54 protein-coding genes (2 of these 54 cut by a window edge) are annotated in these 56,969 nt (G+C 71.7%); 37 read left to right on the plus strand and 17 right to left on the minus strand.

The annotated features are described in order from the left end of the window. From IEZ07_RS18760 to IEZ07_RS18775, 4 genes are all read right to left on the minus strand, one after another. Positions 1-935 carry the 5' portion of an ABC transporter substrate-binding protein gene (locus IEZ07_RS18760; protein WP_191895921.1) on the minus strand. Its footprint begins 37 nt before the window's first position, so 935 of the gene's 972 nt are visible here — the first part of the coding sequence; it begins with the start codon at positions 933-935; the stop codon falls past the left edge of the window. A gap of 73 nt (positions 936-1,008) precedes the next feature. After that, complete coding sequence (locus IEZ07_RS18765) at positions 1,009-2,001, minus strand: ABC transporter substrate-binding protein (RefSeq protein WP_191895922.1); 993 nt, start codon at positions 1,999-2,001, stop codon at positions 1,009-1,011. A 28-nt stretch (positions 2,002-2,029) separates the two neighbouring features. Continuing rightward, entirely contained in the window at positions 2,030-3,931 is a 1,902-nt protein-coding gene (locus tag IEZ07_RS18770) for an ABC transporter permease (protein WP_191895923.1), read from the minus strand. Positions 3,932-4,098: 167 nt separating this feature from the next. Further along, on the minus strand, positions 4,099-5,142 hold the full coding sequence (locus IEZ07_RS18775; protein ID WP_191895924.1) for a quaternary amine ABC transporter ATP-binding protein: 1,044 nt from the start codon (positions 5,140-5,142) through the stop codon (positions 4,099-4,101). Between the two features lie 377 nt (positions 5,143-5,519). Between IEZ07_RS18775 and IEZ07_RS18780 the strand changes: the two genes are divergently transcribed. Beyond that, positions 5,520-8,210, plus strand: coding sequence for a sensor histidine kinase (locus tag IEZ07_RS18780; RefSeq protein ID WP_239320115.1), 2,691 nt, complete (start codon positions 5,520-5,522; stop codon positions 8,208-8,210). Between the two features lie 3 nt (positions 8,211-8,213). Beyond that, entirely contained in the window at positions 8,214-8,720 is a 507-nt protein-coding gene (locus tag IEZ07_RS36205; RefSeq protein WP_191895925.1) for a DUF742 domain-containing protein, read from the plus strand. Between the two features lie 93 nt (positions 8,721-8,813). On the opposite strand, the gene IEZ07_RS18790 is transcribed toward IEZ07_RS36205, so the two are convergent. Continuing rightward, positions 8,814-9,770 carry an SIS domain-containing protein gene (locus IEZ07_RS18790; RefSeq protein ID WP_191895926.1) on the minus strand — a complete coding sequence of 319 codons (957 nt, stop codon included), beginning with the start codon at positions 9,768-9,770 and terminating at the stop codon, positions 8,814-8,816. 145 nt (positions 9,771-9,915) lie between these two features. Beyond that, positions 9,916-11,088 (minus strand): hypothetical protein, encoded by a 1,173-nt coding sequence (locus tag IEZ07_RS18795; RefSeq protein ID WP_191895927.1) that lies wholly within the window; start codon positions 11,086-11,088, stop codon positions 9,916-9,918. A 130-nt stretch (positions 11,089-11,218) separates the two neighbouring features. On the opposite strand from IEZ07_RS18795, the gene IEZ07_RS18800 reads away from it, so the two are divergent. From IEZ07_RS18800 to IEZ07_RS18815, 4 genes are read left to right on the plus strand one after another with little or no spacing between them, the layout of a single operon-like run. After that, the gene (locus IEZ07_RS18800) at positions 11,219-12,346 is read left to right on the plus strand and encodes a polyamine ABC transporter substrate-binding protein (protein WP_191895928.1); all 1,128 of its coding nucleotides are present in this window, start codon (positions 11,219-11,221) and stop codon (positions 12,344-12,346) included. Then, entirely contained in the window at positions 12,343-13,221 is an 879-nt protein-coding gene (locus tag IEZ07_RS18805) for an ABC transporter permease (protein WP_191895929.1), read from the plus strand. Before IEZ07_RS18800 ends, IEZ07_RS18805 begins: the two co-directional genes overlap by 4 nt. Continuing rightward, positions 13,214-13,987, plus strand: a complete 774-nt coding sequence (locus IEZ07_RS18810; protein ID WP_068895318.1) for an ABC transporter permease — start codon at positions 13,214-13,216, stop codon at positions 13,985-13,987. Before IEZ07_RS18805 ends, IEZ07_RS18810 begins: the two co-directional genes overlap by 8 nt. After that, a complete protein-coding gene (locus IEZ07_RS18815; RefSeq protein ID WP_068895041.1) occupies positions 13,987-15,027 on the plus strand; it encodes an ABC transporter ATP-binding protein in 1,041 nt (346 codons plus the stop codon). The genes IEZ07_RS18810 and IEZ07_RS18815 overlap by 1 nt, the downstream gene beginning before the upstream one ends. Here the strand turns inward: IEZ07_RS18815 and IEZ07_RS18820 are convergent. After that, positions 15,021-15,599, minus strand: coding sequence for a TetR/AcrR family transcriptional regulator (locus tag IEZ07_RS18820; RefSeq protein ID WP_231647198.1), 579 nt, complete (start codon positions 15,597-15,599; stop codon positions 15,021-15,023). The genes IEZ07_RS18815 and IEZ07_RS18820 overlap by 7 nt on opposite strands. Positions 15,600-15,754: 155 nt before the next feature. Here IEZ07_RS18820 and IEZ07_RS18825 point away from each other — a divergent pair, with 155 nt between their 5' ends. From IEZ07_RS18825 to IEZ07_RS18850, 6 genes are all read left to right on the plus strand, one after another. After that, positions 15,755-17,032 (plus strand): glycosyltransferase, encoded by a 1,278-nt coding sequence (locus IEZ07_RS18825; RefSeq protein ID WP_191895930.1) that lies wholly within the window; start codon positions 15,755-15,757, stop codon positions 17,030-17,032. A 29-nt stretch (positions 17,033-17,061) separates the two neighbouring features. After that, on the plus strand, positions 17,062-18,468 hold the full coding sequence (locus IEZ07_RS18830) for an aminobutyraldehyde dehydrogenase (RefSeq protein WP_191895931.1): 1,407 nt from the start codon (positions 17,062-17,064) through the stop codon (positions 18,466-18,468). Positions 18,469-18,603: 135 nt separating this feature from the next. Then, on the plus strand, positions 18,604-21,795 hold the full coding sequence (locus IEZ07_RS18835) for a sensor histidine kinase (protein WP_191895932.1): 3,192 nt from the start codon (positions 18,604-18,606) through the stop codon (positions 21,793-21,795). Beyond that, positions 21,792-22,214 (plus strand): roadblock/LC7 domain-containing protein, encoded by a 423-nt coding sequence (locus IEZ07_RS18840; RefSeq protein WP_068895050.1) that lies wholly within the window; start codon positions 21,792-21,794, stop codon positions 22,212-22,214. The genes IEZ07_RS18835 and IEZ07_RS18840 overlap by 4 nt, the downstream gene beginning before the upstream one ends. A gap of 56 nt (positions 22,215-22,270) precedes the next feature. Then, positions 22,271-22,639: a DUF742 domain-containing protein gene (locus IEZ07_RS18845; RefSeq protein ID WP_068895052.1), complete on the plus strand. Its 369-nt coding sequence runs from the start codon at positions 22,271-22,273 to the stop codon at positions 22,637-22,639. Between the two features lie 7 nt (positions 22,640-22,646). Then, complete coding sequence (locus IEZ07_RS18850; RefSeq protein ID WP_068895054.1) at positions 22,647-23,186, plus strand: GTP-binding protein; 540 nt, start codon at positions 22,647-22,649, stop codon at positions 23,184-23,186. A gap of 66 nt (positions 23,187-23,252) precedes the next feature. Here IEZ07_RS18850 and IEZ07_RS18855 read toward each other — a convergent pair whose 3' ends face one another. The 3 genes from IEZ07_RS18855 to IEZ07_RS18865 are packed head-to-tail and all read right to left on the minus strand — an operon-like array spanning position 23,253 to position 25,818. Then, a complete protein-coding gene (locus IEZ07_RS18855) occupies positions 23,253-24,071 on the minus strand; it encodes an ABC transporter permease (protein WP_191895933.1) in 819 nt (272 codons plus the stop codon). Further along, positions 24,068-24,835, minus strand: coding sequence for an ABC transporter permease (locus IEZ07_RS18860; protein WP_191895934.1), 768 nt, complete (start codon positions 24,833-24,835; stop codon positions 24,068-24,070). The genes IEZ07_RS18855 and IEZ07_RS18860 overlap by 4 nt, the downstream gene beginning before the upstream one ends. After that, the gene (locus IEZ07_RS18865; protein ID WP_191895935.1) at positions 24,832-25,818 is read right to left on the minus strand and encodes an ABC transporter substrate-binding protein; all 987 of its coding nucleotides are present in this window, start codon (positions 25,816-25,818) and stop codon (positions 24,832-24,834) included. Before IEZ07_RS18865 ends, IEZ07_RS18860 begins: the two co-directional genes overlap by 4 nt. A gap of 1,056 nt (positions 25,819-26,874) precedes the next feature. Between IEZ07_RS18865 and IEZ07_RS18870 the strand changes: the two genes are divergently transcribed. From IEZ07_RS18870 to IEZ07_RS18885, 4 genes are read left to right on the plus strand one after another with little or no spacing between them, the layout of a single operon-like run. Further along, positions 26,875-27,870, plus strand: coding sequence for an ABC transporter substrate-binding protein (locus tag IEZ07_RS18870; protein ID WP_191895936.1), 996 nt, complete (start codon positions 26,875-26,877; stop codon positions 27,868-27,870). Next, a complete protein-coding gene (locus IEZ07_RS18875; RefSeq protein WP_191895937.1) occupies positions 27,867-28,646 on the plus strand; it encodes an ABC transporter permease in 780 nt (259 codons plus the stop codon). The genes IEZ07_RS18870 and IEZ07_RS18875 overlap by 4 nt, the downstream gene beginning before the upstream one ends. Next, on the plus strand, positions 28,643-29,467 hold the full coding sequence (locus IEZ07_RS18880) for an ABC transporter permease (RefSeq protein ID WP_191895938.1): 825 nt from the start codon (positions 28,643-28,645) through the stop codon (positions 29,465-29,467). Before IEZ07_RS18875 ends, IEZ07_RS18880 begins: the two co-directional genes overlap by 4 nt. A gap of 25 nt (positions 29,468-29,492) precedes the next feature. Then, the gene (locus tag IEZ07_RS18885; protein ID WP_191895939.1) at positions 29,493-30,752 is read left to right on the plus strand and encodes a flavin-dependent oxidoreductase; all 1,260 of its coding nucleotides are present in this window, start codon (positions 29,493-29,495) and stop codon (positions 30,750-30,752) included. A 640-nt stretch (positions 30,753-31,392) separates the two neighbouring features. Here the strand turns inward: IEZ07_RS18885 and IEZ07_RS18890 are convergent. From IEZ07_RS18890 to IEZ07_RS18910, 5 genes are read right to left on the minus strand one after another with little or no spacing between them, the layout of a single operon-like run. Then, the gene (locus tag IEZ07_RS18890; RefSeq protein ID WP_068895070.1) at positions 31,393-32,397 is read right to left on the minus strand and encodes a methyltransferase; all 1,005 of its coding nucleotides are present in this window, start codon (positions 32,395-32,397) and stop codon (positions 31,393-31,395) included. Between the two features lie 50 nt (positions 32,398-32,447). Then, positions 32,448-33,230, minus strand: a complete 783-nt coding sequence (locus tag IEZ07_RS18895; protein ID WP_191895940.1) for an ABC transporter ATP-binding protein — start codon at positions 33,228-33,230, stop codon at positions 32,448-32,450. A gap of 9 nt (positions 33,231-33,239) precedes the next feature. Beyond that, positions 33,240-34,028, minus strand: coding sequence for an ABC transporter permease (locus IEZ07_RS18900; protein WP_191895941.1), 789 nt, complete (start codon positions 34,026-34,028; stop codon positions 33,240-33,242). Beyond that, positions 34,028-34,819 carry an ABC transporter permease gene (locus tag IEZ07_RS18905; RefSeq protein WP_068895075.1) on the minus strand — a complete coding sequence of 264 codons (792 nt, stop codon included), beginning with the start codon at positions 34,817-34,819 and terminating at the stop codon, positions 34,028-34,030. The genes IEZ07_RS18900 and IEZ07_RS18905 overlap by 1 nt, the downstream gene beginning before the upstream one ends. Then, positions 34,819-35,811: an ABC transporter substrate-binding protein gene (locus tag IEZ07_RS18910; RefSeq protein ID WP_191895942.1), complete on the minus strand. Its 993-nt coding sequence runs from the start codon at positions 35,809-35,811 to the stop codon at positions 34,819-34,821. The genes IEZ07_RS18905 and IEZ07_RS18910 overlap by 1 nt, the downstream gene beginning before the upstream one ends. 579 nt (positions 35,812-36,390) lie before the next feature. Between IEZ07_RS18910 and IEZ07_RS18915 the strand changes: the two genes are divergently transcribed. From IEZ07_RS18915 to dprA, 16 genes are all read left to right on the plus strand, one after another. Continuing rightward, positions 36,391-39,414: a sensor histidine kinase gene (locus tag IEZ07_RS18915; RefSeq protein WP_191895943.1), complete on the plus strand. Its 3,024-nt coding sequence runs from the start codon at positions 36,391-36,393 to the stop codon at positions 39,412-39,414. Between the two features lie 34 nt (positions 39,415-39,448). After that, entirely contained in the window at positions 39,449-39,871 is a 423-nt protein-coding gene (locus IEZ07_RS18920) for a roadblock/LC7 domain-containing protein (protein WP_068895081.1), read from the plus strand. Positions 39,872-40,122: 251 nt separating this feature from the next. Beyond that, the gene (locus tag IEZ07_RS18925; protein WP_239320117.1) at positions 40,123-40,563 is read left to right on the plus strand and encodes a DUF742 domain-containing protein; all 441 of its coding nucleotides are present in this window, start codon (positions 40,123-40,125) and stop codon (positions 40,561-40,563) included. After that, complete coding sequence (locus IEZ07_RS18930) at positions 40,544-41,137, plus strand: GTP-binding protein (RefSeq protein WP_191895945.1); 594 nt, start codon at positions 40,544-40,546, stop codon at positions 41,135-41,137. The genes IEZ07_RS18925 and IEZ07_RS18930 overlap by 20 nt, the downstream gene beginning before the upstream one ends. Positions 41,138-41,265: 128 nt before the next feature. Further along, a complete protein-coding gene (ffh, locus tag IEZ07_RS18935; protein WP_068895085.1) occupies positions 41,266-42,810 on the plus strand; it encodes a signal recognition particle protein in 1,545 nt (514 codons plus the stop codon). A 370-nt stretch (positions 42,811-43,180) separates the two neighbouring features. Then, on the plus strand, positions 43,181-43,645 hold the full coding sequence (gene rpsP / locus IEZ07_RS18940) for a 30S ribosomal protein S16 (RefSeq protein ID WP_068895087.1): 465 nt from the start codon (positions 43,181-43,183) through the stop codon (positions 43,643-43,645). Between the two features lies 1 nt (position 43,646). Beyond that, positions 43,647-43,889, plus strand: a complete 243-nt coding sequence (locus IEZ07_RS18945; RefSeq protein ID WP_068895088.1) for an RNA-binding protein — start codon at positions 43,647-43,649, stop codon at positions 43,887-43,889. A gap of 95 nt (positions 43,890-43,984) precedes the next feature. Continuing rightward, complete coding sequence (rimM, locus tag IEZ07_RS18950) at positions 43,985-44,500, plus strand: ribosome maturation factor RimM (protein WP_191895946.1); 516 nt, start codon at positions 43,985-43,987, stop codon at positions 44,498-44,500. 2 nt (positions 44,501-44,502) lie between these two features. Further along, positions 44,503-45,291 (plus strand): tRNA (guanosine(37)-N1)-methyltransferase TrmD, encoded by a 789-nt coding sequence (trmD, locus tag IEZ07_RS18955; protein ID WP_068895092.1) that lies wholly within the window; start codon positions 44,503-44,505, stop codon positions 45,289-45,291. A gap of 159 nt (positions 45,292-45,450) precedes the next feature. Then, a complete protein-coding gene (gene rplS, locus IEZ07_RS18960) occupies positions 45,451-45,804 on the plus strand; it encodes a 50S ribosomal protein L19 (RefSeq protein ID WP_068895094.1) in 354 nt (117 codons plus the stop codon). A 199-nt stretch (positions 45,805-46,003) separates the two neighbouring features. Continuing rightward, the gene (gene lepB / locus IEZ07_RS18965) at positions 46,004-46,873 is read left to right on the plus strand and encodes a signal peptidase I (RefSeq protein WP_191895947.1); all 870 of its coding nucleotides are present in this window, start codon (positions 46,004-46,006) and stop codon (positions 46,871-46,873) included. A 9-nt stretch (positions 46,874-46,882) separates the two neighbouring features. Next, positions 46,883-47,554 carry a signal peptidase I gene (gene lepB / locus IEZ07_RS18970; protein WP_191895948.1) on the plus strand — a complete coding sequence of 224 codons (672 nt, stop codon included), beginning with the start codon at positions 46,883-46,885 and terminating at the stop codon, positions 47,552-47,554. A gap of 120 nt (positions 47,555-47,674) precedes the next feature. Beyond that, a complete protein-coding gene (locus IEZ07_RS18975) occupies positions 47,675-47,998 on the plus strand; it encodes a DUF2469 domain-containing protein (RefSeq protein WP_068895098.1) in 324 nt (107 codons plus the stop codon). A gap of 108 nt (positions 47,999-48,106) precedes the next feature. After that, positions 48,107-48,460 carry a YraN family protein gene (locus IEZ07_RS18980; protein ID WP_068895100.1) on the plus strand — a complete coding sequence of 118 codons (354 nt, stop codon included), beginning with the start codon at positions 48,107-48,109 and terminating at the stop codon, positions 48,458-48,460. A gap of 122 nt (positions 48,461-48,582) precedes the next feature. Then, the gene (locus tag IEZ07_RS18985; RefSeq protein WP_191895949.1) at positions 48,583-50,235 is read left to right on the plus strand and encodes a YifB family Mg chelatase-like AAA ATPase; all 1,653 of its coding nucleotides are present in this window, start codon (positions 48,583-48,585) and stop codon (positions 50,233-50,235) included. Continuing rightward, positions 50,232-51,419: a DNA-processing protein DprA gene (gene dprA / locus IEZ07_RS18990; RefSeq protein WP_239320113.1), complete on the plus strand. Its 1,188-nt coding sequence runs from the start codon at positions 50,232-50,234 to the stop codon at positions 51,417-51,419. The genes IEZ07_RS18985 and dprA overlap by 4 nt, the downstream gene beginning before the upstream one ends. Positions 51,420-51,481: 62 nt before the next feature. Here the strand turns inward: dprA and IEZ07_RS18995 are convergent, their stop codons facing one another. After that, complete coding sequence (locus IEZ07_RS18995) at positions 51,482-52,030, minus strand: murein hydrolase activator EnvC family protein (RefSeq protein WP_239320111.1); 549 nt, start codon at positions 52,028-52,030, stop codon at positions 51,482-51,484. Positions 52,031-52,550: 520 nt separating this feature from the next. On the opposite strand from IEZ07_RS18995, the gene rpsB reads away from it, so the two are divergent. The 5 genes from rpsB to IEZ07_RS19020 all read left to right on the plus strand — a co-directional run bounded on the left by rpsB (position 52,551) and on the right by IEZ07_RS19020 (position 56,933). After that, positions 52,551-53,465 (plus strand): 30S ribosomal protein S2, encoded by a 915-nt coding sequence (gene rpsB / locus IEZ07_RS19000; protein WP_191895951.1) that lies wholly within the window; start codon positions 52,551-52,553, stop codon positions 53,463-53,465. Positions 53,466-53,609: 144 nt separating this feature from the next. After that, complete coding sequence (gene tsf, locus IEZ07_RS19005; protein ID WP_191895952.1) at positions 53,610-54,443, plus strand: translation elongation factor Ts; 834 nt, start codon at positions 53,610-53,612, stop codon at positions 54,441-54,443. A 122-nt stretch (positions 54,444-54,565) separates the two neighbouring features. Continuing rightward, positions 54,566-55,264 (plus strand): UMP kinase, encoded by a 699-nt coding sequence (pyrH, locus tag IEZ07_RS19010; protein WP_068895108.1) that lies wholly within the window; start codon positions 54,566-54,568, stop codon positions 55,262-55,264. Between the two features lie 214 nt (positions 55,265-55,478). Then, positions 55,479-56,036 carry a ribosome recycling factor gene (gene frr / locus IEZ07_RS19015; RefSeq protein WP_084008056.1) on the plus strand — a complete coding sequence of 186 codons (558 nt, stop codon included), beginning with the start codon at positions 55,479-55,481 and terminating at the stop codon, positions 56,034-56,036. Between the two features lie 75 nt (positions 56,037-56,111). Beyond that, the gene (locus tag IEZ07_RS19020) at positions 56,112-56,933 is read left to right on the plus strand and encodes a phosphatidate cytidylyltransferase (RefSeq protein WP_068895110.1); all 822 of its coding nucleotides are present in this window, start codon (positions 56,112-56,114) and stop codon (positions 56,931-56,933) included. 32 nt (positions 56,934-56,965) lie between these two features. Here IEZ07_RS19020 and IEZ07_RS19025 read toward each other — a convergent pair whose 3' ends face one another. Further along, a protein-coding gene (locus tag IEZ07_RS19025; protein WP_191895954.1) for a suppressor of fused domain protein crosses the window boundary here: on the minus strand, positions 56,966-56,969 show its 3' portion. The gene runs 1,079 nt beyond the window's last position; only the last 4 of its 1,083 coding nucleotides appear in the window; its start codon lies beyond the right edge, outside the window — the gene reads right to left on this strand; the stop codon is at positions 56,966-56,968.

Consider the following 56,969-nt stretch of genomic DNA (forward strand, 5'->3'; position numbering starts at 1 on the left):
GCGTCGACCCAGGCGCGGGCCGCCTCCTCGGCGGACATGCCGCCCTCGGTCATGTCCCGGGCCACGGCGTTCTGGTGCGCGTTGGTCCAGGAGAAGTTACGGACCAGCTCGTAGGCCTTTCCGCCGGTGTCGGCGAACCGCCTGCTGACGATTTTGTCCAGCAGATAGGGCGGGTAGTCGCAGGCGACCTTTTCGGCGTCGGCGTCGCAGCCGATTGCATAGGGGGGGAGGTTGACCTTGACCAGTTTCACCTGGGTGAACAGCCACTGCGGTTCGTAGAAGTACATCAGCAGCGGTTCGCGCCGCGCGGTCGCGCGCCGGGCGGCCTTTATCAGGGCGTCCTCGCTGCCCGAGTAGACGACCTTGTAGTCGAGGTCGAGATTGCGCACCAGGGCCTCGTCGTTGGTGACGTAGGACGGGTCCCCGTCGAGGATCTGACCCTGGTTCCCCGTCTTCGCGGTCCGGAAGAGCGGCGCGTACTTGTTGAGATTTCGCCAGTCCGTGATGTCCGGATATTTCTCGGCCATCCACTGCGGGACGTACCAGCCGATGATGCCCTTGTTGCCGTTCCGGCCGGCGGAGACCGCGACCTTCTTCTCCTCTATGTAGGTCTTCTTCTCCGCCTCCCGTCCCCAGTTCTCGACGATGACGTCGACCGTGCCCTGCTCGAAGGCCTCCCACGACCGGGCCTCGGTCAGCTCCACCTCCTGCACCTCGTAGCCGAGCTCGCGCTCCAGCAGCAGCGCGAGGACCGCGGCGCTGGCCCGGTAGCCGGCCCAGTCGTTGATCGCGATCCGCACGGTGCCGCCGGTCCGCTCCGGGGCGGCCTGCTGCGCGCTGCACGAGGTGAGCAGGAGCAGCACCGCGAGCCCGGCGGGCCCCGCGGCGGGAGCCGTACGCCGCCGCCCGCCCGGCGGGACGTTCTTGCGTCTCATGAAAAGCCTCATGTCGACCTCCGCGACTCGGGCCCGGCGGGGCGGCGGGACCGCCCCGCCGGGCCGGACCCGCCTACTGCGGGATCCAGGCGGCCCAGACCGACGGGTTGGCCTCGACCCACTTCTTGGCCGCCTCCTCGGCGGACATGCCGTTGCTGGTGATGTCGTTGGCGACGGCGTTCTGGTGCTCGTTGGTCCAGGAGAAGTTCTTGACCAGCTGGTAGGCCTTGCCGCCGGTGTCGGCGAACCTCTTGCTCACGATCTTGTCGAGGTCCAGCTCGGCGTAGTCGCAGGCGACCTTCTTGGGGTCGGCGTCGCAGCCCTCGGTGTACGGGGGCAGGTTCACCCGGGCCAGCTCGACCTTGCTGAACAGCCAGTGCGGGTCCCAGAAGTAGAACAGCAGCGGCTTCTTCTGCCGCTGCGCCTGGGTGGCGGACTCGATCAGCGCCGCCTCGCTGCCGCCGACGACCACCTTGTAGTCCAGCTTCAGGTTCTTGATGATCGCCTCCTCGTTGCTCACGTAGGAGGGGTCGCCGAAGAGCAGCTGGCCCTTGCCGCCGGACTCGGAGGTCCTGAACAGGCGGGCGTACTTGTTCAGGTTCTTGTAGTCGGTGATGCCGGGGTACTCGTCGGCCATCCACTTGGGGATGTACCAGCCGATGACGCCCTTGTTGCCGGTGGAGCCCGCCTCGACGGCGACCTTCTTCTCCTCGATGAAGGTCTTCTTCAGGTCCTCGTGGCCCCAGTTCTCCACGATGACGTCGACGTCACCGGTCTCGAAGCCCTCCCAGGAGACCTGCTCGGCGAGCTCCTTCTTCTCGACCGTGTAGCCGAGCTCCTCCTCCAGCAGGTGGGCGATGACCGCGGCGCTGGCCTCGTAGCCCGCCCACGGGTTGACGGCGATCTTCACGGTGCCGCCCGCGGCGGGCGCCGACGATCCCGCCGCGCCCGCGGACGGCTGCGCCGGACCGGCGCCGGTCTCCACGGTGGCCCCGCCGCAGCCCGCCGCGGCGAGTCCGAGGGTGAGCACACCGGCGAGCAGCCGGACCCTGGTTCCGATCCTCATGCGATCCTCTTCTTCTTCCAGGTTCTTGTCAGGTGGACGTGCGGGTGAGCGGGCGCCGGCCGGCGCCCTGGGTGATCCGGTCGAGCGTGATCCCGAGCAGCACCGTGGCCACCCCGGCGGCGAAGCCCATGCCGAAGTCGGAGCGCTGGGAGAACCCGGAGACGACGTCGTAGCCGAGCCCGCCCGCGCCGACCAGCCCGCCGACCACGACCATGGCGAGCGTCATGACGATCCCCTGGTTGGCGGCGAGCAGGAGGGCGGGCCGGGCCATCGGGAGCCGTACCTTCCACAGCAGCTGCCGCTCGGTGGAACCGCAGGACAGGGCGGCCTCGACCGCGCCCGGGGCGACGTTGCGGACGCCCTCCTCGACCAGGCGGGCGACCGCGGGCACCGCGTAGACCACCGAGGCGAAGATCGCGGTGAACCGGGTCGCGCCGAACAGCGCCAGCGCGGGCAGCAGGTAGACGAAGGCGGGCAGGGTCTGCGCGGCGTCGAGCAGCGGCCGCTGCACGGCGGCGAACCGGGGCGAGCGGGCCGCCGCCACGCCGAGCACCAGGCCGGCGAGCAGGGTCAGCGCCACCGCCACCAGCACGGTGGTGAGCGTCTCCATGGTGTGCTGCCAGAGCCCCAGCAGGGCCGTGGCGAGCAGGCAGCCCGTGGCGACGGCCGCGGGCCGGGGCCCGCCGGTCCGCCACCCGATCGCGAGCGCGACCGCCGCGACCAGCCACCAGGGCGCCTCGGTGAGCACGGTCTGCAGCGGGTTGAGCAGTCCCTCGGCGACGGCGCCGCCGACCGCCTGGGTCAGGCCGTACCAGGAGGTCTTCGCCCAGTCCACGGCGTCGTTCACCGGGCCGGCGAAGTCGAGCGCCCACGCGCCGGGGAACTCCGCGGGCAGCACACGGCCCAGCAGGATCCCGGTGGCCGCCAGCGCGCCCGCGGCCGCCCGCCGCACCCGGGAGCGGCGGGCGGCCGCCCCGGGTCCCAGGGCCTCCTCGTACGGCGGGCGCGCCGCGGCCGTGACCACCCGGTCGAGCACGACCGCCATGGCGACGATGGCCAGGCCCGCCGGGAGCATCAGGCCCACGTCCGCCCGGGACAGACCCCGGATGACGTCCGAGCCGAGACCCGGGGCGGCGATCAGCGCCGCGATCACCACCATGGACAGCGCCATCATGATGGTCTGGCCGGCCGCCAGGCCGATGGTGCCGCGGGCCAGCGGGAGGCGGACCCCCCGCAGGGTCTGCGCGCGTGTCGCGCCCAGCGACTCCGAGGCCTCCACCGCGGCGGGGGAGACCTGCTCGACGGCGAGCGCGGTGATCCGGATCGCCGGGGGGATCGCGTAGACCATCGTGGCGACGGTGGCCGCGGCCGGGCCGATCTGGAAGAGCAGCACCATCGGCGCGAGGTAGGCGAACGTCGGCATGATCTGCATGACGTCGAGGAGGGGGGTGAGCAGGCGGCGCAGCCGCGGGGACAGGCCCGCCCAGACCCCCAGGGGCAGGCCGACCGCCAGGGAGAGCAGGACGGCCGCGAGCACCAGCGCGAGCGTGTCGACGCTCGCCTGCCACACCCCCAGCACCCCGAACGCGCCGAACCCGGCCATGGCGAGCAGCCCGGTGCGCGCGCCGCCCGCGAGCCAGCCGAGCGCGCCCGCGCACCCGGCCAGACCGGCCCAGCCCAGGCCGTGCAGGACCAGGTGGAGCAGGTCGTGGACACTACCGACGCCGAGCCGTACGTAGTTGACGAGGAACAGGAAGAACGGGCTCCGGTTGCGCTCGGCGTCCGCCCAGGCCCGCAGGTCGGCGACGATCCGGAACGGGGCGGCGTCGTCGTCGTGGGGGAGGGTCGCGGTGCCCTGGAAGGCGGCGTAGGCGGCGTAGGCGGCGACCGCCAGGCCCGCCGCGGCGAGCGCCGGCGCCCAGCGGGGCACCCGTACGGCGCCGCGGCGGGCGGCGGGCGGGGCCGCGGACCCGGTCCGGCCCGCGGGCGGCCCTGCCGACGGTCCTGCCGACGGTCCTGCCGACGGCTCTGTCGGCGGTCCTGCGGGCGGCCCTGCCTGCGCCCCGGCCGGCTCGGCCGCGCCGACCGTCCCGGAGCTCACGAGGCGGCTCCGGGAAGGCCGGCCAGGGCGGACAGGACGTCACGGCGGTCGACCACGCCGATCGGCCGGCCGTCCTGGACGACGCGGACCGGCAGGTCCGAGTGGAGTACGGCGGGCACCGCGTCGCGGATGACCGTCTCGGCGGGGAGCGCGGTCTCGCCGGGCCGCTCGCCGTCGGCGGAGTCGCGGCAGATCCAGCGGAGCGACAGGACGTCGCCGCGGGGGACGTCCCTGACGAAGTCGGCCACGTACTCGTCGGCGGGGGAGCCGACCAGCTCCTCGGCGGTGCCGGTCTGGACGATCTCGCCCGCGCGCATGACGGCGATGCGCTCGCCCAGCTTGAGGGCCTCGGACAGGTCGTGGGTGATGAACAGCATGGTGGTGCCGACCTCGCGGTGCAGCCGGACGACCTCGGTCTGCATGTCGCGGCGGATCAGCGGGTCGAGCGCGCTGAACGGTTCGTCGAAGAGCAGCACCTCCGGGCCGGTGGCCAGGGCGCGGGCCAGGCCGACGCGCTGCTGCATGCCGCCGGAGAGCCGGTCGGGCAGGGTCTCGGCGAAACCTTCCAGGCCGACCAGAGTGAGCATCTCCCGGGCCCGCTCGTGCCTTCTCGCGCGCGGGACGCCCTGGATCTCCAGGCCGTAGGCGACGTTGTCGAGGACCCTGCGGTGCGGCAGGAGGCCGAAGTGCTGGAAGACCATGCTGACCCGGTTCCGGCGCAGGTCCCGGAGCCGGGCGGGGGAGGCGGCGCGCACGTCCTCGCCGGCGATGGAGATCTCCCCCGCGGTCGGTTCGACCAGCCGGGTGAGGCAGCGGACCAGGGTGGACTTGCCGCTGCCCGACAGGCCCATCACGACGAACACCTCGCCGGGCCGCACCGTGAAACCGACGTCCCGCACCGCGGCGACGCAGCCGGTCCTCTCCCGCAGCGCGACGGGGTCCAGCCCGGCGTCGGGACCGCCGAGAACACGGTCCGCCCGGGGGCCGAAGATCTTCCACAGGCCACGAACCTCGATCGCGGCGCCGTCGGGTGAGGCCACTTTCTCCTCCAAAGCTCACCGCTCCGATGCGGATGAGGCTAGGGGCGCAAGGGGTCACGATATGGCGGAAATATCAGGAATCACAATGCCGTGATCTTCTGGAGGCGCTCGTGCTTCTGATGTGTTATCCCGGATGCTGTGTTTTGGAACGGTACAAACAGCCATATAGGTACGACAAATACTTAATGCAGGTATCGGAGGGTCCGAATTAGAGTGCCGGATTGGAATTGGAGCTCCAGGTTCTCGCCTCTCTTGTCTCATGAGTGAGCATTTGTATGGCTATGGTCGGTGGTCTTGACTGGTTGAGATGTGCTCGAATAGCTGGGAACCATGGCGAATTCGGCCAGCGCGTTCGTCCACCGAGAGGGCAGCGGTCGGTGAGTACACAGAAGACCCGGGACGGCGGATTCCGTCTGCGCAACTGGCGGGTGCGTTCCAGGCTGATCGCGCTCATCCTGGTGCCGACCGCCGCCGCCGTGCTGCTGGGAGGCGTGCAGGTCTTCGGCTCCGTGCGCGCCGCGGCCGAATACCAGCGCGTCAACGACCTGGCCCGGCTCTCCGACCACATCGGCGCGCTCACCCACGAACTGGCCGGCGAGCGCGACCGCACCGCCTGGTTCATCGCCCTCGGCCGCCCGGAACGCGGCGAGCAGGGCGTGCGCGACCGGATGAACGCCGTGGACCGCGCGGCCGTGCGGGTGCGCGAGAGCGGCGCCCTGCTGCGGGACGCGATCGGCGGCCGCACCGGGGACGAGATCGAGGCCGCGCTGGCCCGCCTGGAGGACCTGGCGCAGCTGCGACGGCAGGCGCTGGAGGAGACGCTGCTGCCCGACGCCGCGATCGACGCCTACAGCCTGGTCATCGCCGACCTGCTCTCCCTCCACGACGAACTGGGCAAGGGCAGCTCCGACGACCTGCTGTTCGGCCGGTCCCTCACCCTGGACGCGCTCGCCCGGGCCAAGGAGAGCCTCTCGCTCCAGCGGGGCCTGCTCTCGGTGGTCCTGGTCGCGGGCCGGTTCGAACAGGAGCAGATGGAGCGGTTCCTCGGCGCGCTGGCCTCCGAGCAGAGCGAGCGCCGGGCGTTCGCCGCCGAGGCCGGAGTCGCCGAACGGCGCTTCTTCGACGAGGCGGTCAACGGCGGCGGCACCGACCGGTCCGGGTTCCTGCGGGAGCTGGTCCTGCTCCGCGCCGCCTCCGGAGCCCCGCTCCGGGGCCTGGACCTGGCCGAGAAGGACGACGCCGGGCAGTGGTACGAGGCGGTCTCGGCGACGATCGACCGGATGCGCACCGTCGAGGAGCGGCACGCCCGGCAGATCGTGGCCCGCAGCGGCGAACTCGGCGACGCCGAGCGGAACCGCGCCCTGCTGGCCGCCGGATCGGTCGCCGGGCTGCTGCTGGCCGTACTGCTGATCACCAGCGGGGTGGCGCGCTCACTGGTCCGGCCGCTGCGGCGGCTCCGCCGGGAGGCCCTGGAGGTCGCCGGCGAACGGCTGCCGCAGTACGTCCAGCGGGTGCGGGAGTCGCGCGACGGCGAGATCGGCGGGCTCGGCGACATCGCGGCCGAGGTGCCCCCGATCGGGGTCCTGTCCCGCGACGAGATCGGCGAGGTGGCCCGCGCCTTCGACGAGGTCCACCGGGAGGCCGTACGGCTGGCGGGCGACGAGGCGAAGCTGCGCCACACGGTCAACGCGATGTTCGTCAACCTCTCCCGCCGGAGCCAGACGCTGGTGGAGCGCCAGCTCACCCTGGTGGAGCGGCTGGAGCGCGGCGAACGCGACGACCGCCGCCTGGCCGACCTGTTCAAGCTCGACCACCTGGCCACCCGCATGCGCCGCAACAGCGAGAACCTGCTCGTCCTCGCCGGGCAGGAGGTGGCGCGCCGCTGGCGCAACCCGGTCGAGGTCATGGACGTCGTCCGCGCCGCGCTCTCGGAGGTGGAGAACTACGACCGGGTGGTCACCCGCGTCCAGTCCGAGGTGGCCGTAGCCGGGCCCGCGGTGAGCGACGTGGTGCACCTGCTCGCCGAACTGGTGGAGAACGCCCTGTCGTTCTCGCCGGGCGAGACCGAGGTCGTCGTCTCCAGCAGCCGCATCGACGGCGGCGGCGTGATGATCTCGGTGACCGACCAGGGCATCGGCATGACCGCCGACGAGCTCGCCGAGGTCAACCGGCGCCTGGCCGACCCGCAGCCGGCCGATGCCTCGGTGGCCCGCCGCATGGGCCTGTTCGTGGTCGGCCGCCTGGCCCTCAAGCACGGCATCCGGGTCCGGCTCCGGCCCCAGGAGTCCGGCCTGACCGCAATGGTGCTGCTCCCGGAGGACCTCCTCGCCCCCCTGCCCGGCGCGTCCCCCGCCGCGCCCGCCCAGGCGTCCCCGTTCGACCTGGCGGCGAGCCGCTCCTTCCCGCCCTTTCCGTCCTTCCCGTCCGGTCCCGAGGCGGTCCCCGCGGCGGGACCGGACCGGGGACCGGCCCGCCCCCGGACGCCCGCCACCCTGTCGGCGCCCCTGCCGGAGGGGGTGACGGCCCTGCCGCCGCAGACCCGGCAGCCCGGGCCGCTGCCGGGGACGGGCACCTCGGCCCTGGACGCCGGGGACGAGTACCTGCCGATCTTCGCCTCGGTCGAGTCCGGCTGGTTCCGCACGGGCACCCTCGAACCCGTGCGCGGGCCCGGACCTGCGCGCGAGGAGCCCGCCTCCGCCGGAGAACCCGGTGGGCGGCCGCCCACCGCCGCACCCGGGCAGGACTGGTCGTCCCCCGCGGACAGCGGCTGGCAGGCGGCGCGGGCCGTGAGCGAGCCCGCGCACGGCGGGCTGACCACCTCGGGACTGCCCAAACGGACACCCAAGGCCAATCTGGTCCCCGGCTCCGTGCCCGCCTCCCCGGCCCAGGCCCCGGCCGGCCTGCGTCCCCAGAGTCCGCCGGGTTCCTCCGGGACCCCACCGCAGCCGCTCGCCCGGCCGCCGCAGCCGGTGGCGCCCCTGTCCGCCGAGCGGGTGCGCGACCGGATGGCGAGCTTCCAGCAGGGCGTGCGCCGGGCCCGCAACGAACTCCCGAACCGGGAGAGCTGAGCCGTGACCGATCCCTACTGGAACGACCCCCGCGGCCCCGGCTACGGGCCCCCGCCGGGTCCGAGGCACGGCGGGGGCGGAGAGTACGGGCGGCCCCCGTCCGGCCCGCCGTACGGCGGGGGCGGGGAGTACGGCCCGGACTCCGGAGCGGGGTACGGCCCGCCGCAGGAGGAAGAGGAGAGCTCGCTGGTCCGCATGTACGCCGTCACCGGCGGGCGGACCGCACCCCGGACCCAGCTCGCGATGGAGGCGCTGGTCTCCTCGGCGACCTCCGGCCGGCTGGGGCTCTCCTTCACCCGGGAGTACCGCGCGATCAGCGAGCTGTGCCGCCACGTCCGTTCGGTCGCGGAGATCTCCGCGCTGCTGGGCATTCCCCTCGGCGTCGCCCGGGTGCTCATCGCCGACATGGAGTCCGAGGGCCTGGTCCGGATCTACCATCCCCAGGTCCAGGAGAGCGGTCCCGGCCGCGACCTCCTCGAACGCGTCCTCGGCGGCCTCCGCCGCCTCTGACCTCGATGGTCCGGGCGGGTCTCGTTCCGTCGCACCAAGCCCGACCACCGCACGGAGCGGGACCCGGCCGGAGCGAGGGGCGGAACCGCGCGGTCAGGGGAGCCACCAGCAGGCGGCGACGAGTTCGCAGACGAGGGTCTCGGTCAGCAGCGCCACGTCAGGGTCGTCGTCGTGCCGGTAGCGGACGGAGGCGGCGGCGCCGGGGACGTCGCCGCCGACGGTCAGGACGGTGGAGCCGCGCTCCCGGATCCACTCCATGGCCTGCCCGTCGTAGCGGGAGCCGGGGAACAGCACGGCCCGGTAGTCGAGGGTCTTGGTGAGGTAGACGTCGACGTGCGCCCAGTCGCCGGTCTCGCAGGCGTCGGCGGCCCGGCGGGGCCCCTCGCGGAACATCAGGGCGGACTGCTCGGCGGACGACAGCCTCTCGGCCGGGGCGATCGTGTAGACGCCGGCCGGGCCGTCCAGCAGGGCCATGGCGGGTTCCAGCCACTCGCCGCGCCGGTCCAGCAGGTCGGCCGTGGCCTCCGCGCTCCGGCGCAGCAGCGCGGGCACGTCCGGGCCCGCGCCGGTCAGGCGGCCGTTCAGGGCCAGCAGCAGGGCGAGGGTGTGCTGGAAGGTACGGCAGGCGACGCCGCCCCGCTCCTCGCCCGCGAGCATCGGCACGACCAGGTCGGCGCCCTCGGTGATCGGCGAGTCCGGCCGCTCGGTCATCGCCGCCACGAAGGACCGGCCCCGGTGCCGGGCGACCGCGTCCAGGGTCTCGCGGCTGCCGCCGGTGGCGGAGACGGCCACGACCAGGGTCTTCGGGTCGGCCGGGTAGGAGAGCGAGGCCGAGGCGTACTCGGCGGCGGCGTCGACCCCGGCGGCGCGCAGGCGGAGCGCGGCCACCCCCGCGGCGTACCGGGAGCTGCCCATGCCGAGGAGGATGACCCGCCGGATCCCCTCCGGCGGCAGCGCCCCGAACGGGTCGCCGGCCTCCAGGGCGTCGGCCAGGCCGGCCAGGGCGGCGGGCTTGGCCTCCAGATCGGCGAGGTACAGCTCGGAGTTCACGTCGTCTCCTCGGTCAGGTCAGGTCAGGTCGGGTCGGAGCGGGGCGGGACGCGCACGGACGGTGCCGGGCCCGGGTGCCGGCGCGCGTCGTCATCCGGGATCGCCGGCGGGTCGGGTCCGTGCCCGGCCGTGCGGCGGCGGGTGGTCAGCCGTACCAGGAGCGCAGGACGCCCATGGGGGCGTAGCGCCAGCGGGGCAGGTGGCGGGCGGCGTAGACGAGTTCGCGGCACTCCTGTTCGAGGGCGAACGCGCTCAGCAGCCCCTCGTGGAGCAGGTGGGCGTGCCCGCGTTCGCGCAGGCGACCGGTGTAGGCGTCCCGCAGGGAGAGGGTCGCCCGCGCCGCCCACCGCGCGGTCGCGGCGGGGTCGGCGCCCCGGCGCCGGATCGCGATCTGCCCGGCGTGCTCCAGGCTGGTGGACAGCTGGGCGAGGTCGCGGGCGGCCGGCTGGTAGGGGTCGGTGTCGGAGACCGTCGGGTTGCCGTCGAAGTCGACCACGGCGTAACCGCCGGACCAGCGGAGGATCTGGCCGACGTGCAGGTCGCCGTGGATGCGGATCAGCGGGGTCGCGTCGTGGCCGTTCAGGGCGCGGAACCTCTCCGCCATGAGGCCCGCGCGGGCGGCCAGCCACTCGCCGTCCTCGCCGTCGGTCAGCGCCAGCGCCTCGCGGAGCGCCGCCTCGGCGCGGGCCGCCCACGGGCCCGGCGGGCACGCGTCCGGTCCCGGGTCGCGGGGCCGATCGGGTCCTCCGCTCCCCGGGCTGTGGGCGAACGGTCGCTCACGCCCGTCGGGCGGGAGCCGTACCGGGTCGGGGAAGGTCCCCGACGGGGCGGCCAGGGCGACGTGCAGGTCGGCGGCGAGCACGCCCAGGCCGGCGGTGAAGTCCGTGCGGCCCGCGGCGGCCTCGTCCACGCACCATTCCCAGCCGTCCCGGGCGTCCGGCAGGTAGGCCGTCACCAGGGCGAGGAGCTCGCCACCGCGGGTGAGCGCCGCGTAGGGCGCGGCCGTGGCGGTGAAGCCGACCGCCGACAGGTGGGCGAACATCTCGGGGGCGGGCTGGGGGAGCGGAGCGGGAGGTGTGAGCCATTTCACTACGACGGTCTCGCCGACGACCACCGAGTGGTTGGTCTGATCGACGTCGAAGCCGCGTTCAACCGCCCCGGCGGGCAGGACGGGCAGCGGGTGGAAGCGGGTGACGTCGTACGGTGCGGGAACGTGCCATGCCAGGGCGGACAGCAGCTCGGCGGTCCGGCCGTCGCCGGCGCGGGGGGCGCCGTCGAGGCGCTCCCATATTGAAGGTCCGTTCAGCAAACAGATCAAGCTTCCACGTGGTGATGTCGCGATCAGTGTTGCTCAAGTTGATGTTGCCTGCAACACTCCTGCTTTGGTCTGTCACGTCCGAAACGACCGAACCACCCTCATACATCTGAATTATGAAGGAGTAGCGGCTGTGTCCCGTTCCCGGTACACCCGTCGTCTTCCGGCTGCCGCAGTGGCCGCCGGTCTCGCGCTCGCACTCTCGGCGTGCGGCGGGGAGGCCGCCGACACCGCCGCGTCCCCCGCGTCCGGCGCAGCCGTCGACCAGCTCGACCCCAACGCCGACCTGTCGAAGCAGAGCCTCACGGTGACCGTCTGGGACGGTTACACGCCCAAGGAACTGCCCCAGGAGATCAAGAGCAAACTCAAGTTCGACCTGAAGGTCACGCTGCACGACACCAACGAGGTCGCGATGGCGAAGCTCACCTCGGGCGCCGACACCGGCATCGACGTGGCCTTCGTCTCCGGGCAGTACGCCCAGGCGCTCAACGAGGCCGGGCTGCTGGAGCCGCTGCACCCCGAGCTGATCCCGAACCTGGCCAACCTCTACCCCGAGGCGAAGGAGCTGGCCTACGACAAGGGCAACACCTTCTCCGTCCCCTACACCTGGGGCACCACCGGCATCTGCTACCGGGAAGACCTGGTGAAGACGAAGCCGGCCAGCTGGAACGACATCCTCGACCCGCCCGCCGAGGCCAAGAAGAAGGTCACCATGATGACCACCGAGCGCTGGCTGGCACTGCCCGCCATCAAGGCGCTCGGCTACTCGGTCAACACCCGCAGCGACGAGGAGCTGGCCAAGGTCAAGGAGAAGCTGCTCGCGGCCAAGCCGAACCTGCTCGCCTACGACGACACGACCTTCGGCGACCGCCTGAAGAGCGGCGAGGCCGTCATGGTCGAGGCGTGGGACGGCTGGTGCCCGACCTCCGAGAAGAACATCAAGTTCGTGGTCCCCAAGGAGGGCAGCGACCTCTGGGTGGACACGATGGTCATCCTGAAGTCCTCCAAGAACAAGGAGGCCGCGCACGCGTTCATCAACCACATCCTGGACCCGAAGGTGCACGGCTGGGCCGCCTCGAACATCCTGTACAAGGTGCCGAACAAGGCCGCGATGGACATCGTCGACGCCGACCTGAAGGCGCAGAACACGCCGCTGCAGATGAGCCCGGCGGACCTGCTCCAGGGTGAGTCGATCATCGACCTGGGCGAGGACTCGGCCAAGTTCACCCGCCTGGCGACCGAGGTCGCGGCGAAGCAGTGACCGGTTCCACCGTCGTCTCCGGCGCGGCCGCGGCATCGCGGTCGCGCCGGTCGCGCGCGCTGGGGCGGCTGGTCTTCCTCGGGCCCGGCCTCGCCTACCTGGTCGCGTTCCTGCTGATCCCGCTGGCGCTGGTGCTCGGCTACACGGTGTTCCGCCGCGGGCGGTTCGGCGGCGTCGTCTACGAGGTGACGGGGGAGAACTTCACCCGGCTGCTGGACCCGCTCTACCTCGAGGTCGTGCTCGGTTCGCTGAAGCTGGCCACGATCGCCACGGTGATCGCGCTGCTCGCCGGGTATCCGACGGCGTACCTGATCGCCCGGCTGCCCCGCCGGTGGAAGACGGTCGCGCTGGTCGCGATCGTGCTGCCGTTCTGGACGAACTTCCTGGTCCGCGTCTACGCCTGGATCGTGCTGCTGAGCGGTCCCGGCCTGCTCAACGGCGCGCTGGAGAAGATCGGCCTGGGCCCGTACGAACTGCTCTACGGCCAGGGCGCGATCGTCACCGGCCTGGTCTACTCCTACCTGCCGCTGATGGTGCTCCCGCTGTACGCCGCGATCGAGCGGCTCGACCCGCAGCTCCGCGAGGCCTCGGCCAACCTCGGCGCCTCGCCCGCGCGCACGTTCTTCTCGGTGACGCTGCCGCTGACCAGGTCCGGGGTGGTCACCGGGTGCCTGTTCGTCTTCGTGCCGAGCTTCGGCAACTTCATCGTCCCCGAGCTGCTCGGCGGCGGGCGTTCGATCATGGTCGGCAACCTGATCAGGGACCAGTTCCTCAAGGCGCGCGACTGGCCGTTCGGCTCCACGCTCGCGCTGGCGCTGCTGGCCGTGCTGATCGTCCTGCTGCTGCTGCAGGCCTGGAGTGCCCGCCGTGCGTAAGCCCCGACTGCTGTACGTCCCCTTCTGGGCGACCTACCTCTTCCTGTACGCGCCGATCGTGGTGCTGGTCGCCATGTCGTTCAACTCCGGCGGCTCGCCGTACTCCTTCGACGGCTTCAGCCTCAAGTGGTACGGCGAGCTGGCCGGCAACGCCGAGATCCGGCACGGCCTGGTCAACACCCTGATCGTGGCCGCGGGGGCCACGGCCCTGTCCACGGTGCTCGGCACGCTGCTGGCGGTCGGCATGGCCCGGCACAGCAGGTCGAAGGCGCTGGACGCGATCGGCGTGCTGCCTGCGGTGCTGCCGGACCTGGTGCTCGGCATCGGCCTGCTGATGTTCTACGTCTGGGTGAAGATGGAGCTGGGCCTGCACTCGGTGCTGCTGGCGCACGCGGTCTTCGGCACGGCGTTCGTGGCCGCGGTGGTCCGCACCCGGCTCGCGCACGCCGACACCTCGCTGGAGGAGGCCTCCCGCGACCTGGGCGCGACCCCGGTGACCACGTTCTTCCGGATCACCCTGCCCCAGCTCGCGCCGGGCATCGCGGCGGGCGCGCTGCTGGCGTTCACGCTCTCCGTCGACGAGTTCGTCATCGCGTTCTTCACCTCGGCGCCGACCGAGCCGACCCTGCCCATCGTCATCTACTCAATGGTCCGCTTCGGGGTCACCCCGGAGATCAACGCGCTGGCCACCGTGCTGCTCGCGGTGAGCTTCACCGTGGTGATCGCGGCCCAGCGGATGACCCGACTGACGGAGTCCCTTTCCTGATGCTGCAGATCACCGGTGTCAGCCGCCGCTTCGGAGACGTCACCGCGCTGTCGGACGTCTCCCTGGAGATCCGCCAGGGCGAGTTCTTCGCCCTGCTCGGCCCGAGCGGCTGCGGCAAGACCACGCTCCTGCGGATCCTGGCCGGGTTCGAGTCGCCGGACGCCGGCTCCGTCACCCTCGACGGCGCCGACCTGCTGGGCAGGCCCGCGCACCGCCGCCCGGTCAACCTGATGTTCCAGTCCTACGCGCTGTTCCCGCACATGACCGTGGCCAAGAACGTCGCCTACGGCCTGGAGCGGGAGCGGCTGCCGAAGGCGGAGGTCCGCACCCGGGTCGGCGAGGTGCTGGAGAAGGTGGGCCTGACCGAGGCGGCCGGGCGCAGGCCGCACCAGCTCTCCGGCGGCCAGCGGCAGCGGGTCGCGCTGGCCCGCGCGATCGTCAAGCGGCCGCGGCTGCTCCTGCTCGACGAGCCGCTGTCCGCGCTGGACAAGCAGGTGCGGGCGGAGATGCAGCTGGAGCTCAAGCGGCTCCAGCACGAGGTCGGCATCACCTTCGTCGTGGTCACCCACGACCAGGAGGAGGCCATGTCGCTGGCCGACCGGATCGCGGTCTTCAACGCGGGCCGGGTGGAGCAGGTGGACGAGCCGGTCGCGCTCTACGAGCGGCCGCGCACCCCGTTCGTCGCCGGGTTCGTCGGCGCGGGCAACCTCTTCCCGGGCCGGGCGTGCGCGGTGGGCCTGGCCGCCGACGGGCTCGGCGTGCTGCCCGGCGCCTCCGACCTGCCCGACGGGACGTCCGCGCTGCTGGCCGTACGGCCGGAGCGGGTGCGGCTGGCGCCCGAGACCGCGGAGGGCGCCGGCACGCTGCGGGGCGAGGTGGCGGACGTGAGCTTCTACGGCGGCGTCTCGCACGTCTCCGTCGCCGTGCCGGGCTGCGAGCGGCCGGTCCTGGTGGCCGTCCAGGGCGCCACCCGGGCCCGGCCGGGCACGCGGGTGGCGCTGTCCTGGGCGCCCGAGGACGGGGTCCTGGTGCCTCAGTGAGACGTCTTCAGCGGGTTGCCCGTGACCGTCCGGGCGTAGGAGAGGATCAGGTCCGCCGCCTCCTCCGGGCCGATCACCGGATGGCGGGCCGTTATGCGGTAACCGTACGCGTCCTCCAGCGCGACGAGGTTGCGCGCGATGACCAGGGAGTCGTCGGCCAGCGTGAAGGTCCCCAGCGCGCTGCCGGTCTCCAGGATGCTCTGGTACATCGAGACCTGCCGGTCGTAGAGCGTGGTGAGCAGCAGGGCGTACATCCGGTTGCGGGAGGCGGCGCCGCCGAGTTCGTTGAGCAGCCGCACGTCCGGGTCGTCCGGGCCGTGCGGCAGGCCGGAGCGGATGGTCACGACGAGCTTCTCGGCCGGGTCGCGCATGCCGCTGATCCGCTTGAGGCGCAGCTCGTAGAAGCGCTCCATCCCGGCGTGGTGGGCGTCCACCAGCAGTTCGCCGAGGTTGGGGTAGTGGTAGAGCACCGCGCCGGAGGTCAGTCCCGCCTCCTCGGCGACGTGGTTGAGGCCGACGCCGTCGGTGCCGTGCCGGATGATCGCCCGGCGCGCCGCGTCGATGAGGTCCACCCGTCGGTCCGACCGGCTCTTGCGCGCCATATTTCCCCGTTCGTCACCCTTGGTTTATGCCGGGGTCCATAGTGACCGCTGTCCGGCATTTCCGCTAGATCAATATTTAAACCAGTATTCACCAGATTCCAAAACCCCTGATCTCGGAGGACACGATGGCTCTTACGATCCTGTTCATGCCGGAGAGCGCCTACGGGCCGACGAACAACTGCATCGGCATCGGCGACATTCTTCGTAAGCGCGGCCACCGGGTCGTTTTCGCTGCTGAAGCCTCGTGGAAGGGGAAATTGACGGCGCTCGGCTTCGAGGAGGACCTGGTCGACCTCGCCCCGCCGTCGGAGGAGGAGCAGGACGCCGGGCAGTTCTGGAAGGACTTCATCCGCGACACCGCGCCGGAGTACCGCAAGTCCACCGCCGAGCAGCTGGAGACGGTGACCAAGCCGATCTGGGACGCGCTCATCGACGGCGCGAAGTACTGCGAGCCGCAGCTCAAGGAGATCATCGAGCGGGTGCAGCCGGACGTCATCGTCGAGGACAACGTCATCGCCTTCCCGGCGCTGGTGACCGCGGGCAAGCCGTTCGTCCGCATCGTCTCCTGCAACCCGCTGGAGGTCCGCGGCGAGGGCGTGGCGCCGGTCTTCTCCGGCCTGCCCGCCGGCGACCGCTCCGAGTGGGACGCCTTCCGCGCCGAGTACGACCGGACCCACCGCGAGATCTGGACCGCCTTCAACGAGTGGGTCGTCGAGCAGGGCGCCCCCGCCCTGCCGGACCTGGACTTCATCCACTCCGGCGACCTGAACCTCTACGTCTTCCCGGAGATCGCCGACTACACCGACGCCCGGCCGCTGGGGCCGAGCTGGCACCGCCTGGACTCCTCGGTCCGCGAGACCGACGAGGAGTTCGAGCTGCCGGAGGCACTGAAGGGCGGCGAGGGGTCGCTGGTCTACTTCTCGCTCGGCTCGCTCGGCTCGGCCGACGTGGAGCTCATGCAGCGGGTGATCGACGTGCTGGCCACCACCCCGCACCGCTACATCGTCTCCAAGGGCCCGCTGCACGAGGAGATCAAGCTCGCCGGCAACATGTGGGGCGCGGAGTTCCTGCCGCAGACCAAGATCCTGCCGCTGGTGGACCTGGTCATCACGCACGGCGGCAACAACACCGTCACCGAGGCGCTGCACTTCGGCAAGCCGATGATCCTGCTGCCCCTGTTCTGGGACCAGTACGACAACGCCCAGCGCGTCCACGAGCTCGGCTACGGCGTGCGCCTGTCCACCTACGGCTTCGCCGACGCCGAGCTGACCGGGGCGGTGGAGCGGCTGCTGGGCGACGCCGCCCTGCGCGGGAGGCTGGCCGCCGCCGGCGAGGAGATCCGCCGGCGCGACGGCCTGCGCCGCGCCGCAGACCTGATCGAGCAGGCCGGCACCGGGGCCTGACGGCCGACCACATCTACCAGGGACGTTCCATGGGCATTCTGATCAACCCGGCGACGGGCGAACCGCTGCACGAGGCGCCCGACACCCCGGTCGCGGAGGTGGCGGCGGCCGTACGGCGGGCGCGGGCGGCCTTCGCGGAGTGGGGCTCGGCGACCCCGGCCGAGCGGGCGCGGGTGATGCTGCGCTTCGCCGACCTCGTCGAGGCCGACGCCGAGGAGCTGACCCGGCTGGAGGTCGCCGAGACGGGCAAGCCCGCGGCGGTCTTCCGCGACGGCGAGCTGCCCTTCGCGGTCGACAACCTCCGCTTCTTCGCCGGGGCGGCCCGCTCGCTGGACGGCACCGGGGCGGGGGTGCTCAGCGCCGGCTACACCTCGGTGCTGGTCCGCCGCCCGGTCGGCGTCGTCGCCTCGATCGCGCCCTGGAACTTCCCCCTGGTGATGGCGGTCTGGAAGGCCGGGCCCGCGCTCGCCGCGGGCAACGCGGTGGTGGTCAAGCCCGCGCCGCGGACGCCGGGCAGCACGCTGCGCCTGGCCGAGCTGTTCGCGGCGGCCGGCGCGCCCGACGGGCTGCTGCAGGTGGTCCTCGGCGACGCCGAGGCCGGCGGGGCGCTGGTGGACGACCCGGGCGTGGACATGGTGAGCGTCACCGGTTCCACCGAGACCGGCCGCGCCGTCATGCGCGGGGCGGCCGGCTCGCTGAAGCGGGTCCATCTGGAGCTCGGCGGCAAGGCCCCGGCCCTGGTCTTCGGCGACGCGGACCTGGCCGAGATGGCCCGGGGCGTGGCGATGGGCGCGACCTACAACACCGGCCAGGACTGCACGGCCGCCACCCGCGTCTACATCTCCCGCGAGGTCTACGACGAGGGCGTCGAAGCGCTCCGCGCGACGCTGGAGCGGATCAGGCCGGGCGACCCCTGGGACCCGGCGACCGACATCGGCCCGCTGATCTCCGCCGGGCACCGGGACCGGGTGCACGGCTTCGTCGAGCGCGCGGTGGCCGAGGGCGCCTCGGTGCTCTGCGGGGGCGCCCCGGCCGAGGGGCCAGGCTTCTACTACCCGCCGACGCTGATCGCCGGAGCCCGTCAGGACAGCGAGATCGTCCAGGGGGAGCTCTTCGGGCCGGTGCTGGTCGCCCTGCCGTTCGACGGGGAGGACGAGGCGGTACGGCTGGCCAACGACACCCCCTACGGCCTGGCCTCCTCGGTCTGGTCGGCCGACGTCGCCCGCGCGCTGCACGTCTCGCACCGCCTCGACGTGGGGGTCACCTGGGTCAACGACCACCTGCCGATCGCCTCGGAGGCGCCGCACGGCGGGGTCAAGGGCAGCGGCTTCGGCAAGGACATGAGCCAGGAGGCGGTCCAGGAGTACTCCGTGACGCGCCATCTCATGATCAAGCACCAGGCGCCGGAGGCGAGGGACTCCTTCCGGCCTGCCTGAAAACGATGGGTGATTAGTGCCCGAATATCCCATTTATAGGGATTTGTCGATAGTTACTCCATTCGTAGTGACGATAAAGGATGTGCTCAAATTGCTTCCGCCGCTTCCCTACTCGGCGAGGGGTTACCTAGGCCAGTGAAGACACAAGACCGCCGGAGCCACCGGCCGGTGGGAGTACTCGGCAGCCTCCTGCCCGCCAACTGGCGTGTGCGTCCCCGTCTGGTCGCGCTGATCCTGCTCCCGACCGTGGCGGCCGTACTGCTGACCGGGCTCCAGCTGACCACCGCGCTGTCCACGGCGACGGAGTACCGGCGGATGTCCGAGGTCGCCTCGCTCGTCGAGCGGCTCGGCGTCCTCTCCCACGAGATGGCTCTCGAACGCGACCTCACCGCCTGGTTCATCGCCGACCAGCGCCGGCCCGCGCGCCTCGTCAAGGTCAGGGAGCAGCGCGAGGTCGTCGACCGGAGCGCCACCGAGACGCTGAAGGCGGTGGCGGCCATCAGCGGCGAGCACGCCACCCGCGTCCGGACCGAGGCCTCCCAGATCCGCCGCTGGCTGCACGGCCTCCCCGGCCTGCGCCGGCTCATCACCGAGGGCAGCGTGCTCCCGCGCGCCGCCCTCGGCATGTACTCGCGGATGATCGCCGACTTCGTCACCCTCCACGACGACCTCGGCCGCAGCGGCGGCGACGAGCGCCTGACCGGTGACTCGCTGGCGCTGGGCGCGCTGTCCCGGGCCAAGGAGCAGGTGGCCAGGCAGCGGGGCATCCTCCTGGTCGCCCGCCTCGAGGGCGGCTTCGACTTCGACGACCCCGCCGACTTCCTGGGCGCCTACCGCAGCCAGGTGAGCGAGGTGGCGGCCTTCCAGGCGACCGCGAGCGCGGCGCAGAACAGACGCTTCCGCGAGCTGGTCGGCGGTCCCGAGGTCGACCGGGCCGACGCCACCCGCGCCCTGGTCATGTCCCGGATGCGGGAGAACCGGACCCTGGGCACCGTGGGCATCCGCAGCTGGTTCGACTCCTCCACCGCGATCGTGGACGGCATGCGGACGCTCGAGCGCGACATGGCCGCCGCGGTGGTCGCGCGCAGCCAGGAGCTGGAGGGCGCCGAACGGCGCAGCGCCATGATCTCCGGTGGCGCGATCCTGGTCCTGCTGGTGCTGATCCTGCTCATCACCGCCTGGGTCGCGGGCACGCTGGTCCGTCCGCTGCGCAGGCTGCGCAGCGAGGCCCTGGAGGTGGCCGGCAGCAAGCTGCCCGAGACCGTCCGCGTGCTGCGCGAGTCCGGAGACCTCGCCCCGAACATCGAGGTGCCCTCGATCGGCGTGCTCTCCCGCGACGAGATCGGGGAAGTGGCCCGGGCCTTCGACGAGGTCCACCGCGAGGCCATCCGGCTGGCGGGCGACGAGGCCCGGCTGCGGGCCAACGTCAACGCGATGTTCGTCAACCTCTCCCGGCGCACCCAGTCGCTGGTGGAGCGGCAGATCGACCTCATCGACGACCTGGAGCAGGGCGAGCAGGACGACGACCGGCTGGCCAGCCTCTTCAAGCTCGACCACCTGGCCACCCGCATGCGCCGCAACTCCGAGAACCTCCTGGTCCTCGCGGGCCAGGAGCAGAGCCGCCGGTGGAGCGAGCCGGTCCCGCTCGGCGACGTCGTGCGCGCCTCGCTGTCGGAGGTCGAGAACTACGAGCGGGTGACCCTCCGGGTGGAGGCCGGCACGCTGATCATCGGCCAGGCCGTCAACGACATCGTCCACCTGATCGCGGAGCTCGTGGAGAACGCGATCTTCTTCTCGCCGCAGGACACCAAGGTCACGGTGACCAGCAACGGCAACGAGATGGGCAGCGTCGTGCTGGCGGTCACCGACTCCGGCATCGGCATGAGCGACGAGGAACTGGCCGAGGCCAACCGGCGGCTGGCCGAGCCGCCCGCGGTGGACCTGTCGGTCTCCCGCCGGATGGGCCTGTTCGTGGTCGGCCGCCTGGCACTGCGCCACGGTATCCGCGTCCAGCTCCGCCGTCCCGAGGCCGGCGGCCTCAGCGCCGTCGTCCTGCTCCCGCCCCGGGTGGTGGCCCAGTCCATGCGGCCCGACCCGGCGGCCCTGGCCGCCGCGGCCGCGGGCCGGGCGGCCACGCCGGAGGCGGACCCGTTCGCCGCGGGCCTGCGCCACGACCCGTTCGGATCGGCGCCCGCCGGGGTGGGAGCCGGTACGAGGGCCGGTGCGGGGACCGGTTCGTTCGGTCCGGGGCACCCGTCGTTTGAGATGTCCTCCTTCGGGGCGTTCCAGTCGGCCGAGGCCCCGCTCGCGGCGCCCAGCCCGGCGGAGGCCCCGCCCGCCGTACCGCCGATGCCGCCGGTGCGCCGGCCGGGCGAGCGGCCCCCCTTCGGGATGCCTCCGATGGACGACACGCCGTTCGGCGCGCCGCCCGGGGCGAGGCCGGCCGCCGGCCCCGCTCCGGCCGAGGCCGGTCCGGCTCCGCAGGCCCCCGCCGGGCCGCCGCCCAGCGTGGCGGACCTGTGGTCGAAGCCGGTGGTGTCGGCCTCGGAGGTGGAGAGCCTGTGGTCCTCGCCGCTGACCCCGACCCCCGCGCCGCCGTCCCGGCGTCCGGTCCAGCCGTCTCAGCCGCCCCAGCCCTCCTGGCAGGACCAGCCCTCCTGGCAGGAGGCGTCGGCCGCCCCCGAGCCGTCTGCGGCCCCGGCGGCCCCGGCGGCCCCGGCGTCCTGGCAGGACCGGTCGGCGCAGCCGTCCTGGCAGGAGGCGTCGGAGGCGGACCCGTGGTCGCCGCACCGGCTCGACCCGGGCGAGAACACGCAGACGCTGCCCGCGGTCGGGGTGTCGGCGACCGAGCCGGAGCCGGAGGAGTTCCTGCCCATCTTCGCGGCGGTGGGCTCCGACTGGTTCCGTAGCAGCATCCCCGCCGACAAGACGGATAAGCCGGATGAGACCGCCGGGTTCGGGCCGGTCGAGGACTCTGGGGCCTCCGGGGTCTCCGGGGCGGAGCACCGGTCCGCGCCCGCGCCCGCGGCGGCGGCCGAGCGGCAGCCCTGGAGCAGCACCCCCGCCGACCAGGGATGGGCCGCGGCCGAGGCGGCCAAGAAGCCCGCCGAGGGCGGCCTGACCGGGGCGGGCCTGCCCAAACGGGTGCCCAAGGCCAACCTGGTCCCCGGATCGGCTCCCTCCGCGCCCGCGGCGCCGGTCTCCCCGATGCCCCCGATCTCGGCCGAGCGGGTGCGCAGTCGTCTGTCCAGTTTCCAGCAAGGTGTACGGCAGGGTCGCGCCGAGATGAACGAGCGGTCCAACGCCGCCGAGGGAGAGAAGCAGTGAACCACCAACTCAGTCAGGCCGCCCGCGGCTTCAATTGGCTGATCACCGAGTTCGTCAAGGAGATGCCCGGCGTCGCCCACGCGGTGATCGTCTCCGCGGACGGCCTCCCGCTCGCCTACTCGCAGGGCTTTCCGAAGGACCGCGCCGACCAGCTCGCCGCGATCACCGCGGGTCTGATCAGCCTGACGCAGGGGGCCGCCCGGGTCTTCGAGGGAGGGCCGGTGGTGCAGACCGTGATCGAGATGCAGCGGGGCCTCCTGCTGACCATGTCGATCAGCGACGGCTCGGCGCTGGCCGTACTGGCCTCGCCGGACTGCGACATGGGCCTGGTGGCCTACCAGATGACGCTCCTGGCGGAGCGCGCGGGGCAGACGCTGACCCCGGCCCTGCGGGCGGAGCTCCAGGCATCTCAGCGGTAGGCGGCCGTCACTCGCGCAACAGCAGGACAATAACCGATAAGGAGGGATAGCATCCGATGAACGAGCCGCCGCCTCAGGCCAAGAGCGGGCGAGATCGTCTGATCCGTCCGTACGCTGTGACCGGGGGAAGGACCGCTCCTCGGACGCAGCTCGCGCTCGAGGCGCTGGTCTCCTCGGCGACCGCTCCGAGTGTGGATCCCTCCATGCTCTCCACAGAGTGTCAGGCGATCATCTCGATGTGCCGTCAGGTGCGTTCGGTCGCCGAGATCTCGGCCCTGCTGCGTATGCCGCTGGGCGTGACTCGGGTGTTGATCGCGGACATGTCGGCCGAGGGCCTGGTACAGATCCACCAGCCGTCGCTGAATGCCGGAAAGCCGGATCTCAACTTGCTTGAAAGGGTGCTCAGTGGGCTTCGCAGGCTCTGACGCCGGGATGACCTCGACGAAGATCGTCGTTGCCGGCGGCTTCGGTGTCGGCAAGACGACCTTCGTCGGAGCGGTCTCCGAGATCATGCCGCTGACCACGGAAGCGGTCATGACGGAGGCGAGCTCGGGGGTGGACGACCTCTCGCACATCCCGACGAAGCGGACCACCACCGTGGCGATGGACTTCGGCCGGGTCTCCCTGGACCGGGACCTGATCCTGTACCTGTTCGGTACGCCGGGCCAGCACCGGTTCTGGTTCATGTGGGACGACCTCGTCAAGGGCGCGATCGGCGCGATCGTCCTGGTCGACACCCGGAGGCTGGCGGACAGCTTCCCGGCGATCGACTACTTCGAGGAGGCCGGCCTGCCGTTCGTGGTCGCCCTGAACGGCTTCGGCGGCGCCCACCTCCACGGCGAGGAGGAGGTGCGGGAGGCGCTGACGATCTCCCCGCACGTCCCGATCGTCAGGACCGACGCCCGTTCCCGCGAGGCGGTGAAGTCGACCCTGATCACCCTGGTCGAGCACGTTCTCACCCTCCGCGTCTGACGGCTCCCGGCCGTTCCCGGCCGGCCTCCGGCGCGGGCCCGCCCTTCCCGGCGGGCCCGCGCCGCGTCAGCCGGTCCGGCGGGCGCTCCGGTGCCAGGCGAGCACGCGCCGCTCGACCCGGAGGAAGAGGGAGTTGAGCACGAACCCCAGCACTCCGAGAAGCACGATGGCCGTCCACATGGACGCGATGTCCACCTGGCTCTGGGCCACCAGCATGTGGTAGCCGATCCCCTCCGTGCTGCCGACGTACTCCGAGATGATCATCATGATCAGGGCCAGCGCCACGCTGATCCGCAGGCCGGCGAAGACCTTGGGGGCCATCGCGGGCAGGATGACCCGGAGGAGCTGCGCGGTCCTGGAGACGCCGAACACCTCGCACGTCTCCAGATAGGCGCGGTCCACGTGCCGCGCACCGTCCAGCGTGTTGATGAGGACGGGCCAGACGACGCCGAAGACGATGGCGGCGAGCTGGAGGGGCGTGCCCACCCCGGTCAGGGTCATGGCGATCGGGATCAGCAGCGGCGGCGGGATCGACCGGAAGAAGTGGATCAGCGGGTTGACGCAGTCGTACGCCGAGGCGGAGCGGCCCAGCGCGACCCCGGCGACGACGGCGACCGCGCACGCCGCCGCCCACCCCAGCAGGAGGCGGCCCAGGCTGGGCAGCAGGTGGTCGACCGCCTCCTGGGTGAGGAAGAGGCGGCCGAGCGGCCCGGAGAACCACAGCTCGTGCAGGCGGACCAGGATCGCGGAGGGCGGCGGGAAGTAGACCGCGCCGGCGAGCCGGGCGGCCAGCTCCCACCCGAGGAGCGCGACGGGGACGATCCACAGCCGGGCGATCCACGCCGCCGCCGAGGCCGCGCGGTCCCCGGCTCCGGGCGCGGTCATGCGGCTCCCTCCCCGGCCTGCGTCCGGTGCCAGCGGAAGGCCCGCCGCTCCGCCCCGCTGAGCACGGAATTGACCAGCAGGCCGATGACCCCCGTCCAAGCGGTGGCCGCGATCATCAGATCTCGGCGGTTGCCCGCCGCCGCGTCGCTGACGAAGGTGCCGATGCCGTCGCCCCCCGCCACGAGCTCGACGCTCACCGCGACGATGAGGGCGACCGAGGCGGAGATCCGCACGCCCGTGGCGATGAAGGGCGCTGCGCTGGGCAGGGACACCCGGCGTACGACGGCGTAGCGGCCGAAACCGAAGCTCTGCAGTGTCTCCTTGGCCAGCGGGTCGACGTCGCGCAGGCCGTAGAGCGTGTTGATGAGCACCGACCAGTAGGAGGTGTACACGATCAGCGCGATCTTCCCCTGGTCCGCCAGGGCGAAGAGCGCGAGGGGCAGCAGCGCCACCGAGGGGATCGGGCGCAGGAACTCCACCAGCGGCCGCACGGCGCGCTCGGCCCTGGGGAAGGTGCCCAGCACCAGCCCGGACGGTACGGCCGCCGCGGTGGCCAGCAGCAGTCCGGCCGCAGCCGAGGAGAGGGTGTCGCCCACCCCGGCGAGGAACTCTCCGTCCAGCAGGAGGCCGAACGCGCCGGAGAGGACGGAGGAGGCCAGCGGGACGGCGTACGGGTCGACGACCCCGGTCCTGCCCAGTGCCTCGGCGACGAGGAGGAACCCCGCGATGCCCAGGGCACCGCGGAGCGCCGTTCCGGTGTTCATTGCGGGGCTGCGGCCAGCAGGGAGGCGGCGTCCACCTTGTTCTTGGTGATCGCGAACTCGGAGAGCAGGTCGGCCACGCGCTGGACCCGGGTGGGGTTCAGCGAGGTGGAGAAGGTGCCCATCGCCATGGTCGCGGCCACGTCGGCGGGGATCTGCGTGAAGGTCGGGATGACCTTGTTGAGGGCCTGGCGGTCGGACGCCGCGATCTGCTGCGCCTTGCCGATCGCGCGCTGGAAGGCCGCGGCGGTCTTGGGATGCTTGGCGATCCAGTCGTCGGTGGAGGCCCAGCCGTCGAGCGGGAGCCCCTCCGTGGGACCGGACAGGGTGTCGATCAGCAGGGTGGCGCCGAGGTCCTTCTGCGCGGCGGAGATGTAGGGCTCGGTGAGCCACGCCGCGTCGACGGTGCCCGCCTTGAGCTGGGCGAGCTGGTCGGCGAAGGGCACGGGCACGAACTTGACGTCGGACGGCGCCAGGCCGTGGACCTTCAGCTGGGCGCTGACGGTGACCTCGCCGAGGGCCTTGACCACGTTCACCGCGATGGTCTTGCCCTTGAGCTGCTTGGGTTCGCGGATGGGGGAGTCCTTGACGACGACGACCCCGTTGACACCGGGCGCCCCCTGCTGGGACTCCGCGAGCATCTTGAGCTTGGCCGCACCGGAGTCACTGATGGTGATCAAGGAGACGTAACTGGTCAGGAAGGCGTCGATCTGACCGTTGAGGATTTTCGGCATGACCGCCTGCGGAGCCTGGATCGTCTCCGTCTTGATGGTCAGGCCCTCCTCTTTGAAGAAGCCTCTTTCCTGCGCGATGAAAAGCGGAGCGGAGGACGGCACCGGTACGACGCCGATGGTCAGCTCGGTCTTCTCAAGGCCGTTGGACGCCGCCGGTTTCTCCGCTTCGGTGCCAGAGGTGCCGCATGCGGCGAGTGTCAAAGCCGTGGCGAGTCCGATGAGGGAGTTGCGGATCACGCGTTTGTTTCCCATGGAACCTCCTTAATCGGAAGCCGCGTTCTCCCGTATCGGTCCCATGCGGGAGAAGGTCGCGGCACGACGGCGCGTCAGCCTAGCGGATACGTGATCGTTAAAGCGAGGCGGCGGATATTACTTAAATAATGGCCTGTCCGAAAACGGGGGAGCGAAATGCTCTCGGAGACCCCGGCGGCCCGGAATGCGCGGAATGCGCGGAGCGGCGACGGCTTCCCGGCGGCCGGGAACGCGCGGGGCGCCGGAGGCTTCCCGGCGGCCGGGAAAGCGGCTTCACGGATGGCGGAAGGGCGAGTGGGCGACGCCGTGCCGCAGGCGGTTCCCGTCCGGGCGGGGGCGATCCGCCTTGTGCCGGACGGCCCGCGCGGTCGCCCCGGTGGTGCGTGTTCGGGACCTGCCCCCGCTCTCGGTGGCCAGGTCGCCGCGGCAGGGCGCCGCCGTCCCGGTGGAGGGCCGGACGTTCCGGACGCTGCTTCAGTATCGGCGGCCGCCGGTGTTTTCCCGTACTCCTCACCACCTGTTATGTGAGGAGTGCGGTACGGGCGTCTGTTGAACGGTCATCCAGGAAAGGACGGCGGTTTTCCGGTCCCGGGTGCCCCCGTGCCGTTCGGATTTCCGCAGGAAGGGCCGTGAGGCGTACGGGGAAGCCTCGGAAGAACCGGACCGGAAGTGCGGCGCCCCGGAAAGCGTCCGATGCCGGCCGAGCCGGACACCGCAGGGCCGGTCCGCTGATCTGCGGTCCGGCGGCGCGGGGCGGGGAAACGGCCGCCCGCTCGCGGGGCGGATCCGAGCCGGGGCGGCGGCCCGGCGGGGGGATTTCGGAAGCCGTACTCGTTGAACTGCGATTGAAGAGCGGTCGGGCCGGGGTTCATCCAGGATTGCTTGACCGTTTTGTGGATGTTTTCTCCACATCATCAAGTTATGCACCAAGAGGGGGACTTGATACTAGAGTGGCGGGGGTAATTTAATCGACATTCCCCGCTCTGTGATCCCGCCATTTCCGGAGGCCGCCGCCCTGTGCCGGCCGGCCTTCTCCGCTTTCCTCCTGGAGGACGCATGAAACTCCGTTCGTCGTTCGTCGGTCTGCTGACGCTGGCCCTGATGGCGGTCGCCGGGTGCGGCGGCGCCGATGAGCCGACCACGGCCTCCGGGGCGTCCGGGGCCTCCGCGGGCGGCGCCGGCCTGGAGAAGACCACGATCAACGTCGGCACGATGCCGGTCGTCGACACGGCCCCGCTGCAGATCGCGATGGAGAAGGGCCTGTTCAAGGCCGAGGGCCTCGAGGTCAAGCCGAGCGTACTGGCGGGCGGCGCGGAGGCGATCCCCAAGCTCAAGGGCGGCAGCCTGGACATCAGCTTCGGCAACTACGTCTCGTTCTTCAGCGCGACGGCCAAGGGCGCCATCGACCTGAAGATCGTCTCCGACGGCTTCCAGAGCGCGCCGAAGACGCATGTGATCATGGTCCCCAAGGACAGCCCGATCCAGACGGTCGCCGACCTCAAGGACAAGACCATCGCGGTCAACACCAAGCGCAACATCAGCACGATGCTGATCCGCGTCGCGGGCAAGGCGCACAACATCGAGCTCGACGAGGACAAGAACTTCGCGGAGTTCCCCTTCCCGGAGATGGAGGGCGCGCTGAAGGCAGGCACGGTCGACGCGGCCCAGGTCGTCGAGCCGTTCGGCACGTTCATCGCGCAGAACATCGGCGCCCGGGTCGTCTGGGACACCTCTCAGGGCCCGACCGCGGACTTCCCGATCGCCGGCTACGCGGCGACCTCGGAGTTCGTCGCCGCCAACCCCAAGACCGTGGCGGCGTTCCAGCGGGCGATGAGCAAGGCCCAGGAGCTGGCGGCCGACCGGGCCAACGTGGTCGCGGTCATCCCGAAGTACACCAAGATCCCCGCGACCGCGGCCGGCAGCCTCGCCATCGGCGCCTTCCCCACCACGCTGGACGCCACCCGCCTCCAGCGCGTCGCCGACAGCATGCACGAGTACGGCCTCCTCGACGCGCCGCTCAAGGCGCAGGACCTCATCTTCGCCGGAAAATGATCGGAACCCGTGCCGTCCGCGGGGTGACCGGGGTCTGCGCGGTGGTGGCGCTGGCCGAGGCGGCCGCCCGGCTGGAGGTCGTCGACCCGGAGCTCGTCCCGCCCGTGTCCGCAGTGCTGGTCCGCTCCGTCACGCTGGCGGGGGACCCGGTGTTCCTCGCAGGTATGGCGGACACGGTGCTGGCCTGGCTGGTCGGGCTCGCCTTGGCCCTCGTGGCGGCGGTCGCGGCCGGCGTGGTGCTCGGATCGGTCCCGTGGCTGAGCGTGCCGAGCCGGATCGTGGTGGAGTTCCTCCGCCCGATCCCCTCGGTGGCGCTGATCCCGCTGGCGATCCTGCTGTTCGGGTCGGAGACGGAGATGAAGGTCTCCCTGATCTTCTACGCCGCGACCTGGCCCATCCTGCTCAACACCCTCTACGCCCTGCGCGACGTGGACCCGCTGGCCAAGGAGACCCTGCGCAGCTTCGGCTTCGGGCCGCTGGCGGTGCTGTGGCGGGTCTCGCTGCCCAGCGCCGCGCCGTTCGTCGCGACCGGTGTGCGCGTCGCCGCGGGCATCGCGCTGGTCGTGGTGGTGGGCGCCGAGCTGCTGAGCGGCGGGACGAGCGGCCTGGGCGTCTTCCTCATCGAGGCGGGCAGCGCCGGGGGCAACACCGACGTGACGCTGGCCGGCGCGGTCTGGGCCGGGACGCTCGGCCTCCTGGTGAACGCCCTGCTGGTCAAGGTCGAGCAGGGCGCCTTCCGCTGGCACTTCGCGCGCACCGGAAGGGCGGCGGCATGAGCCCGCGGCCCGGTACGGCGGGCGGGACCGGTCAGGTCGTGCGGGGGCTGTTCTCCCGGCTCTGGCTCGCGGCGCTGCTGCTCGCCGGCTGGGAGGCGGTCACCCGGATCGTCGGGGAGAGCTACTTCCCGCCGCCGTCGGAGATCGCCGTCACGATGCACGACCTGTGGTTCTCCGGCCCGGCGAGCCGGCTCTTCCTCACCGAGGACGCGCTGGAGGACTTCGGGCACAGCCTGTACAACCTGTTCGGCGGCTGGGTGCTGGCCTGCGTCGCCGGGGTCGCGGTCGGTGTCGCGCTCGGGCTCTCGCGCCGGCTGTCCGACTACGTGGAGCCGATGGTCCACTTCGGGCGGGCGATCCCCCCGCCCACCCTGCTCTCCTTCTACGTCGCGGTCTTCAGCCTCGGCACGCCCATGCAGGTGGCGACCATCGTCTCCGGCGTCGTCTGGCCGGTGCTGCTCAACACCGTCGACGGCGTCCGCACGGTGGACCGGCTCCACCTGGACACCGCCGAGGTCTTCGGGGTGCGGGGCGGCCGCAGGCTGCTGCGGGTCGTCCTGCCCGGCGCCGCACCGAAGATCGTGGCGGGGCTCCGGATCAGCCTGGGCATCGCGCTGATCCTGATGGTCCTGTCCGAGCTCGTCGGCAGTACGGCGGGCATCGGATCCCTCCTCATCGGAGCCCAGCGCAGTTTCGAACTGCCCGAGATGTGGGCCGGGATCATGCTGCTCGGCCTGCTGGGATACCTGCTCAACGCCGCCTTCGTCGCGGTGGAGCGGCGGGCGCTCGGCTGGCACCTGAACGCACGGGAGGCGGCGTGAGCCTCCGACGGACACCGGGGAAGACATGCGCGTACTGATCATCGGTGGAGGCATCGGAGGACTGGCCACCGCGCTGAGCCTGCACGCCGCGGGCATCGACTGCACGGTCGCCGAGGCGGTCACGGAGCCGCGCCCGCTCGGCGTCGGCATCAACCTGCAGCCCCACGCGGTGCGCGAGCTGACCGAACTGGGCCTGGGGGAGGAGCTCGCCGGACTCGGCATCTCGATGAACTACTTCACGTTCACCGACAGGTACGGCGGGGTGATCCTCCCGCTGCCCCGCGGGACGATCGCGGGCTACGACTGGCCCCAGTACGCCGTCCACCGCGGCGAGCTGCAGATGACGCTCCTGGCGACGGTGCGCGAACGCCTGGGTCCCGGTGCGGTCCGCACCGGTCTCTCGCTGGAGGACTTCGAGCAGGACGGGACCGGGGTCACGGCGTCGCTGCGCGACGTGCGCACCGGCGAGACCCGGAAGGAGACGGCCGACGTCCTGGTGGGCGCGGACGGCGTCCACTCGGTGGTGCGCGCCCGCCTGCACCCGGACGGCGGGCCGCTGCTGTGGAACGGCATCCGGATGTGGCGGGGCACGGCCGAGGGGGAGTCCTTTCTCGACGGGGCCACGCAGGTCGTCGCGGGCTCCAACCGGTCGGCCAAGTTCGTGGTCTACCCCATCGCCCGGCGGGGCGGCGGGCGGGTGCTGATCAACTGGGTGGCCGAGGTGCTGACCGGCGAACCCGGTCCCGTCACGGCCGCCGACTGGTCCAGGCGGGGCCGGCTGGAGGACGTGCTCCCGCACTTCGAGGGCTGGCGCTTCCCCTACCTGGACGTGCCCGCGCTCATCTCCGCCTCCGAGCGGATCCTGGAGTACCCCATGGTCGACAGGGACCCGCTCCCCTGGTGGGGCCGGGGCCGGGTCACCCTGCTGGGGGACGCCGCGCATCCGCTGTACCCCATCGGCGCGAACGGCGGTTCGCAGGCCGTGCTGGACGCCCGGATCCTGGCGAGGGAACTGGCCGTCGCCGCCGATCCCGTCGCGGGGCTGGCCGCCTACGAGGCGGAGCGCCGGCCCGTCACCGGCGAGCTGGTGCTGGCCCACCGGGAACTGCCGATGGAGAAGACCATCGCGCTGGTCACCGAGCGGGCGCCGGACGGGTTCGACGACATCGCCGACGTGCTCACGTCGGAGGAACTGGCGGAGATGGCCGCCGCGCAGCGCCGGATCACCGACACGGACGTCAGATTCCTCAACGAACGGGCCTCGTGGAGCGTCACCCGCGGCTGACCCGGTCCCCGCCGGCGGACCCGGGAGCGGTGCGGAAAGGAAACGGGAGGCGCACGGCCCTTTCCGCCGCGCATTCGCCGTCCGATCCGGAATCGGGCTCCGGGCGGGCGGCGGCCCCGAAAGGGAAATCGCGGTACGGCGGCCGCCTCGGCCACCGGATTCCATCGTTCTCCGGCCGGACGGCACCGGATCCGTGAATCCGGGTGATTCCGGATCCACGGATCCGTGCTATTCCGGATCCGCGCATTCGAGCGGTTCCGGATCCGTGGATCCGGGCGGCGGGTGAATTCTCCTCCCGGACGCGGCGCCAGGCGTTCCGGAGGCACGGGCGGCGGGCGGGTGCGTCCGCGCGGCGGGCTCCGGTCCGCCGTCCTGCGTCGCGGAATGGCGGACTTTCTCCGGTTCTGCATTCCGGGAATTGGAAATGTTCATGAATTCTCCGGGAGCGACCCGCGCATTCTCCGGGAAGGAGGGCCGGCGGTGGGGAGCCTCCCGCCGCCGGCCGGTGCGGTGGAGCCGTCCGGCTCACGCGCGGCGGGCCGGAGTCCTCACGCGGATGCCCTCACGTGGACGCCCTCACGTGGACGCCCTCACGCGGGCGCCCCTGCACGGACGCCCCGCGGGCGCCTTCGCCCGGGCCCTACACGGGCAGGGCCTCGACGACGGCGGCTCCGCCGGGCAGCTCGATCTGCCGCTCGAACCGGAGGGCGGCCTTGCCCAGCAGCTCGGCGTACTCGGACGTGCTGCGCTCCACCCCCTCGCCGAACAGGGCGAGCATCCGCATGTCCACGTCCTTGCTGATGTGCGGCCTGTCGTCGTCCGGCACGACCAGCTCCACCAGCAGCACCCGGCCGTCGTCGGCCATCGCGCTCCTGACGTTGCGCAGGATCCGCACCGCGTCCTCGTCGGACCAGTTGTGGATCACGCTGCCCAGCAGGTAGGCGTCGGCGCCGGAGGGCACGGAGACGAAGAAGTCGCCCGCGACGCATTCGCAGCGGTCTTCAAGACCGGCCTCGGCGAAGAACTCCCGCGAGCCCGGGACCACGGCCTCCTGGTCGAACAGCACGCCGCGCACGTTTGAATGCGCCTTCAGGACGGCGGCCAGGATGTGCCCCTTGCCGCCGGCCACGTCGACCAGGGTGCGCACGCCGGAGAAGTCGTAGCGCGAGGCCACGGCCTCCGCGAACGGCCAGGCGCGGGCCACCATGTACTCGTCGAACAGCCGCCCGGCGGCCGGGTTGTCCCTGAGGTAGCCGTAGAGCGGGCCGTGCCGCTCGGCGAAGGCGGACCCGCCGGTGCGCACGGTCCGCGGAAGCGCGCCCATGCCGTACCAGAAGCCCTCCTCGCCGATCATCCGGACGGCGGCCCGCATCGAGTCGGGCACGTCGCTGCGGAGTACGGCTCCCGCGGGGGTCAGCCCGTACACGCCCGGGGCCGTCGCCGAGACGAACCCCATCGAGGCGAGCTGGCGCAGCACCCGGCCGAGGGCGGACGGGTCCGCGCCGCAGCGGGCCGCCAGCTCGCCCGTGCTCAGCGGGCCCTCGCGCAGGTGGTCGGCGCAGCCCAGCTCGGCCATCGCGGCCAGGGCGGCGAAGCGGGACACCCCGCCGATCACGTCCCAGACCGGCGCCTGCGGGTCGTCCATTGACGGTCCTCTCTCTCGGGAATCTCTTGGAAGCCGTACCGGGGAGCGGTTCAGGAGGCGGGGGCGGACTGGCTCCGCATGCCGCGGACCAGCCGGCCGACCTCGGCGCGCAGGTGCACGAAGTCGGGGTGCTCCCGGGTGGTGATCTGGTCGCGCGGAGCGGGCAGGTCGACCCGCAGGTCCCCGACGATCCGGGCGGGGGCCTTGGACAGGACCACGACCCGGTCGCCCACGTAGACGCTCTCGTCGATGTCGTGGGTGATGAGCAGGATGGTCATGTTGTGGTGGCTGCGCACGCGCAGCGTGAGGTCCTCGAGGTCCTCGCGGGTCTGCGCGTCGACGGAGCCGAAGGGCTCGTCCATCAGCAGCAGCGAGGGGCGGTAGGCCAGCGCGCGGGCGATGGACACCCGCTGCTGCATGCCGCCGGAGAGCTGCCACGGATACTTGGCGGCGGCGCCCTCCAGCCCGACCTGCTCCAGGGCCTCCATGGCGGCGCTCCGGCGCTGCTTCTTGTCCATGTCCTTGCGCCGCAGCGGCAGGGAGACGTTGTCGGCCACGGACATCCAGGGGAAGAGGGAGCGGCTGTAGTCCTGGAAGACCACGGCCAGGTCGTCCGGGGTCCGGTCGACGGCGGTGCCGCCCAGCACCACCTTCCCGCCGGTGGGCCGCAGGAGCCCGGCGATGGAGCGCAGCAGGGTGGACTTGCCGCACCCCGAAGGGCCGACGATGCAGACCAGCTCGCCCTCGGCGACCTTCAGGTCGATGCCGCCGAGGGCGTGGTGGGCGCCCGGCCCGCTGCCGTAGGTGTGGGTCAGGTTGGAGATCTCAAGCACGGCGGGTCCTCATATCGTCTGCTTGGCGGCCCGGTGCCAGGACAGCAAGCGTCGCTCGGCCGCCAGGAAGGCCGAGTTGAGCACGTATCCCAGGACACCGAGGACCACGATGGTCCCCCACACGCCGGGCAGGTCGAACGACCGCTGGGCGTCCAGGAGCTGGAAGCCGATTCCGTTGGTGCTGCCCACCAGCTCGGAGATGACCATCAGGATCAGGGCCAGGGAGAGGCTGAGCCGCAGGCCGGCGAAGATCTTGGGCATCGCGGAGGGCAGGATGACGCGGAGCAGCCGCTGGCTCCGGGAGAACCCGAAGACCCGGGACGTCTCCAGGTGCTGCCGGTCGACGTGGCGGGCTCCGTCGCCGGCGTTGAGCAGGATCGGCCAGATGATGCCGAACACGATCGTGGCGATCTGCATCTGCGCGCCGGCGGCGAACAGGGCCAGGAAGAAGGGGAGCAGGGCGGGGGGCGGGATGGCCCTGCCGAACTCGATGATCGGGTCCAGGAACCGGGAGAGCACCGGGGAACGCCCCAGCATGAGGCCCAGGGCGATCCCGATCACGCCGGCGAGCAGCCAGCCCGCGAAGAGCCTGCCCACGCTCGTCGGGATGTTCTCCACCGCCGCGTCGGTGAGCCAGAGCCGTTCGGGCGGGCCGGACAGCCACATCTCGTGCATGCGGACCGCGATCGCGGTGGGCGGGGGGAAGAAGTTGTCCTCGGCGGCGCGGGTGGCGGCCTCCCAGGCCACCAGCACGACGGGGACCAGCCAGAGGCGGCCGAGGCCGCGCAGGACGCGCATCACCGGGCGCCCTCCGTCCGGGCGAGGTGCCAGCGGAAGAGCCGCCGCTCCACCAGGGTGAACAGGGTGTTGGAGACGATCCCGATGACGCCCGCCCAGATGGTGGCGGCGACGATGAACTCCAGGGCGTCGGGACTGCTCCCGGCCTCGATGATGAACGTGCCGATGCCGCTGGCGCCGCCCGCGAGCAGTTCGGCGCTGATCGCCAGGATGAGCGCGATGGAGGCGGCCAGCCGTACGCCGGTGGCGATGAACGGCGCGGTGCTGGGCAGCGAGACCCGCCACAGCACCGCCAGCGGCCCGAAGCCGAAGCTGCGCAGGGTCTCCTTGGCCAGCGGGTCGACGTCCTTGAGGCCGTACATCGTGTTGATCAGGACCGGCCACGAGGCGGCGTAGACGATCACCGCGATCTTCATGTCGAACCTGTCGGAGAACAGCAGCAGGGCCAGCGGGATCAGGGCCACGGAAGGGATGGGCCGGAGGAACTCCAGGACGGGCCGGAGCGCCGACTCCACGCGGGGCATGGTGCCGAGCGCGAATCCGGCGGGAACGGCGACCAGCACGGTGAGCAGGAGGCCGGCGGCCCAGGCGCCCAGGGTCGAGACGACGTCGGCGAGGAAGTCCCCGTCGGCGGCGAGCGCCGCCGCGCGGCCGGCGATCGTGGAGGCCAGCGGGAACACGATCGGGTCGATGAACCCGGTCCGTCCGGCGAGTTCCACCAGGCAGAACAGCCCTGCGACGCCGACGGCGCCGCAGAGCGGTCTGTTGTCGAGCAGGGAGCGCCCGGTCATCAGCCGTTGGCGCCCGGGAGGATGGTCTTGGCCTCGATCGGGCTCTTCAGGTACCCCTGCTCCACCATCAGGTCGGCCACCCGCTGCAGACGGGTCTCGTCGAGGCTGGTGGGGAAGGTGCCGAGGGTGATGACGGCCGCGGTGGCCGCGTCGATCTTGGTGTAGGTCGGCAGGATCTCCTCGACGGCCTTGCGGTCCGAGGCGGCGATCTGCTGGGCCTTGGCGACCGCGCGCTGGAAGGCGGCGACGGTCTTGGGGTTCTCGTTCACGAACTTCTCGGTGACGATCACACCGGCGATGGGGAAGTCCGCGGTCGGGCCGGTCATGGTGTCGGCCAGCTTCTGGGCGCCGATCTTGGTGGCGGCGGCGGTCAGGTGCGGCTCGGTCATCCAGGCCGCGTCGACGACGCCCTTCTCCAGCTGGCCCGCCATGTCGGGGAAGGGGAACTCGAGGAACTGCACGTCCTCGGCGGTGAGGCCGTGCGTCTTCAGCACCGAGGTGACGGCCAGCGTGCCGATGTTCTTGAGGCTGTTGACGGCGACCTTCTTGCCCTTGAGGTCGGCCGGGGTCTTGATGGGGGAGTCCTTGGCGACCATCAGGTTGAAGGAGTTCGGCGTCGCCTGGTAAAGGTCAGAGATGATCTTCATCTTGTTGCCGGCCGAGACGGCGAGGAAGGTCGAGACGTAGTTGGTCTGCGTCGCGTCCAGGGAGCCGCCGAGGAGGCTCTGCTGCGCCTGCGCGCCGCCCTGGATCGGCTCGATCTTCACGGTCAGGCCCTCTCCGGCGAAGAAGCCCCGCTTGTTGGCGATGTAGAGCGCGGCGGAGTCGGGGATGGGCAGGGCCCCGATGGTGAGCTGGGTCTTCTCCGGGCCGCCGGCCCCGCCGGGCGCCGCGGCGGCCGTGGTCTCCGGGTCCGATCCGCCGCAGGCGGCGAGCGCCAGCACGGCGGCGAGTCCCGCCGCGGCGGCCCGTCCGGCAAGTCTGAACCTCATGGGGTCTCCATTCACTGCGTTGATCCGCCCTGGCGGGACTCGCCGAAGCAGCGGGCGGCGCGGAGGTGGTCCCGTGAGGCAGGTGATCAAGGGGGATGTCGATCGCGGATCAGAGTAGCGGAGAGGATGAACCAAATAACAAATATCGGTCCATATGGTCAAATGGGCATAAAAGGTCTTTTATCGTCCTTATGGACCCTTGTCGGGGTTTGGCGGAAGCGGATGGGGTGCCTGAAGGGGAAATTCCCGGTTCTGCCCGACCCTGCCCGGCGAGACGGAGAGTTGTTGTCCGGTTGCGGATGACATGTGGGGGTTACGGATAATCCGCGACTTATGCGCCGTTGGCCGAACTCATCCGGCTGTGCTCCAATAACCCCTACCCCATGGATGCGTCGGCGTCACATGCGTATCAACCGTTGTGACGCGATCCCCCCTCTAAGCAGACGATCCGAGGAGAGGCAGCGGAGGCCAGTGAGGACAGCGTCAACCCCCAGCGAACGCGAACCGAGGCCGGGCGCCGCCGCTCCGGGGGAACCGCCGCAGGGCGATCGGGTGCCCGGCACCGAGGCCGGCGGCAACGTGAAGAGAGACAGGAAGCTGGCCCTCCGCAACTGGCGGGTGCGGTCGCGACTGATCGCGCTCATCGCCATCCCGACCATGGCGGCGATCGTCCTGGGCGGTCTGCGGACGGTCACCTCGCTCAGCAGCGCCGCCGAGTACGAGCGGGTGCGCGCCGGCGCCGAGCTGACCGCCGAGATCAGCGAGCTCGCGCACGAGCTGGAGGAGGAACGCGACCTGTCCGCCCGCTTCGTGGCGCAGGGGCGCGGGAGCGCCGCCCTGGCGAAGCTGCAGGAGCAGTACGAGGCCGTCGACCGGGCGGCCGGTGACGTCGGCGACCGCATCGACCTCATCCTCGGCGGCGGGCAGGCCGACGACTTCGGCGACCGCGGCAGGGCCGAGCTCGCCCAGATCCGCAACCGCATCGACGAGCTCAAGAGCATGCGCGAGACCGCGACGAAGACCCGGCTCCCCGCCCAGCCCACGATCGCCATGTACTCGCGGACGCTGGACAACCTGCTGGCCCTGCACGACGAGATCGTCCAGGGCGTCACGGACCAGGGGCTGGCCGGCAGCGCGAACGCGTTCGCCGCGCTGGCCCGGGCCAAGGAGAGGGCCTCCGCGGAACGGGCGATCCTCGCCGTGGCCCTCGCCGAGCGGAGGTTCACCTCCGAGGGCCTGGACGCCTTCGTCGCCGCCCGGGCCGAGCGGGACAGCGAGCTCGTGACCTTCCAGTCCGAGGCGACGGTCGCGCAGCGCCAGCTGTTCGACGACACCGTCAGCAGCCAGAAGAAGGACCGCGCGGAGTCGATGCGGCTGCGCGCCCTGGTGCTGGCGAACGAGCAGGCCCCGCTCCTGCGCGTCGACGTGTCCCGGTCCGGGGCCGGAGACCAGGCGATCTGGTTCGACGCCGCCTCCGACACGGTCGACCGCATGCGCGAGGTCGAGAAGCGGATCGCCGACACCGTCATCGCGCAGAGCCGCGCGCTCCAGGAGACCGAGCAGCGCGGCGCGCTGATCACCGCGGGCCTCACCGCGCTGCTGCTCCTCATGGTCCTGGTCGTCACCGCGATCGTGGCCCGCTCCCTCGTCAAGCCGCTGCGCAGGCTGCGCACCGAGGCGCTGTCCATCGCGGGAGAGCGCCTGCCGGAGACCGTGCAGGGCATGCGCGAGCGGGGCGAGGTCACCTCGGTGGAGGTCCAGCCCATCGGCGTGGTCTCGGCCGACGAGATCGGGGAGGTGGCCCGGGCCTTCGACGAGGTCCACCGCGAGGCCGTACGGCTGGCGGGCGAGGAGGCGACGCTGCGCAGCAACGTCAACGCCATGTTCGTCAACCTCTCCCGGCGCAGCCAGACCCTGGTCGAGCGCCAGCTGGCCCTCATCGAGAGCCTGGAGCACGGCGAGCAGGACGAGGGCCGACTCGGCAGCCTGTTCCGGCTGGACCACCTGGCCACCCGCATGCGCCGCAACAGCGAGAACCTCCTGGTCCTCGCGGGGCAGGAGCCCGCGCGGCGGTGGAGCCAGCCGGTCCCGCTGATCGACGTGGTCCGCGCCTCGCTGTCGGAGGTCGAGAACTACGAGCGGGTGGACCTGCGGCTGTCCGGCGGAGTCTCCGTGGCGGGCACGTCCGTCAACGACGTCGTCCACCTGATCGCCGAGCTCGTCGAGAACGCGATCTCCTTCTCCCCGAGGGAGACGAAGGTCATCGTGTCGAGCAACCGCATCGACGGCGGCGGCGTGATGGTGTCCGTCACCGACCTCGGCATCGGCATGACCGGCGAGGAGCTGGCGCAGGCGAACTGGCGGCTGGCCAACCCCCCGGTGGTGGACGTCTCGGTCTCCCGCCGGATGGGCCTGTTCGTGGTCGGCCGCCTGGCCCTGCGCCACGGCATCCGGGTACAGCTCCGCCAGCAGGACAGCGGAGGCCTGACGGCGATGGTGCTCCTCCCGGAGAACCTGCTCGCCCCCACCGGGCAGATGCCGGGAGCGCAGCCCGGGGCGCACGGCGGCGACTGGGGCGCGCAGGCGCCCCCGACGCCCTCGGCGGAGCGGCCTGCGGTGATGGCCAGCCCGGTCTCGCTGGACTCCTCCCGGCCCGCGTTCGCCTCCTTCGAGGCGGCGCAGCAGGCCTTCAACTCCTTCGACGCGGGAGCGCGCTTCAACTCCTTCGACGCCTCGCAGTCCTCGTTCGCGGGGGACGGGCGCTCGCCGTTCGACGCCGTGCAGTCCTCGTTCGACGCGGGGCAGACCTCCTCCTTCGGGGACGGGCGCTCCTTCACGGCGGAGGGCCACCTGGGCCGGGCGCCGGTCGACACCCCCTGGCCCGGGCACGTGCCGGCACCGGGTGTCGGCCCGGCCTGGCCGACGACCTCCCAGGAGGGCCCGGGATCGTGGCCGAGCGCGCCCATGCGCGGGGACACCGGCGTGTGGCCGGACCCGCGCCAGGGGACGCGGCCGGGCGCGGGAGCGCAGGCGCGCCGCACGTTCGACGCCGAGGCGGACAACACGGGCCCCCTGCCGGTGGTGCGCGAGCCCTCCGCGCTGGAGGAGGAGCGGGAGGAGTTCCTGCCGATCTTCGCGGCGGTGGAGTCCGACTGGTTCAGGAAGGCCGAGCCGGCCGCCGCCGCGGCGGACTCCGCGCCCGGCCCGGGCGCGGACCTGCAGGAGACGGCCGCGCTCCACTCCCCGGTGCCCGCGGCCCCCGCCCAGACGAGCGGGTCCGCCTGGTCCTCGCCGGCGGACGCCGGCTGGCAGGCGGCCCGGGCGGCCAGCGAGCCGGCGCTCGGCGGGGTCACCGGTGCGGGCCTGCCCAAGCGGGTGCCCAAGGCCAACCTCGTGCCCGGCACGGTCGCCCCCGACGCGGGCGGCGCTCCGCCGGCCCCCGCGCTCCGGCCGACCGTCTCCCCGGAGGCGGTGCGCAACCGGCTGGCGAGCTTCCAGAAGGGAGTGCGGCAGGGCCGGGCGGTCGCGAGGGGAGAGGCCTCCGAGGAGCAGGCGTATCCCGGCTTCGGCCGGGACGTTGAAGGAAGCAGGGAGGAGCGGTGAGCGAGCCCATGACGATGACCGAGGAGGATGACCGGTGCGCGAACTGAGCCAGGCCGCTCGGGGGGTCAACTGGCTGATCACCGACTTCGTGAACAACGTCCCAGGCGTTGCGCACACGGTCGTGGTCTCGACGGACGGCCTGCCGCTGGCGTACTCGGACGGGTTCCCCCGGGACCGGGCCGACCAGCTGGCCGCGGTCGCGGCCGGACTGCTCAGCCTGACCCAGGGCGCCTCCCGGGTCTTCGAGGGCGGCGCGGTCACCCAGACCGTGGTGGAGATGCAGCGGGGACTGCTGCTCATCATGTCGATCAGCGACGGCTCCTGCCTCGCGGTGCTCGCCTCGCCCGACTGCGACATGGGCCTGGTGGCCTACCAGATGACCCTGCTCGTCGAGCGGGCCGGCCAGGTGCTGACGCCGGCCGTCCGCGCCGAACTCCAGGCCTCCCACCCCCGGTGACGACCCGAACGGGCGCACCGGGGCACTTCCCTTTCGGAGCCGAAGGAGCCCGCGCATGAGAGACGAGGGAAGAGATCGGTCAGCATCCGGGCCGCGGCGCGTCGGCGCCGCGGCGGACACCGCCCTAGGAGGACGCCGTGGCAGGCCGCGGATGGCCAGGTGAGGGCGACCCGCTGGGCGGGCCGCCCCACCGGTCGATGGACGACGCCCGCATGCAGCCGGGTGGCCCCGGCTACCCCGCGCAGCCGGGCATGCCCGCGCAGCACGTGCAGCAACCGGGCGGTCCCGGCTACCCCGGGCAGCACGTGCAGCAGCCGGGCGGTCCGTCGCATCACGTGCAGCCGGCGCCGGCGGAGCAGAGTTCCCTGGTCCGCCCCTACGCCGTGACCGGGGGGCGGACCGCCCCCCGGACCCAGCTCGCCATGGAGGCGCTGGTCTCCTCGGCGACCTCGATTCACCATGATCTATCCACCCGCACTCCGGAGTATCAGGCGATCAGCGCCCTGTGCCGGCAAGTGCGTTCGGTCGCTGAGATCTCCGCGATGCTCCGCATCCCCCTCGGCGTCACCCGGATCCTCGTCGCGGACATGGCGGCAGAGGGGCTGGTCCAGTTGCATCAGCCGCAGCTGAACGCGGGCAAGCCGGATCTCAACCTGCTGGAAAGGGTGCTCAGTGGACTTCGCAGGCTCTAACCGGGGTGCCGGCCTCACCTCGACGAAGATCGTCGTCGCCGGTGGCTTCGGCGTGGGAAAGACCACGTTCGTGGGTGCGGTGTCGGAGATCCTCCCGCTGACCACGGAGGCGGTGATGACCGACGCCAGCGCCGGCATCGACGACGTCGGCCTCACCCCCAACAAGACCACGACCACGGTCGCCATGGACTTCGGCCGGGTCTCCCTGGACCAGGACCTGATCCTGTACCTGTTCGGCACGCCCGGGCAGCACCGGTTCTGGTTCATGTGGGACGACCTGGTCCGCGGCGCCATCGGCGCGGTCGTGCTGGTCGACACCCGCCGCCTGGCCGACAGCTTCCCGGCGATCGACTACTTCGAGGAGGCCAAGCTCCCCTTCGTGGTCGCGCTCAACGGCTGGGACGGCACCCACCCGCACGGCGAGGAGGAGGTGCGGGAGGCGCTGACGCTCGCCCCGAACATCCCGATCTCGCGGACCGACGCGCGCTCCCGGGACGCGGTGAAGAGCACGCTCATCATGCTGGTCGAGCACGCTCTGACGGTGCGGATGGCCGTCCCGGGCTGGGGCCGCTAGGGACGCCGGATCCCCTCCCTCGCCGCCGCGCGGCCCGGCGGCGCCTCACCGGGGCGCCGGGTGCGGCCGTCAGCGGATAGGCTGGGAGGTCGAGTCGCAGACCTGTAGCGCAGAGGCTGGCCAATCACGTGTTCGAGACGCTTTCCGACCGGCTCACATCGGTCTTCTCCTCCCTCCGATCCAAGGGTCGGCTCTCCGACGCCGACATCGACGCGACGTGCCGCGAGATCCGCATCGCGCTGCTCGAGGCCGACGTCGCGCTGCCCGTGGTCAAGACGTTCGTCGCCCAGGTCAAGGAGCGCGCCCGCGGAGCCGAGGTCTCCCAGGCGCTGAACCCGGCCCAGCAGGTCGTCAAGATCGTCAATGACGAGCTGATCGAGATCCTCGGCGGTGAGACCCGGCGGCTCCGTTACGCGAAGACCCCGCCGACCGTCATCATGCTCGCCGGTCTCCAGGGCGCCGGTAAGACCACGCTGGCGGGCAAACTCGCCCGCTGGCTGCGGGAGCAGAACCACACCCCGCTGCTGGTCGCCGCGGACCTCCAGCGGCCCAACGCGGTCCAGCAGCTCTCGGTCGTGGCCGAGCGGGCGGGGGTCGCGGTCTACGCCCCCGAGCCGGGCAACGGCGTCGGCGACCCGATCGCCGTGGCCCGCCAGTCGATCGACCACGCCCGCCGGCAGCAGCACGACGTCGTCATCATCGACACCGCCGGCCGCCTGGGCATCGACCAGGAGCTGATGAAGCAGGCGGCGGACATCCGCGACGCGGTCACGCCCGACGAGGTCCTGTTCGTCGTGGACGCCATGATCGGCCAGGACGCCGTCTCCACGGCCCAGGCGTTCATGGACGGCGTCGGCTTCGACGGGGTGGTGCTCACCAAGCTCGACGGCGACGCGCGCGGCGGCGCGGCCCTCTCGGTCCGGCACATCACCGGCAAGCCGATCATGTTCGCGTCCACCGGTGAGAAGCTCGAGGACTTCGACGCCTTCCACCCGGACCGGATGGCCTCCCGCATCCTCGACATGGGCGACATCCTCACCCTGATCGAGCAGGCGCAGAAGACCTTCGACGAGGAGCAGGCCGCCAAGATGGCGGGCAAGCTCACCTCGGGTGAGGGCTTCACGCTGGAGGACTTCCTCGAGCAGATGATGATGGTCCGCAAGATGGGGCCCATCAAGAACCTCCTCGGCATGATGCCCGGCATGGGGCAGATGCGCGACCAGATCAACCAGGTCGACGACCGCGACCTGGACCGGATCGCGGCCATCATCCGCTCGATGACCCCGGGCGAGCGGCAGGACCCGAAGATCATCAAGGGGTCGCGCCGCGAGCGCATCGCCAAGGGGTCCGGCGTCACGGTGACCGAGGTGAACAACCTGGTCGTCCGGTTCTTCGAGGCCCAGAAGATGATGAAGCGGATGGCCGGCGGCATGGGCATCCCCGGGATGCCAGGCGGGCGCAAGGCCGCCAAGGCGGCGCAGAAGAAGGCCGCCAAGGGCCGCCGCGTCAGCGGCGACCCGCGCAAGGCCGCGCTCGGCAAGGGCGCCAAGACTCCTGATGCGGGCCCTGACATGAGCGGTGCCCTCGGCAACCTGGGCGCCGGCCAGCTCCCTCCCGGCCTGGAGCTGCCGCCGGGCTTCGACCCCTCCAAGTTCAAGCTTCCGGGGCAGTGATGAGCGACGACGGCGACGACAGGTTCCACGGGCGCGCCCGCTGGATCTGGCTGGTCATCATGGTGGGCTTCATCACCATCGCGGCGCTGGAGCTCCTGGGCGTCCGGCCCAAGTGACGCCCGGATGACGCGGTGCGGGTGACCCCACGGGGCGCCCGCCCGAGGACTTTCCCCTTTCCGGACACGGAAGAAGGGGATCGGTTGGCCGGGCATCCCCAGATGTCTGGCACAATTGCATGTTGGAACATCGTGACCACGCGGGCGCCCTCTAACCCCCGCCGGTCGCGCCTGTCCCTGCAGCGGCCGGCTCTTCGCGCCCCACTCGACGAGACGCCGCTGACCCACGCTCTAATGCAGGAGAGACCACACCAGTGGCAGTCAAGATCAAGCTCAAGCGGCTCGGCATGATCCGCAACCCGCAGTACCGCGTCGTCGTCGCCGACAGCCGCACCAAGCGTGACGGCCGGGCGATCGAGGAGATCGGCCTGTACCACCCGAAGGAGAACCCCTCGCGCATCGAGATCGACGCCGAGCGGGCGGCCTACTGGCTGGGTGTCGGCGCGCAGCCGACCGAGCCGGTGCTGAAGCTCCTCAAGCTCACCGGTGACTGGCAGAAGTTCAAGGGCGAGCCCGCTCCGGCTCCGCTCCTGGTCGCCGAGCCCAAGGCCGACCGCCACGCCGCTTACGAGTCCGCGGCCAAGGAGGCGCTGTCCCTGGACGCCGCCACCACGCCTAAGAAGTCGGCCAAGAAGGCCGCTCCCAAGGCCGAAGAGGCCGCCGCCGAGACCCCGGTCGAGCCGGCCGCCGCCGAGGAGAAGCCGGAAGGCGAGGCCTGAGATGCTCGAGGAGGCCCTCGAGCACCTGGTGAAGGGCATCGTCGAGCATCCCGACGACATCCAGGTTCACGCCCGCCGCATCCGCAGCGGGCGGGTGCTTGAGGTCCGGGTCCATCCCGAGGACCTGGGCAAGGTCATCGGCCGCGGTGGCCGTACGGCGAAGGCGCTCCGCACGGTGGTGAACGCCCTCGGCGACGGCAAGTACATCCGGGTCGACCTGCTCGACCTGGACGAGGCCCGCTAGGCCCCGGCCGACACGAGATCCATCGAGCGGACGGGTCACCCACCGGTGTGGGTGACCCGTCTGCTTTCTTTCGACACGACATTCAGGAGACGGGCGTGCAGCTTGTCGTAGGCCGGATCGGCCGTCCGCACGGGCTCCGCGGCGACGTGACCGTCGAGGTCCGCACCGACGACCCGGAGAGCCGCTTCGCCTCCGGGGCGGTGCTCGCCACCGACCCCGCGTCCGCCGGTCCGCTCGTCGTCGCGTCCCGGCGCTGGCACTCCGGGACCCTGCTGGTCCGCTTCGCGGGCGTGGACGACCGCGACGGGGCCGAAGGCCTCCGCGGCACCGTGCTCGTCGTCGACTCGGCGGACGTCCCGCCCTCCGACGACCCGGACGAGTTCCACGACCACCAGCTCATCGGCCTCACGGTCGTCACCCCCGACGGGGAGCGGGCCGGCGAGGTCGTCGACGTGCTCCACCACGGCCAGGACCTGCTGGTCGTACGGCGCGGCGGCGCGGACGTCTACGTGCCGTTCGTGAAGGCGCTGGTCCCGGAGATCGACCTCGAGGCGGGGACCCTGCTCGTGGACGGGCCGCCGGGGCTGCTGGACCCGGACCAGATGGCCTGACCATGCGCATCGACGTCATCTCGATCTTCCCCGAGTACTTCGCCCCGCTCGACGTCTCCCTCATCGGCAAGGCCAGGGAGCGCGGCATCCTCGACGTCCACCTGCACCAGCTCCGCGACTGGGCGCACGACGTGCACCGCACCGTGGACGACACCCCCTACGGCGGCGGCCCCGGCATGGTCATGAAGCCCGGCCCGTGGGGCGAGGCCATCGACGACGTGCTCGCCGCCGATCCGCGGTCCCGGCCGCGGATCATCGTGCCGACGCCGAGCGGCGTGCCCTTCACCCAGCGGCTCGCCATGGAGTACGCCGCGGAGCCGTGGCTGCTGTTCACCCCCGCGCGCTACGAGGGCATCGACTCCCGGGTCATGGCCGAGTACGGCTCGCGCCTGCGGGTGGACGAGGTCAGCATCGGCGACTACGTGCTCGCCGGAGGCGAGGCCGCGGTGCTGGTGATGGTCGAGGCCGTCGGACGACTGCTCCCCGGGGTGCTGGGCAACGCCCGCTCCGCGGTGGACGACTCGTTCGCGCCCGGGGCCATGGAGAACCTCCTGGAGGGCCCGGTCTACACCAAGCCGCCCGAGTGGCGGGGCCGGGAGATCCCCGAGGTCCTGCTCTCCGGCCACCACGGGAGGATCGCCCGCTGGCGGCGGGACGAGGCGCTGCGCCGTACCGCGAAGAACCGCCCCGAGCTGCTGGCCGAGCTCGATCCGGAGAGCATGGACAAGCACGACCGGCTGCTCCTGGAGGAGCTCGGATTTCCGGTGGACCGCGAGAATATGGCACACTGAACCATTGCCGCGGACTGCCCGCAGGCCGGCGCGCGCCGCCGGGTCGCAGCTCCCGGCTTCACGACCGACACATCAGTCCAGCATGTGCGTCCATCACGATGCCGCCCCGTCGCGGCCGGGTGGACCTCCGCGTGCTCGCGTAAATGAGGTACCACTGTCATGCACACGCTGATCACCGAGCTCGAGAAGGCCACGCTCCGCAGCGACGTCCCGGACTTCCGGCCCGGCGACACGCTCGAGGTCCACGTCCGGGTCATCGAGGGCAACCGCTCCCGTGTCCAGATCTTCAAGGGCTTCGTGCTGCGCCGTCAGGGCGGTGGCGCCCGCGAGACCTTCACCGTCCGCAAGATCAGCTACAGCGTCGGTGTCGAGCGGACCTTCCCGGTCCACAGCCCGGTCATCGAGAAGATCAACGTCGTGACGCGCGGTGACGTCCGTCGCGCCAAGCTCTACTACATGCGCGACCTGCGCGGCAAGGCCGCCCGCATCCGCGAGAAGCGCGAAGCCCGCTAGTCGCACGCGACGCCGTCCCGGCCCGCCTCCCCTGGGAGGCGGGCCGTTCGCGTGTCCGGGCACGCGATCTCCGTGGGCGACCGTACCGCCGGGAGCCGGCGGAACGCGCGCAGACGGGACAACGCTGATGCAATCAGGGGCGGCCCTTAACCCGCGGCCTCGACCATCGCGCCTCCGCCATCATCTAGGCTCGTCAGCGATGACTAACGAGGGCCAGGCAAGCGGCGGGGAATCGCCCCGGTCTGTCGAGGACGAGGTGGACGTGGTCGCGGAAGACACCAAGAAGACCGCCAAGGGCGGCAAGGACAAGAAGAAGGGCTCCTTCTGGAAGGAGCTGCCCGTCTTGGTGGTCGTCGCGCTGCTGCTCGCGCTCTTCATCAAGACCTTCATCGTCCAGGCCTTCTACATCCCGTCGGAGTCGATGGAGAACACCCTCCTGAAGAACGACCGGGTCCTGGTCAACAAGCTCGTCTACCACGTCCGGGACATCGAGCGCGGCGACGTGGTGGTCTTCTCCGGCGTGGACTCCTGGGACGGCGAGGTGCAGATCGAGGAGCCGTCCAACCCCTTCGCGGCCTTCTTCCACTGGGTCGGCACCGCCTTCGGCGTGGTGCCCGGTGAGAAGGACTACATCAAGCGGGTCATCGGCGTCCCCGGGGACGTCGTGAAGTGCTGCGACGCGAAGGACCGCGTCACGGTCAACGGGGTGGCCATCGACGAGCGGCAGTACCTCTACCCGCACGACCTGCCGTCCCAGAAGCCCTTCGAGGTCAAGGTCCCGCCGGGCCGCCTGTGGGTCATGGGCGACCACCGGGGGGTCTCCCTCGACTCCCGCGAGCACATGGGCGATCCCGGCGGCGGGACGATCCCGATCGACAAGGTGATCGGCCGGGCGTTCGTCATCGTCTGGCCCTTCTCCAGGGCCACGATTCTCCCCATTCCCGACACGTTCAGCCAGCCGGCGCTGAACGCCGCCGCAGCCGTGGGAGGGGCGACCCCGCTCCTCGCCGGCTTCGCCGGGGCGGTTCCGCTGGTGCTGTGGCGTCGTCGCCGACGTGCGAGGCGGTAGCCGTACCCCATGACAGTCGAACCCGACAACAAGCAGGACGACGTGCCGGAGGACGAGGGCAGGCCCGGCCCGGACGACGGGCGGGACGAGGGTCCCGGCGACCGGAGCGGGTCCTCCCGCAAGGGCAGCCTGCGTGAGACGCTGATCCTGCTGGTCTCCGGCGTCGTCGTGGCGCTGCTGCTCCAGGCGTTCGTCTTCCAGTCCTTCTGGATCCCCTCGGAGTCGATGGAGAAGACCCTGGTCGAGGACGACCGGGTGGTCGTCAACAAGCTGCACGGCGCGACCGAGCGCGGCGACGTGGTGGTCTTCAAGGGGTGGGACGGCGAGGACACCATCAAGCGGGTCATCGCGATCGGCGGCGACACCGTCAAGTGCTGCGACGCCCAGAAGCGGATCACCGTGAACGGCGTGCCGATCGAGGAGAAGGACTACATCCACCCCGACGACCTCCCCTCCGGGGACGAGTTCGAGAAGGTGGTCCCGAAGGGCCGCCTGTGGGTCATGGGCGACCACCGCTCGCAGTCCCGCGACTCCCGCAACTGGGAGGAGCAGGCGGGCGACGGCACGATCTCGGAGGACGACGTGATCGGGCGGGCCTTCGCGATCTACTGGCCGTTCTCGCGGGCGGCTATCCTCTCCACCCCGGAGACGTTCACCAGGACGTTCACCAAGGGCGGATAGCCCGCTTCCGGTGGAGAGGGCGGCGAGGTCTGGCCGGACGGGACCGATGGGCGAGAATGAAGTGGGGGCCGGCGCCGCCTGATCGGGCGGGCCGGAAAGGCGTGTGACAGGAGGACCGGTATGAGCGCAGAGGATCTCGAGAAATATGAGACCGAGATGGAGCTGCAGCTTTACCGCGAATACCGCGACGTGGTCGGCCTGTTCACCTACGTCGTGGAGACCGAGCGGCGCTTCTATCTCACCAACTCCGTCGACCTGGACGTCCGCACGGCCGAGAACGGCGACGTGTTCTTCGACGTGAAGATGCAGGACGCCTGGGTCTGGGACATGTACCGGCCGGCCAGGTTCGTCAAGAACGTCCGCGTGGTCACCTTCAAGGACGTCAACGTCGAGGAGCTGGCCAAGTCCGACCTGGAGATGCCCAAGGAGGGCTTCTCCGGCTGAGGACTTCTCCACAGGCGCCCCCGCCTCCGGCCGGATGTCCACAGAATCAGGCTCGAGCGGACCATGAGGCTGCGAGCTGCGCGAAGGTCTGGAACCGGAGGTGGTTCCATGGCCGCGAAGGACGAGCTCGGCAGGCACGGCGAGCAGATCGCCGTCGACTATCTGCAGGCGCACGGCATGCAGATCCTGGATCGCAACTGGCGGTGCCGGGCCGGTGAGATCGACGTGGTCGCCCGGGACGGGCGGGCACTCGTCGTGGTGGAGGTGAAGACCCGCTCCGGGCGGAGCCACGGCACCGCCTTCGAAGCGGTGACCGGGGCGAAGCTGGCCCGGCTGCGCGGGCTGGCCGGTAGGTGGCTGGGCGGGCGGTGCGAGCGGTTCGACTCCGTCCGGGTCGACGTGGTGGCGCTGGAGCGCTTCGCGGGGGAGTTCGTCATCCGCCACGAGCGGGGGGTGTGCTGATGCCCTCCGAGTCGTTCTCCGCGTCCTCCGGGCCGTCCTGGGTGCCCTGCGGACCGTCGTCCGGGCGGCCGGACGCCCCCGGGCTGTCATGGATCGTCCGCCCCGCCCCGGGGGTGGTGTGAGTGACCGTCGCACGCACACGCTGCGTCTGCCTGATCGGGGTCACCGGGCACGTGGTCGACGTCGAGGCCGACGTCGGCAGCGGCGTGGCGGGCACGCATCTGATCGGCATGCTCGACACCGCGCTGAGCGAGGCGCGCGACCGGGTCCGCTCGGCGGTGGTCAACAGCCGTCACGCCTGGCCGGACGCGCGCATCACCGTCAGCCTGTTCCCCGCGAGCCTGCCCAAGCGCGGCAGCATGTTCGACCTGGCGATCGCGGTGGCGCTGCTCGCCGCGGCGGGGATCGTGCCCAGGCAGCGGGTCGCGCCGTTGTTCTTCCTCGGTGAGCTCGGTCTCGACGGGTCGGTCAGACCGGTGCGGGGCGTGCTCCCCGCCGTGCTGGCCGCGGTCGTCGCCGGCGCCCGCACGGTCGTCGTCCCCGCGGGCAACGCGGCCGAGGCCGGCCTGGTGCCGGACGTGACGGTGGTCCCGGTCCGGGCGCTGGGCGACCTGGTGGGCTGGCTGCGTGCTGACGACCCCGGTGGCCCGCCCCGTTCCGGTGGTGTCCCGGCGGCCGTCGGGACCGGGTCCGGCCAGGGGAGCGGAGCCGGCGTCCCGGATGGTTCGCACGGCTGGGACGGTCCGGGACCGCCAGGCGAACCGGGCGGGCCGGGCGGCTCGGGACCGTCCGAAGGGTCGGGAGCCGCCGAGGCCGCTCCCGACCTGAGCGACGTGGCCGGTCAGCCCTTCGCCCGCCGGGCCCTGGAGATCTGCGCCGCCGGAGGCCACAACCTCTGGATGCTGGGAGCACCGGGGACCGGTAAGACCATGCTCGCCGAACGGCTCCCGACCCTCCTCCCGGCCCTGGAACGCGACCAGGCGCTCGAGGTGACGGCGATCCACTCGGTCGCCGGGACGCTCCCGGCCGACCGGCCGATGCTGACCCGTCCTCCCTTCATGGCACCGCATCACACGGCGACCATCGCGGCCGTCATCGGCGGCGGCAGCGGGGCGATCCGGCCGGGTGCGGTCTCGCTGGCCCACGGAGGGGTCCTGTTCCTGGACGAGGCCCCCGAATTCGCGATGAGCGTCCTCGACGCGCTCCGCCAGCCCCTCGAGTCGGGCCGGGTGACGGTGTCCAGGTCGCTGGGCTCGGTCACGTTCCCGGCCAGGTTCATGCTCGTGCTGGCGGCCAACCCGTGCCCGTGCGCGCAGCCGTCCCGGCCGGAGGAGCCCTGCCGGTGCTCCCCCAGCGCCCGTCGCCGCTATCTGGCCCGGCTCTCCGGCCCGTTGCTGGACCGCGTCGACGTCAAGGTGACGCTGGTGCGGGCGACCCGGCGGGAGCTGCTCGCCGACCGGCGGTTCATCGAGCCGAGCCGGACGGTGGCCGAGCGGGTGCTCCTGGCCAGGGAACGGGCCGCGAAGCGGTTCGCGGGCAGGCCCTGGAGACGCAACGCGGAGGTGCCCACCAGGGTCCTGCACACCGACTACCGACTGCCGGCGAAGGTGATGTCACCGCTGCTGAGATGCCTGGACAACGGCGTGCTGAGCGCCCGGGGACTGGACCGGGTGCTCAGGGTCGCCTGGACGCTGGCGGATCTGAAGGACGGCGGCAGACCCAGGGCCGAGGAGGTCAACGCGGCGCTCGGGTTGTGGCTGGGGGAGGAACGGTGAGGGAACGGCTCGCACGGGTCACGTTGATGCGGCTGGCCGAGCCCGGTGACGCGGTGATGGGCAGGCTCGTGGCCTCCTGCGGTCCGGAGGCGGCCGTCGAGCAGGTCCGGAGGGGGACTCTGGACCCGGAGTTCGTCCGGTGGTTCGCGAGCACCCGGCGCGGACGCTCGGCAGAAGGCACAGGGGAGGCGGGCGCGCGGCTCGACCGGATCCTCGCCGCCTGGGCGGCCCGGCTGGAGGCGGCGGACCCCGCCGGAGACCTGGCCGCGGGCGAGCGGGCGGGAGCCCGCCTGATCGTGCCGGGCGAGCCGGAGTGGCCCACCCAGCTGGACGACCTGCTGGACTCCCGGCCCCATGCCCTGTGGCTGCACGGGCAGGCGAACCTGCGCTTCGCCTGCATCCGGTCGGTCGCGATCGTCGGCTCCAGGGCCGCCACTCCCTACGGGGCGCATGTCGCGGCGGAGTTCGGTGCGGGGCTCAGCGAGCGGGGACACGGGGTGGTCTCCGGAGGTGCGTACGGCGTCGACGGCGCCGCCCACCGCGGAGCTCTCGCAGGAGGCACGCCCACCGTCGCCGTGCTCGCCTGCGGCACCGACGTCTCCTATCCCAGCGCGCACCACGACCTGTTCGAGGTCGTGCGGACCCGGGGTCTGCTGGTGAGCGAGAGTCCCATGGGGGTGCGGCCCACCCGGCCGCGTTTCCTCGTCCGCAACCGGATCATCGCCGCGCTGGCCCGGGGGACGGTGGTCATCGAGGCGGCCGTGCGCAGCGGGGCGCTCAACACGGCCGGTCACGCGGTCGCATTGAACCGGATCCTGGCCGCTGTGCCGGGGCCGGTGACCTCCGACACCTCCACCGGGTGCCACCGGCTGATCCGCCAGGGCGCGGCGACCTGCGTCACCACCCCGGCGGAGATGGCCGAGTTGGTCGGAGCCATCGGAAGCGACCTGGCTCCCGAGCCGAGAGGTCCGGTGCTCCCGCGCGACCGGCTCGCTCCCGAGGTCCGCCGGGTCCTGGAGGCGGTGCCCGCGCGGGCCGGGGTGGGCCCGGCGGTGATCGCGGTGGAGGCGGGTGTCGATCTGCAGACCGTGCTCTCCTGCCTGGGCGGGCTGGCCGCCGCCGGGTACGTCGAGAAGACCTCCCGGGGCTGGCGCCTGTGCCCGGAGAAGCCTTCCTCCGGGTAGGAGGGCCGGCGGACCGGTGCCGTCAGGGGACTCCGGATGGGAGGGCGGGCGGACCGGTGCTGTCAGGGGACTCCGCCGGTCGGCAGCGGCAGCGGCAGGAGCCGGACCTGGCCGTGGCCCAGGAGGAGCAGCGGGTCGAGATAGCGCCGGTCGTGGAGCAGGCCCCAGTGCAGGCAGCCGGTCGGGCAGTGCCCGGGCGCGTCTTCGACCGTGCCGATGGCCTCGCCCCGTTCGACCACCTGGCCGCGCCGCACCGACGCACGGACCGGGAGGTAGGTGGTGCGCAGGCCTGCGGAGTGGAGCACGGTGACGACACCGCGTCCGGCGAGGGGACCGGCGTAGCCGACCGTTCCCGGGCCCGCCGCGTGGACCGGGGTGCCGGAGGGCGCGGCGAGGTCGACGCCCCGGTGCCCGGGGAGCCAGGGCTGGGAGGGAGGCGCGAAGGCCCGCAGGATCCGGGGGCGGCCGGGGAGCGGCCACGCCCAGCGCGACGCGGCCGCCGGCCCGCTCCGGGGCGTCTCCGCCGGCGTGACCGGCGGTTCAGGCGCGGCGGGCTCCGCGCTCGCGGGGCTCGGGGAGGGGCGCTCGGACGCGGCCGCCCGGTCCGTCACGCGATCCGCCGCGCGCTCCGTCGCACGGGTCGTGTCGGTGGGGCCCGGAGACGCGGCCAGGAGAGCCGGCAGAAGGGCCAGGGCAGGGAGGGAACGGGAGATCACAGGCGCAAGCATGAACAGCGAAGGCCGCTCGCGCTGCGGTGAACGGGATTCTGTGGACGAACCGGCGGTGTTGTGGACGTGGCGGGGGTGGAGGCGGACCGGGGGCGTCATGGACGTGGCGGGGCCGACCGGCAGGTGTGTTCCGTCTTCCGGACCGGGAGCCGGGGTCGCCTCCACGCGGTGGTCGGGCGTGGTTTGACCCTGAAAGGTCAGGGTGCGGCGCCGCGGCGGGTACACTTTCCGATGGCCTGTAACTCACGGGCTGACTTCGCATGCCCCATCCGGGGCCGTTTCCCTCGGTCCGGGCGAGAGCCCGGCTGGAGCGGTCCGGGGGCATCAGGGCGGTGGCCGAAGGCCGCCGCGTCAACCGAGAACAGCGCTCAGCGATGGGCGCCCCGACCTGGAGGACAATCACATGTCCACCCCCGTCGTCACCATGCGACAGCTGCTCGAGAGCGGCGTGCACTTCGGTCACCAGACCCGGCGCTGGAACCCGAAGATGAAGCGCTTCATCTTCACCGAGCGCAACGGCATCTACATCATCGACCTGCAGAAGTCGCTCGCCTTCATCGACCGGGCGTACGACTTCGTCAAGGAGACCGTCGCGCACGGCGGCACGATCATGTTCATCGGCACGAAGAAGCAGGCGCAGGAGGCCATCGCCGAGCAGGCCGCCCGCGTCGGCATGCCGTACGTCAACCAGCGCTGGCTGGGCGGCATGCTCACCAACTTCTCCACCGTGCACAAGAGGCTCCAGCGCCTCAAGGAGCTCGAGGAGCTCGACTTCGACAACGTCGCCGCGTCGGGGCTCACCAAGAAGGAGCTCCTCATGCGCCGCCGCGAGAAGGAGAAGCTGGAGCGCACCCTCGGCGGCATCCGCGACATGTCCCGCGTGCCCAGCGCGGTGTGGGTCGTCGACACCAAGAAGGAGCACATCGGGATCAGCGAGGCCCGCAAGCTGAACATCCCGGTCGTCGCGATCCTCGACACCAACTGCGACCCCGACGAGGTCGACTACCCGATCCCGGGTAACGACGACGCCATCCGCGCCGTCGGCCTGCTGACCCGCGTCGTCGCCGACGCCGTCGCCGCCGGCCTCATGGCTCGTGCCGGTGCGGCCCGCGGCGGCGAGGACAAGCCGGCCGTCGCCGGTGGCGCCGAGCCGCTGGCCGAGTGGGAGCAGGAGCTTCTCGCGGGCGCCCCCGAGGCCGAGGCCGCCCCGGCCGCCGACGCGGAGGCCGCTCCGGCCGCCGAGGCCGAGGCCGCTCCGGCGGCTGAGAACGACGCCGACGCGGAGGCCGCTCCGGCCGCCGACGCCGAGCAGGCCTAGTTCCTCCTCGTACGGCGCAGCCGTACGACTCGCAAGGCCCTTTCCGGGTGGGCGTGCCCGTCACGGGGACGCCCACCCGATCCACCCAGCCTGATCTCATGCCGACTCCCTGAGATCAGTGACGACTCCCACGAGGAAAAGACAATGGCTTCCGTGAACATGGCCGACGTCAAGCGGCTTCGTGAGCTGACCGCGGCCGGCATGATGGACTGCAAGAAGGCTCTGGAGGAGTCCGAGGGCGACTTCGACCGCGCCGTCGAGCTCCTGCGCCTCAAGGGCGCCAAGGACGTCGGCAAGCGCGAGGCGCGCACCGCCTCCAACGGCCTGGTCGCCCTGAAGCAGGACGGCGACTCCGTCGCCGCGCTGCTGGAGCTCAACTGCGAGACCGACTTCGTGGCCAAGGGCGAGCGCTTCCAGGAGGTCGCGGCGCAGGTCGTCGAGCACGTCCTGGCGACCAAGCCGGCCGACGTCCCCGCCCTGCTCGAGTCGCAGCTCAACGGCAAGACCGTCAAGGAGCTGCTGGACGAGACCAACGCCGCGCTCGGTGAGAAGATCGAGATCCGGCGCTTCGCGGTCCTCGAGGGCGGCTACGTCGGTGCCTACATGCACCGGACCGACCCGCAGCTCCCCCCGGCGGTCGGTGTCCTCGTGCAGCTCGACACCGCCAACGCCCAGGTCGCCAAGGACATCGCGCAGCACGCCGCCGCGATGGCTCCCAAGTACCTCAGCGCCGAGCAGGTCCCCGCGGACGTCATCGAGAAGGAGCGCGCGCTCTTCGAGGAGATGACCCGCGAGGAGGGCAAGCCCGAGGCCGCCATCGGCAAGATCGTCGACGGCCGCGTCAACGGCTGGTACAAGGACTTCACCCTGCTCCAGCAGGCGTTCGTCAAGGACAACAAGAAGTCCATCCAGAAGTTCGCCGAGGAGAACGGCGTCAAGGTCGAGGCCTTCGTCCGCTTCAAGGTCGGCCAGGCTTAGGCTTAGACCAGCTTCTCTCAGCAGAACACCCCTACGAGGAGGCCGCCGTCGTGCAGGAGAATCCAGAACCCGCTGCGTCGGCGGTTTCGTCGTATGCGGGCCCGCTTCGCTGGAAGCGCGTCATGCTGAAGCTGTCCGGCGAGGCCTTCGCCGGCAGCGAGCCGATGGGCATCGACCCGGTCGTGGTCGGCCACCTGGCCGACTCGATCGCGGAGGCGGTCCGCGGCGGCGTGCAGGTCGCGGTCGTGGTCGGCGGGGGCAACATGTTCCGCGGCGCGGCCCTGTCCGCGGGCGGCATGGACCGCGCCCGGGCCGACTACATGGGCATGCTCAGCACCGTCATCAACTGCCTGGCGCTCCAGGACTTCCTGGAGAAGCGGGGCATCGAGACCCGCGTCCAGACAGCCATCACCATGCAGCAGGTGGCCGAGCCCTTCCTGCCCCGCCGCGCCATCCGCCACCTCGAGAAGGGGCGGGTGGTGATCTTCGGCGCGGGACTGGGCTCGCCGTTCTTCTCCACCGACACCTGCGCCGCCCAGCGCGCGCTGGAGATCGGCGCCCAGGCGCTGCTCAAGGGCACCCAGGTGGACGGCGTCTACGACGCCGACCCCCGGAAGAACCCCGACGCCGTCAGGTTCGATCACCTCGAATATGGTGAGGTGCTGACCCGCGGCCTCGGCGTCATGGACGCCACCGCCATCAGCCTCTGCATGGACAACGGCCTGCCGATCGTCGTCTTCGACCTCATGGGCGAGGGCAACATCCTGCGGGCGGTGCACGGTGAGAAGATCGGCACACTCGTGAGCCCGGCAGGGAAATAGGAAGCGAACCTGACGAGCGAGCGGAGCGGTACGCGACGGAGGAGCGGCCCGCGAAGCGCGCGAGGAGGGCGAGCGACCAGAAGACAGGGAGCGAGCCCGACGGAGCGAGCGGAGCGGTACGCGGCACGGGTCCGCCGGAGGTGATCCTCCGGCGGGCGGCGGCCCGCGAAGCGCGTGAGGAATGGTGAGTGACCCAGAAGACTAGGGAGCCGCTGTGATCGACGAAACCCTCCTCGAAGCCGAGGAAAAGATGGACAAGGCCATTGGGGTGGCGAAGGACGACTTCGCCGGCATCCGCACGGGCCGCGTCACCCCGTCGATGTTCAACAAGATCAGCGCTGAGTACTACGGGACGATCACTCCCATTCAGCAGCTGGCCTCGTTCCACGTCCCCGAGGCTCGCATGGTCATCATCCAGCCCTACGACAAGGGCTCGATGGCCGCGATCGAGCGGGCGATCCGAGACTCCGACCTGGGCGTCAACCCGGGCAACGACGGCAACGTCATCCGGGTGGCCTTCCCCGAGCTGTCGGAGGAGCGCCGCAAGGAGTACATCAAGGTCGCCCGTACCAAGGCCGAGCAGTCCAAGGTCTCGGTGCGCAACATCCGCCGTCACGCCAAGGAGGCCCTCGACAAGCTGGTCAAGGACGGCGAGGCCGGCGAGGACGAGGTGCGTCGCGCGGAGAAGGAGCTCGACGACCTGACCCAGAAGCATGTCGCCAAGATCGACGAGCTGCTCAAGCACAAGGAAGCCGAGCTGCTCGAAGTCTGAGCCCGATCCTTGTCCTGCGCGGGCACTCCGCGCGGGACAAGGATTTTGTGTATGTGTGTATGAGAGTGGGACCCCTTGGAATCTGCGGCGGGCGGTAGCCGTACCGGCCGGAATCTCCCTGCCGCGGTCGCGGTCGGGGCCGGTCTGGGAGCGGCGGTCATCCTCTCCCTCTACTACGTCGAGGAGCTCTTCCTCGCCGTGGTGCTCGTGGCGGTGGGCGCCGGGGTGGTGGAGCTGGTCCGGTCGCTCGCGACCAGGGACATCCGCGTCCCGGCGGTCCCGGTGCTGGCCGCGCTGGCCGCGATGCTCGCCGGGGGCTACTGGGGCGGGCCGGTCTGGCTCGTCGGCGTCTTCGCGGCGGCCCTGCTGGTCCTGATGATCTGGCGGATGTTCGCCGGAACCGAGGGCTACGTCCGCGACACCGCCGCGACGGTCCTGGTCACCGCCTACCCGGCGCTGCTCGCCGGGTTCGTGGCGCTGCTGCTCGCCCAGGACCAGGGGCCGGACCGGGTGGTGGTCTTCATCGCCACCACCGTCGCCAGCGACATCGGCGGCTACTTCGCCGGAGTGCTCTTCGGCCGGCACAAGATGTCCCCGGTGATCAGCCCGAAGAAGACCTGGGAGGGCTTCGCGGGATCGGCGCTGGCCTGCATGGCCGTCGGCGGCTGGCTGACGGCGTGGCTGCTGGAGGCCGAGGTCTGGAAGGGCGTGCTGATCGGCGCGGTCGTCGTGGTCGCCGCCACGCTCGGCGACCTGGTCGAGTCGGTGATCAAGCGGGATCTCGGGATCAAGGACATGAGCAGCGTGCTGCCCGGTCACGGCGGGATGATGGACCGCCTCGACTCCCTCGTCGCCGCGCTCATCCCGGTCTGGGCGCTGCTCACCCTGCTGGTCTGAACGCCCGGTGGCCGCCCCGCGCCGGCGGCCGGTCAG

The organism is Planomonospora parontospora (assembly GCA_014647935.1).
In the GTDB taxonomy this organism is placed as follows: domain Bacteria; phylum Actinomycetota; class Actinomycetes; order Streptosporangiales; family Streptosporangiaceae; genus Planomonospora; species Planomonospora parontospora.

Bases quoted from the DNA above. Each gene is read 5' to 3' on its own strand.
- IEZ07_RS18980 (WP_068895100.1), top strand. From the start codon at position 48,107: ATGGCCGCGAAGGACGAGCTCGGCAGGCACGGCGAGCAGATCGCCGTC.
- IEZ07_RS18975 (WP_068895098.1), top strand. From the start codon at position 47,675: ATGAGCGCAGAGGATCTCGAGAAATATGAGACCGAGATGGAGCTGCAG.
- IEZ07_RS18850 (WP_068895054.1), top strand. From the start codon at position 22,647: ATGACCTCGACGAAGATCGTCGTTGCCGGCGGCTTCGGTGTCGGCAAG.
- IEZ07_RS18890 (WP_068895070.1), bottom strand. From the start codon at position 32,397: ATGGACGACCCGCAGGCGCCGGTCTGGGACGTGATCGGCGGGGTGTCC.
- IEZ07_RS18945 (WP_068895088.1), top strand. From the start codon at position 43,647: ATGCTCGAGGAGGCCCTCGAGCACCTGGTGAAGGGCATCGTCGAGCAT.
- IEZ07_RS18865 (WP_191895935.1), bottom strand. From the start codon at position 25,818: ATGGGAAACAAACGCGTGATCCGCAACTCCCTCATCGGACTCGCCACG.
- tsf (WP_191895952.1), top strand. From the start codon at position 53,610: ATGGCTTCCGTGAACATGGCCGACGTCAAGCGGCTTCGTGAGCTGACC.
- IEZ07_RS18880 (WP_191895938.1), top strand. From the start codon at position 28,643: ATGAGCCCGCGGCCCGGTACGGCGGGCGGGACCGGTCAGGTCGTGCGG.
- IEZ07_RS18855 (WP_191895933.1), bottom strand. From the start codon at position 24,071: ATGACCGCGCCCGGAGCCGGGGACCGCGCGGCCTCGGCGGCGGCGTGG.
- IEZ07_RS18815 (WP_068895041.1), top strand. From the start codon at position 13,987: ATGCTGCAGATCACCGGTGTCAGCCGCCGCTTCGGAGACGTCACCGCG.
- IEZ07_RS18900 (WP_191895941.1), bottom strand. From the start codon at position 34,028: ATGCGCGTCCTGCGCGGCCTCGGCCGCCTCTGGCTGGTCCCCGTCGTG.
- IEZ07_RS18845 (WP_068895052.1), top strand. From the start codon at position 22,271: ATGAACGAGCCGCCGCCTCAGGCCAAGAGCGGGCGAGATCGTCTGATC.
- rpsB (WP_191895951.1), top strand. From the start codon at position 52,551: ATGTCCACCCCCGTCGTCACCATGCGACAGCTGCTCGAGAGCGGCGTG.
- IEZ07_RS18830 (WP_191895931.1), top strand. From the start codon at position 17,062: ATGGGCATTCTGATCAACCCGGCGACGGGCGAACCGCTGCACGAGGCG.
- trmD (WP_068895092.1), top strand. From the start codon at position 44,503: ATGCGCATCGACGTCATCTCGATCTTCCCCGAGTACTTCGCCCCGCTC.
- IEZ07_RS18885 (WP_191895939.1), top strand. From the start codon at position 29,493: ATGCGCGTACTGATCATCGGTGGAGGCATCGGAGGACTGGCCACCGCG.
- IEZ07_RS18870 (WP_191895936.1), top strand. From the start codon at position 26,875: ATGAAACTCCGTTCGTCGTTCGTCGGTCTGCTGACGCTGGCCCTGATG.
- IEZ07_RS18765 (WP_191895922.1), bottom strand. From the start codon at position 2,001: ATGAGGATCGGAACCAGGGTCCGGCTGCTCGCCGGTGTGCTCACCCTC.
- IEZ07_RS18925 (WP_239320117.1), top strand. From the start codon at position 40,123: ATGCCCGCGCAGCACGTGCAGCAACCGGGCGGTCCCGGCTACCCCGGG.
- IEZ07_RS18875 (WP_191895937.1), top strand. From the start codon at position 27,867: ATGATCGGAACCCGTGCCGTCCGCGGGGTGACCGGGGTCTGCGCGGTG.
- IEZ07_RS18910 (WP_191895942.1), bottom strand. From the start codon at position 35,811: ATGAGGTTCAGACTTGCCGGACGGGCCGCCGCGGCGGGACTCGCCGCC.
- IEZ07_RS18860 (WP_191895934.1), bottom strand. From the start codon at position 24,835: ATGAACACCGGAACGGCGCTCCGCGGTGCCCTGGGCATCGCGGGGTTC.
- IEZ07_RS18825 (WP_191895930.1), top strand. From the start codon at position 15,755: ATGGCTCTTACGATCCTGTTCATGCCGGAGAGCGCCTACGGGCCGACG.
- rplS (WP_068895094.1), top strand. From the start codon at position 45,451: ATGCACACGCTGATCACCGAGCTCGAGAAGGCCACGCTCCGCAGCGAC.
- IEZ07_RS18905 (WP_068895075.1), bottom strand. From the start codon at position 34,819: ATGACCGGGCGCTCCCTGCTCGACAACAGACCGCTCTGCGGCGCCGTC.
- lepB (WP_191895947.1), top strand. From the start codon at position 46,004: ATGACTAACGAGGGCCAGGCAAGCGGCGGGGAATCGCCCCGGTCTGTC.
- pyrH (WP_068895108.1), top strand. From the start codon at position 54,566: ATGCTGAAGCTGTCCGGCGAGGCCTTCGCCGGCAGCGAGCCGATGGGC.
- lepB (WP_191895948.1), top strand. From the start codon at position 46,883: ATGACAGTCGAACCCGACAACAAGCAGGACGACGTGCCGGAGGACGAG.